General features: G+C 69.3%; 57 protein-coding genes, 10 pseudogenes and 1 other annotated feature (1 of these 68 cut by a window edge). Of the genes and pseudogenes, 18 read left to right on the plus strand and 49 right to left on the minus strand.

Going from position 1 to position 54,463, the window contains the following annotated elements; translation table 11 throughout:
- Positions 1-315 precede the first annotated feature (315 nt).
- A pseudogene (locus VQ02_RS36610) lies at positions 316-471 on the minus strand (IS3-like element ISMtsp5 family transposase); the annotation flags it as partial.
- Positions 472-495: 24 nt separating this feature from the next.
- Positions 496-1,110, minus strand: a complete 615-nt coding sequence (locus VQ02_RS01125; RefSeq protein WP_083468969.1) for an RNA-guided endonuclease TnpB family protein — start codon at positions 1,108-1,110, stop codon at positions 496-498.
- 978 nt (positions 1,111-2,088) lie between these two features.
- Here VQ02_RS01125 and rpoH point away from each other — a divergent pair.
- The 8 genes and pseudogenes from rpoH (at position 2,089) to VQ02_RS37990 (ending at position 10,719) form a co-directional block, all read left to right on the plus strand.
- A complete protein-coding gene (rpoH, locus tag VQ02_RS01135) occupies positions 2,089-2,985 on the plus strand; it encodes an RNA polymerase sigma factor RpoH (RefSeq protein ID WP_048442317.1) in 897 nt (298 codons plus the stop codon).
- A gap of 141 nt (positions 2,986-3,126) precedes the next feature.
- Positions 3,127-3,291 (plus strand): annotated as a pseudogene (locus VQ02_RS35230) (transposase); the annotation flags it as partial.
- A gap of 577 nt (positions 3,292-3,868) precedes the next feature.
- The gene (locus VQ02_RS01140) at positions 3,869-4,243 is read left to right on the plus strand and encodes a hypothetical protein (RefSeq protein ID WP_048442318.1); all 375 of its coding nucleotides are present in this window, start codon (positions 3,869-3,871) and stop codon (positions 4,241-4,243) included.
- A 134-nt stretch (positions 4,244-4,377) separates the two neighbouring features.
- Positions 4,378-5,742 (plus strand): efflux RND transporter periplasmic adaptor subunit, encoded by a 1,365-nt coding sequence (locus VQ02_RS01145; protein WP_048442319.1) that lies wholly within the window; start codon positions 4,378-4,380, stop codon positions 5,740-5,742.
- An 11-nt stretch (positions 5,743-5,753) separates the two neighbouring features.
- Positions 5,754-9,011: an efflux RND transporter permease subunit gene (locus tag VQ02_RS01150; RefSeq protein ID WP_048442320.1), complete on the plus strand. Its 3,258-nt coding sequence runs from the start codon at positions 5,754-5,756 to the stop codon at positions 9,009-9,011.
- 5 nt (positions 9,012-9,016) lie between these two features.
- Positions 9,017-9,550: a hypothetical protein gene (locus VQ02_RS01155; protein WP_048442321.1), complete on the plus strand. Its 534-nt coding sequence runs from the start codon at positions 9,017-9,019 to the stop codon at positions 9,548-9,550.
- A gap of 44 nt (positions 9,551-9,594) precedes the next feature.
- Complete coding sequence (locus tag VQ02_RS01160; RefSeq protein WP_048442322.1) at positions 9,595-10,536, plus strand: cation diffusion facilitator family transporter; 942 nt, start codon at positions 9,595-9,597, stop codon at positions 10,534-10,536.
- A 12-nt stretch (positions 10,537-10,548) separates the two neighbouring features.
- Complete coding sequence (locus VQ02_RS37990; RefSeq protein ID WP_167350692.1) at positions 10,549-10,719, plus strand: hypothetical protein; 171 nt, start codon at positions 10,549-10,551, stop codon at positions 10,717-10,719.
- A gap of 154 nt (positions 10,720-10,873) precedes the next feature.
- Here the strand turns inward: VQ02_RS37990 and VQ02_RS35235 are convergent, their stop codons facing one another.
- From VQ02_RS35235 to VQ02_RS01180, 6 genes and pseudogenes are all read right to left on the minus strand, one after another.
- Positions 10,874-11,155: a zinc ribbon domain-containing protein gene (locus VQ02_RS35235; protein WP_083468970.1), complete on the minus strand. Its 282-nt coding sequence runs from the start codon at positions 11,153-11,155 to the stop codon at positions 10,874-10,876.
- Between the two features lie 8 nt (positions 11,156-11,163).
- Positions 11,164-11,235 (minus strand): annotated as a pseudogene (locus tag VQ02_RS39955) (helix-turn-helix domain-containing protein); the annotation flags it as partial.
- A 310-nt stretch (positions 11,236-11,545) separates the two neighbouring features.
- Positions 11,546-12,268 carry a cytochrome c biogenesis CcdA family protein gene (locus tag VQ02_RS01165; protein WP_048442323.1) on the minus strand — a complete coding sequence of 241 codons (723 nt, stop codon included), beginning with the start codon at positions 12,266-12,268 and terminating at the stop codon, positions 11,546-11,548.
- Between the two features lie 34 nt (positions 12,269-12,302).
- The gene (locus VQ02_RS01170; protein ID WP_048442324.1) at positions 12,303-13,379 is read right to left on the minus strand and encodes a L,D-transpeptidase family protein; all 1,077 of its coding nucleotides are present in this window, start codon (positions 13,377-13,379) and stop codon (positions 12,303-12,305) included.
- An 88-nt stretch (positions 13,380-13,467) separates the two neighbouring features.
- Positions 13,468-13,977 (minus strand): signal peptidase II, encoded by a 510-nt coding sequence (lspA, locus tag VQ02_RS01175; protein ID WP_048442325.1) that lies wholly within the window; start codon positions 13,975-13,977, stop codon positions 13,468-13,470.
- The gene (locus tag VQ02_RS01180; protein WP_048442326.1) at positions 13,977-16,172 is read right to left on the minus strand and encodes a heavy metal translocating P-type ATPase; all 2,196 of its coding nucleotides are present in this window, start codon (positions 16,170-16,172) and stop codon (positions 13,977-13,979) included. Before VQ02_RS01180 ends, lspA begins: the two co-directional genes overlap by 1 nt.
- Before the next feature lie 100 nt (positions 16,173-16,272).
- On the opposite strand from VQ02_RS01180, the gene VQ02_RS01185 reads away from it, so the two are divergent.
- Positions 16,273-16,674 carry a MerR family transcriptional regulator gene (locus VQ02_RS01185; protein WP_048442327.1) on the plus strand — a complete coding sequence of 134 codons (402 nt, stop codon included), beginning with the start codon at positions 16,273-16,275 and terminating at the stop codon, positions 16,672-16,674.
- 316 nt (positions 16,675-16,990) lie between these two features.
- On the opposite strand, the gene VQ02_RS01190 is transcribed toward VQ02_RS01185, so the two are convergent.
- From VQ02_RS01190 to VQ02_RS01230, 10 genes and pseudogenes are all read right to left on the minus strand, one after another.
- Positions 16,991-17,467: a DUF411 domain-containing protein gene (locus VQ02_RS01190; RefSeq protein WP_048442328.1), complete on the minus strand. Its 477-nt coding sequence runs from the start codon at positions 17,465-17,467 to the stop codon at positions 16,991-16,993.
- Positions 17,464-17,931, minus strand: a pseudogene (locus tag VQ02_RS01195) (efflux RND transporter permease subunit); the annotation flags it as partial. The pseudogene VQ02_RS01195 and the gene VQ02_RS01190, both read right to left, overlap by 4 nt.
- A gap of 2 nt (positions 17,932-17,933) precedes the next feature.
- Positions 17,934-18,125, minus strand: a pseudogene (locus tag VQ02_RS35245) (FixH family protein); the annotation flags it as partial.
- A gap of 61 nt (positions 18,126-18,186) precedes the next feature.
- Positions 18,187-18,615 (minus strand): annotated as a pseudogene (locus VQ02_RS01200) (hypothetical protein).
- Positions 18,616-18,750: 135 nt separating this feature from the next.
- The gene (locus VQ02_RS36615; protein WP_048442330.1) at positions 18,751-18,972 is read right to left on the minus strand and encodes a hypothetical protein; all 222 of its coding nucleotides are present in this window, start codon (positions 18,970-18,972) and stop codon (positions 18,751-18,753) included.
- Positions 18,973-19,054: 82 nt separating this feature from the next.
- The gene (locus VQ02_RS01210; RefSeq protein WP_048442331.1) at positions 19,055-20,257 is read right to left on the minus strand and encodes an MFS transporter; all 1,203 of its coding nucleotides are present in this window, start codon (positions 20,255-20,257) and stop codon (positions 19,055-19,057) included.
- Complete coding sequence (gene arsB, locus VQ02_RS01215) at positions 20,247-21,314, minus strand: ACR3 family arsenite efflux transporter (RefSeq protein ID WP_048442332.1); 1,068 nt, start codon at positions 21,312-21,314, stop codon at positions 20,247-20,249. Before arsB ends, VQ02_RS01210 begins: the two co-directional genes overlap by 11 nt.
- Before the next feature lie 6 nt (positions 21,315-21,320).
- Positions 21,321-21,746: an arsenate reductase (glutaredoxin) gene (gene arsC / locus VQ02_RS01220; RefSeq protein ID WP_048442333.1), complete on the minus strand. Its 426-nt coding sequence runs from the start codon at positions 21,744-21,746 to the stop codon at positions 21,321-21,323.
- A complete protein-coding gene (locus VQ02_RS01225) occupies positions 21,746-22,273 on the minus strand; it encodes an arsenate reductase ArsC (RefSeq protein ID WP_048442334.1) in 528 nt (175 codons plus the stop codon). Before VQ02_RS01225 ends, arsC begins: the two co-directional genes overlap by 1 nt.
- Entirely contained in the window at positions 22,266-22,625 is a 360-nt protein-coding gene (locus tag VQ02_RS01230) for an ArsR/SmtB family transcription factor (RefSeq protein ID WP_048442335.1), read from the minus strand. The genes VQ02_RS01225 and VQ02_RS01230 overlap by 8 nt, the downstream gene beginning before the upstream one ends.
- Positions 22,626-22,675: 50 nt before the next feature.
- Between VQ02_RS01230 and arsH the strand changes: the two genes are divergently transcribed.
- The gene (arsH, locus tag VQ02_RS01235; RefSeq protein WP_048442336.1) at positions 22,676-23,422 is read left to right on the plus strand and encodes an arsenical resistance protein ArsH; all 747 of its coding nucleotides are present in this window, start codon (positions 22,676-22,678) and stop codon (positions 23,420-23,422) included.
- Here arsH and VQ02_RS01240 read toward each other — a convergent pair.
- Both VQ02_RS01240 and VQ02_RS34530 read right to left on the minus strand, forming a co-directional pair.
- Positions 23,382-24,035 carry an AAA family ATPase gene (locus VQ02_RS01240; protein WP_083468972.1) on the minus strand — a complete coding sequence of 218 codons (654 nt, stop codon included), beginning with the start codon at positions 24,033-24,035 and terminating at the stop codon, positions 23,382-23,384. The two genes, arsH and VQ02_RS01240, sit on opposite strands and share 41 nt — an antisense overlap.
- A gap of 100 nt (positions 24,036-24,135) precedes the next feature.
- On the minus strand, positions 24,136-24,921 hold the full coding sequence (locus VQ02_RS34530) for a copper resistance protein B (RefSeq protein ID WP_245239584.1): 786 nt from the start codon (positions 24,919-24,921) through the stop codon (positions 24,136-24,138).
- 605 nt (positions 24,922-25,526) lie between these two features.
- Between VQ02_RS34530 and VQ02_RS01250 the strand changes: the two genes are divergently transcribed.
- Complete coding sequence (locus VQ02_RS01250; RefSeq protein WP_048442338.1) at positions 25,527-25,961, plus strand: Ros/MucR family transcriptional regulator; 435 nt, start codon at positions 25,527-25,529, stop codon at positions 25,959-25,961.
- A gap of 165 nt (positions 25,962-26,126) precedes the next feature.
- On the opposite strand, the gene VQ02_RS01255 is transcribed toward VQ02_RS01250, so the two are convergent.
- From VQ02_RS01255 to VQ02_RS01265, 3 genes are all read right to left on the minus strand, one after another.
- Positions 26,127-26,573 (minus strand): hypothetical protein, encoded by a 447-nt coding sequence (locus VQ02_RS01255; protein WP_048442339.1) that lies wholly within the window; start codon positions 26,571-26,573, stop codon positions 26,127-26,129.
- 192 nt (positions 26,574-26,765) lie between these two features.
- On the minus strand, positions 26,766-27,701 hold the full coding sequence (gene dmeF / locus VQ02_RS01260) for a CDF family Co(II)/Ni(II) efflux transporter DmeF (protein ID WP_048442340.1): 936 nt from the start codon (positions 27,699-27,701) through the stop codon (positions 26,766-26,768).
- An 11-nt stretch (positions 27,702-27,712) separates the two neighbouring features.
- Positions 27,713-27,988 carry a metal/formaldehyde-sensitive transcriptional repressor gene (locus VQ02_RS01265; RefSeq protein WP_048442341.1) on the minus strand — a complete coding sequence of 92 codons (276 nt, stop codon included), beginning with the start codon at positions 27,986-27,988 and terminating at the stop codon, positions 27,713-27,715.
- Positions 27,989-28,067: 79 nt separating this feature from the next.
- On the opposite strand from VQ02_RS01265, the gene VQ02_RS01270 reads away from it, so the two are divergent.
- Together VQ02_RS01270 and VQ02_RS01275 are read left to right on the plus strand one after the other, a co-directional pair.
- Complete coding sequence (locus VQ02_RS01270) at positions 28,068-29,489, plus strand: IS1182 family transposase (protein WP_048442342.1); 1,422 nt, start codon at positions 28,068-28,070, stop codon at positions 29,487-29,489.
- 315 nt (positions 29,490-29,804) lie between these two features.
- Positions 29,805-30,316, plus strand: a pseudogene (locus tag VQ02_RS01275) (IS5 family transposase); the annotation flags it as partial.
- A gap of 30 nt (positions 30,317-30,346) precedes the next feature.
- Here the strand turns inward: VQ02_RS01275 and VQ02_RS01280 are convergent.
- Positions 30,347-31,282, minus strand: a complete 936-nt coding sequence (locus VQ02_RS01280) for an IS110 family RNA-guided transposase (protein ID WP_048442344.1) — start codon at positions 31,280-31,282, stop codon at positions 30,347-30,349.
- 198 nt (positions 31,283-31,480) lie between these two features.
- Between VQ02_RS01280 and VQ02_RS01290 the strand changes: the two genes are divergently transcribed.
- Positions 31,481-32,709, plus strand: a protein-coding gene (locus VQ02_RS01290) for an IS3 family transposase (RefSeq protein ID WP_157080440.1) whose coding sequence is annotated in 2 segments (ribosomal slippage) — positions 31,481-31,769 and positions 31,769-32,709 — 1,230 coding nt in all. Because the reading frame shifts where the segments join, the coding sequence is not laid out codon by codon here.
- Positions 31,762-31,878 (plus strand) — a sequence feature (AL1L pseudoknot). It overlaps the preceding gene by 117 nt.
- 40 nt (positions 32,710-32,749) lie before the next feature.
- Positions 32,750-33,010, plus strand: a pseudogene (locus VQ02_RS01295) (transposase); the annotation flags it as partial.
- Positions 33,011-33,272: 262 nt separating this feature from the next.
- Here the strand turns inward: VQ02_RS01295 and VQ02_RS36620 are convergent.
- The 8 genes and pseudogenes from VQ02_RS36620 to VQ02_RS01330 all read right to left on the minus strand — a co-directional run bounded on the left by VQ02_RS36620 (position 33,273) and on the right by VQ02_RS01330 (position 39,073).
- Positions 33,273-33,422: a hypothetical protein gene (locus VQ02_RS36620; RefSeq protein WP_157080441.1), complete on the minus strand. Its 150-nt coding sequence runs from the start codon at positions 33,420-33,422 to the stop codon at positions 33,273-33,275.
- Positions 33,419-34,630 (minus strand): MFS transporter, encoded by a 1,212-nt coding sequence (locus VQ02_RS01300; RefSeq protein ID WP_048442348.1) that lies wholly within the window; start codon positions 34,628-34,630, stop codon positions 33,419-33,421. Before VQ02_RS01300 ends, VQ02_RS36620 begins: the two co-directional genes overlap by 4 nt.
- A complete protein-coding gene (locus VQ02_RS01305; protein ID WP_342447803.1) occupies positions 34,627-34,920 on the minus strand; it encodes a heavy-metal-associated domain-containing protein in 294 nt (97 codons plus the stop codon). Before VQ02_RS01305 ends, VQ02_RS01300 begins: the two co-directional genes overlap by 4 nt.
- Positions 34,883-35,563, minus strand: a complete 681-nt coding sequence (locus VQ02_RS01310) for a cytochrome c biogenesis CcdA family protein (RefSeq protein ID WP_048442350.1) — start codon at positions 35,561-35,563, stop codon at positions 34,883-34,885. Before VQ02_RS01310 ends, VQ02_RS01305 begins: the two co-directional genes overlap by 38 nt.
- Positions 35,560-35,910: a heavy-metal-associated domain-containing protein gene (locus VQ02_RS01315; protein WP_053080110.1), complete on the minus strand. Its 351-nt coding sequence runs from the start codon at positions 35,908-35,910 to the stop codon at positions 35,560-35,562. Before VQ02_RS01315 ends, VQ02_RS01310 begins: the two co-directional genes overlap by 4 nt.
- Positions 35,911-35,922: 12 nt before the next feature.
- Positions 35,923-38,372, minus strand: a pseudogene (locus tag VQ02_RS01320) (heavy metal translocating P-type ATPase).
- 33 nt (positions 38,373-38,405) lie between these two features.
- Positions 38,406-38,627, minus strand: coding sequence for a heavy-metal-associated domain-containing protein (locus VQ02_RS01325; protein WP_048442351.1), 222 nt, complete (start codon positions 38,625-38,627; stop codon positions 38,406-38,408).
- Positions 38,624-39,073 carry a MerR family DNA-binding protein gene (locus VQ02_RS01330; RefSeq protein ID WP_048442382.1) on the minus strand — a complete coding sequence of 150 codons (450 nt, stop codon included), beginning with the start codon at positions 39,071-39,073 and terminating at the stop codon, positions 38,624-38,626. The genes VQ02_RS01325 and VQ02_RS01330 overlap by 4 nt, the downstream gene beginning before the upstream one ends.
- Positions 39,074-39,486: 413 nt before the next feature.
- On the opposite strand from VQ02_RS01330, the gene VQ02_RS01335 reads away from it, so the two are divergent.
- Positions 39,487-40,101, plus strand: coding sequence for a class I SAM-dependent methyltransferase (locus VQ02_RS01335; protein WP_048442352.1), 615 nt, complete (start codon positions 39,487-39,489; stop codon positions 40,099-40,101).
- 197 nt (positions 40,102-40,298) lie between these two features.
- Here the strand turns inward: VQ02_RS01335 and VQ02_RS01340 are convergent, their stop codons facing one another.
- The 6 genes from VQ02_RS01340 to VQ02_RS01360 all read right to left on the minus strand — a co-directional run bounded on the left by VQ02_RS01340 (position 40,299) and on the right by VQ02_RS01360 (position 45,288).
- A complete protein-coding gene (locus VQ02_RS01340) occupies positions 40,299-41,090 on the minus strand; it encodes an alkylmercury lyase family protein (protein WP_048442353.1) in 792 nt (263 codons plus the stop codon).
- Positions 41,091-41,107: 17 nt separating this feature from the next.
- The gene (gene merA, locus VQ02_RS01345; protein ID WP_048442354.1) at positions 41,108-42,547 is read right to left on the minus strand and encodes a mercury(II) reductase; all 1,440 of its coding nucleotides are present in this window, start codon (positions 42,545-42,547) and stop codon (positions 41,108-41,110) included.
- Between the two features lie 276 nt (positions 42,548-42,823).
- Positions 42,824-43,162 carry a cation transporter gene (locus VQ02_RS01350; RefSeq protein WP_048442355.1) on the minus strand — a complete coding sequence of 113 codons (339 nt, stop codon included), beginning with the start codon at positions 43,160-43,162 and terminating at the stop codon, positions 42,824-42,826.
- Between the two features lie 26 nt (positions 43,163-43,188).
- On the minus strand, positions 43,189-43,593 hold the full coding sequence (locus VQ02_RS01355) for a mercuric transporter MerT family protein (protein WP_048442356.1): 405 nt from the start codon (positions 43,591-43,593) through the stop codon (positions 43,189-43,191).
- The gene (locus VQ02_RS35255; protein ID WP_083468973.1) at positions 43,586-44,002 is read right to left on the minus strand and encodes a phosphoribosyl-AMP cyclohydrolase; all 417 of its coding nucleotides are present in this window, start codon (positions 44,000-44,002) and stop codon (positions 43,586-43,588) included. The genes VQ02_RS01355 and VQ02_RS35255 overlap by 8 nt, the downstream gene beginning before the upstream one ends.
- Positions 44,003-44,202: 200 nt before the next feature.
- Positions 44,203-45,288: a Vgb family protein gene (locus tag VQ02_RS01360; protein WP_157080443.1), complete on the minus strand. Its 1,086-nt coding sequence runs from the start codon at positions 45,286-45,288 to the stop codon at positions 44,203-44,205.
- A 65-nt stretch (positions 45,289-45,353) separates the two neighbouring features.
- On the opposite strand from VQ02_RS01360, the gene VQ02_RS01365 reads away from it, so the two are divergent.
- A complete protein-coding gene (locus VQ02_RS01365) occupies positions 45,354-45,788 on the plus strand; it encodes a MerR family transcriptional regulator (protein ID WP_048442357.1) in 435 nt (144 codons plus the stop codon).
- A gap of 583 nt (positions 45,789-46,371) precedes the next feature.
- Here VQ02_RS01365 and VQ02_RS36625 read toward each other — a convergent pair.
- The 11 genes and pseudogenes from VQ02_RS36625 to VQ02_RS38925 all read right to left on the minus strand — a co-directional run.
- Positions 46,372-46,527 carry a hypothetical protein gene (locus VQ02_RS36625; RefSeq protein ID WP_157080444.1) on the minus strand — a complete coding sequence of 52 codons (156 nt, stop codon included), beginning with the start codon at positions 46,525-46,527 and terminating at the stop codon, positions 46,372-46,374.
- Between the two features lie 929 nt (positions 46,528-47,456).
- The gene (locus tag VQ02_RS01370) at positions 47,457-47,636 is read right to left on the minus strand and encodes a hypothetical protein (RefSeq protein WP_048442358.1); all 180 of its coding nucleotides are present in this window, start codon (positions 47,634-47,636) and stop codon (positions 47,457-47,459) included.
- Positions 47,637-47,666: 30 nt separating this feature from the next.
- A complete protein-coding gene (locus VQ02_RS01375; protein ID WP_083468974.1) occupies positions 47,667-48,725 on the minus strand; it encodes a c-type cytochrome in 1,059 nt (352 codons plus the stop codon).
- Positions 48,726-48,808: 83 nt separating this feature from the next.
- On the minus strand, positions 48,809-49,132 hold the full coding sequence (locus VQ02_RS36630; protein WP_157080445.1) for a hypothetical protein: 324 nt from the start codon (positions 49,130-49,132) through the stop codon (positions 48,809-48,811).
- Positions 49,133-49,442: 310 nt separating this feature from the next.
- Positions 49,443-49,709 (minus strand): hypothetical protein, encoded by a 267-nt coding sequence (locus VQ02_RS01385; protein WP_048442360.1) that lies wholly within the window; start codon positions 49,707-49,709, stop codon positions 49,443-49,445.
- A gap of 45 nt (positions 49,710-49,754) precedes the next feature.
- Positions 49,755-50,204, minus strand: coding sequence for a hypothetical protein (locus tag VQ02_RS38655; protein WP_053080115.1), 450 nt, complete (start codon positions 50,202-50,204; stop codon positions 49,755-49,757).
- Positions 50,201-50,566, minus strand: coding sequence for a FixH family protein (locus VQ02_RS01395; RefSeq protein ID WP_245239585.1), 366 nt, complete (start codon positions 50,564-50,566; stop codon positions 50,201-50,203). The genes VQ02_RS38655 and VQ02_RS01395 overlap by 4 nt, the downstream gene beginning before the upstream one ends.
- A 104-nt stretch (positions 50,567-50,670) precedes the next feature.
- Entirely contained in the window at positions 50,671-51,018 is a 348-nt protein-coding gene (locus VQ02_RS35260; protein ID WP_083468975.1) for a hypothetical protein, read from the minus strand.
- A 105-nt stretch (positions 51,019-51,123) separates the two neighbouring features.
- The gene (locus tag VQ02_RS01400) at positions 51,124-51,696 is read right to left on the minus strand and encodes a methyltransferase family protein (RefSeq protein WP_083468976.1); all 573 of its coding nucleotides are present in this window, start codon (positions 51,694-51,696) and stop codon (positions 51,124-51,126) included.
- 130 nt (positions 51,697-51,826) lie between these two features.
- Positions 51,827-52,333, minus strand: coding sequence for a DUF1109 domain-containing protein (locus VQ02_RS01405; protein WP_425339868.1), 507 nt, complete (start codon positions 52,331-52,333; stop codon positions 51,827-51,829).
- A 167-nt stretch (positions 52,334-52,500) separates the two neighbouring features.
- Positions 52,501-52,659: pseudogene (locus VQ02_RS38925) on the minus strand (RNA polymerase factor sigma-32); the annotation flags it as partial.
- 1,627 nt (positions 52,660-54,286) lie between these two features.
- Between VQ02_RS38925 and VQ02_RS01420 the strand changes: the two are divergent.
- Positions 54,287-54,463, plus strand: partial view of a hypothetical protein gene (locus tag VQ02_RS01420; RefSeq protein ID WP_157080446.1) — the 5' portion only. It continues 177 nt past the right edge of the window; the window shows 177 of its 354 coding nt (coding positions 1-177); it begins with the start codon at positions 54,287-54,289; its stop codon lies beyond the right edge, outside the window.

Below are 54,463 nucleotides of genomic sequence, written 5' to 3' on the forward strand. Positions count from 1 at the left end.
CGAACCCCCTGGGTAATTACCGTCTGATCGCACGTAAGCAGCGGCCGAACCAGAGAGCACTCAATTCGGCCTTTGCCCGCCGATCATCCCAGTCGGCGCATCCAGGGGCGCTCGGCGCGTAGATGAGCGGCGGCGACGAGCGCCGGGGCGCCGGCAGCACCGGCAGGCATCGCGATCGGTCCGGGTATGTATGAATCCCCTGTGTGCCGCCTACGGTTTTTCAGACGCCGATCTGAAGCCAGCACGGCCAGAGCCATGGGCGGAAGCTGTGCGGCACGGATGGAGGTGCGAACACCCTGAGGCGCCGCCGACCCGGACCTTGCTGTGACCCTCGCCGTGGAAAAGGCTGGTGGTGAGGATGGTGCGGATCTCCTCCAGCAGCGCTGCTTCCGGCATCGGCCCGACCGGACTGGGACGCCGCGACGGCTCCGGCCGGTAGGGGGAAAGATGCCGGTGACAACTCCGCCCGCTGAAGCAGGCGGCTTCCCGGTGCAGCTACGCGGCAACCCGCCCGCTGACGCACCGAAGGCCGTGCCCCGGCCCGAGACCGAAGGCCCGGTGATGCACGACCATCGCCGCCGCCACGTCGCGATCCAGCACGCACCCGCAGTCGCAGGCATGCGCTCGGGGCGAGAGCGTCCTGGCCTTGATCGTCCCGCACTTGGGGCAGGTCTGGCTCGTTCCGCGCGGATCGACCAGCACGACCTCGGCACCGCCACTCCCAGCCATGTACCGGACGAGTTGGACGAGGAGGGACCACGCGGCGTCGTGAACGGACCGGGCGAGCATGCCTTTCTTCAGCCCGGTCAGGTCGAGGTCTTCGAACGCGATGCCCCGGTAGCGCGACACGAGGGAGCGCGAGAGCTTGTGCAGGCGATCCCGGCGCTGGCGAGCGATCTTCGCAGATCCGGCCGCCAGTCGGGCCTTGGCCTTCAGGCGACGCCTGCCGCCCCGCCTGCATCGCAAGCCGATCCCGCAGCGACGGTAGGCTTCGATGCGCTGTTGCAGGCAGGCATTGTACAGACCGAAGAAATCGCGCAGCATTTTGTCAAGCATCTCTGCTTGTACTTTGCTCGGCCTGAGCCGGTATTTGTAGCTGCGGACGGACACGCGATGATTGTAGGACAGTCTCCTTGTCTTGCAAGCCTCACATCACGTCTGGCCCGCATTCCCCCGCCGTCTGAAGGCGACGGCCCCCAGCCGAGGTGATTATGGAGGGGTAAATGCGGCAGCCCCACGCAATGCCCACATGGTCACGTGGAAAAATTTCGGGGCTGATGTAACGGCTCGCGCGGCAGATCCGAAATCAAGAACGGGAGCAGCAAGCTTGAACCTCACCGAAAGGATTTCGTCATGAGGGGCGAGATGATCCCCGTAATCTCCGGCATTGCCATGATCGACGGACTTGCGGGTTGCGCCCTCGCCGGGCGGTTCTACAATGTTCCGCTGCGCTTCCGACCTGGGGTGCGCCCGACGCCGCACCGCAATCTGGAAGCACCCGACACCGTCCAGAGCGCCAGGTCGGTCGACGTCGCGCCTCGCCGTCCTGCACTCGTCGGCCGGAACGGCCAGGCGCGCACTCCTGACGCGACGATCGGGGCCGAGCTGAGCCGCCGGAGCCGGCTCCGGCGAGGCTGAGCGTACGAGAGCCGGGCCCGCCCGCCATCATGGTTCGAGAGAGCTGTCGCTGTGCCACGCCGTGACAACTGTCGCTCGAGAAGTATTCACAAATGTAGAGGCTCGCCGTGCAGCTCGACTGCTCAAGACGATACATGAAATAGCCTTACAGTAAGGATGAGCAGATATGAGACATCCAGTGACATCGCTCGTCGTTGCCGCAGCGATCACGGCAATAACGCCATATGCCGCCTCCGCCGGCCCGAACGGTATAGACAACATCAAGCTTTACCAGTTGAACATGGGGCATTCCGTTGCCCCGCGGCCCAACGTCAACCTGGACAGGAGTTCGACGGGTTCGGTCAGCAGCATCCCTTGCAGTGAGAGCACGAAGCGTCGGGGTCGAGGCCGACAGTGATCCGGCCTCGACCGACCCCGCTTCTTGGCCGATGAACATCGGCGGTCACCATCATGGGGAACACCTCCTTGTCGGCCTCGCCTGAGTTCGGGATCCCGCCTCGCTATCTCGACGAGATCCGCCGGTTTCCGATGCTGGAGCCGACGGAGGAGTACATGCTCGCCAAGAGCTGGCGCGAGCATGGCGATCGCGACGCCGCCCACAAACTCGTCACGTCCCACCTGCGGCTCGTGGCCAAGATCGCCATGGGCTATCGCGGCTACGGCCTGCCGATCGGCGAGGTGGTGTCTGAAGGCAATGTCGGCCTGATGCAGGCCGTCAAGCGCTTCGACCCCGACAAGGGCTTCCGCCTCGCCACCTACGCCATGTGGTGGATCAAGGCGGCGATTCAAGAATACATCCTGCGCTCGTGGTCGCTCGTGAAGATGGGCACCACCGCCAACCAGAAGAAGCTCTTCTTCAACCTGCGCAAGGCGAAGGGCCGCATCTCGGCCCTCGACGAGGGCGACCTCAAGCCCGATCAGGTCAAGCAGATCGCCACCCGCCTGGGCGTGCCCGAGCAGGACGTGATCGACATGAACCGCCGTCTCAGCGGCGACGCCTCGCTCAACGCCCCCCTGCGCGAGGAGGGCGAGGGCGAGTGGCAGGACTGGCTCGTGGACGACAGACCGACCCAGGAGACCGTGCTCGCCCGCGAGGAGGAGGGGCAGAACCGCCTCGCCGCCCTGCGGGACGCCCTCGACGTGCTCAACCCGCGCGAGCGGCGCATCTTCGAGGCGCGGCGCCTCGCCGAGGATCCGATCACCCTTGAGGATCTGTCGAGCGAGTTCGGGGTCTCGCGCGAGCGCGTGCGCCAGATCGAGGTGCGCGCCTTCGAGAAGGTCCAGGACGCGGTGCTGGCCGAGGTGTCGCAACGCGAGGTGCTGAGGAACCGGCTGCAGATAGCCTGACTGCCGGCCTTTGGCGTGCACGAACTAGCCTTGATCCGGGTGGCCTGTCGCCTGGGCGCTTGATCCGAGCCCACAAAACCGGTTCGTTCGGAGCTAGAGTTTTCCGCGCCCGAAGCCCTCGGCTGGGAGGAGCGGAAGACGATGAAGACATCCAAATTCTCGGACGCCCAGAAGGCGTTCATCCTGAAGCAGGGTGCCGACGGCGTGCCGGTCGCGGAGATCTGCCGTAAGGCCGGCATCAGCCAGGCGACCTACTTCGGCTGGAAGAAGCGCTACGATGTTCTCGTTCCTGACGCTTGCCGACGCCGCGGAAAAGATGGAGGACTGGCTCAGGTACGACAACACGGAGCGGCCGCACGGCGCGATCGGCCATAAGGTGCCGACCGCGTTGCTGAACCGCGGTGGCGGCCCAGCCCGCCACCCTGATCGAAGGCCGGAAACTCCAGCTTCCGGCGGTCCAGCGTTGGGGCTCGGATCACAGGATGCCGAACTCTACTCTCCGCTGGCTGAGATCACGGGGGGCACGTCAATCCCATCGCGAGGCCGACATCCGCCGCGGCGAGCGCCGGGGCGTCGTTGACGCCGTCACTGGCCATGGTGATCACCTGCCCCGCCGTCTTGTGGCGCTCGACCAGGGAGGGCTTTTGTCGGGCAATGGCTTCGCCTCGATCTCCTCGATGCCGAGCCGGTGGGGCTCCAGCGGTCCGTCGTTCGGAAACCCGGTCCCGTGAAATCCTCGTCCTCGAACGGCACCGAAGCCATGGACGCCCCCGTGGCTTCGTTTCTCTCGCCCCTGAAGACGAAATCGCCACTCCTTTGCGCGACATCGCAGCCCGACGGACCGGCCTTGTGCACCTCAGCCGGAATCGGCATAAACACCGCAATGGACTTCAGGGGTCGGCATAGCCGTCGCTTCGCGGCGCAGGAGTGGTGGGCGCTCGGCGCCCGCGCGCTCGTGCTCGCCTTGGCACTGTTCATGGTCGCCCCGGCCGCAGGTGTCGGGGAGGACCTCGCGTTCCATGCTTCCCGCCCCCACGGCCTGACCGAGATGGCGGCCCTGCACGCGACCGCACCCGCCGAGGCCGCCGGCCCGGGCCTGGCCTGCCACTTCCATTGCGGCTGCCACCAGGTGGCGCCGCTTCAGGTATCTGCCGACGTCACGCCGACGCCGGAGTTCGCAGGCCTGGTCTATGCCCGGGTCGCCGAGATTCCGACCCCCATCGCTTCCGACCGCTTGGCACGACCGCCCCGCGCGTGAGGTGACCTCGCGCCCGCTTCGGCGCGTTCGTCCGGCTGTCGAACCCGGCGCCGGGTCCGTCCCTCCACCTGAACCTACGGGATCGACTGCGGCTGCCCAGCAAGGCCGTCCGGCATCCCGGTCGAGCGGTCACCATGCGTATCCTCCTGTTCGCGGTCCTCCTGGCCGCCGGCATCGCCATCGGCGCCGCCGTCCCCGCCGTCACCGGCTTCGTGCAGGGCAGCCTTTCCGCTGCCGGCCTGCCGAAAGACCTGTTCGCGTTCACCGCGGGCCCCGTTCCCGCCAAGCCCGAGCCCGCGGAGGCCGAGGCCGCGCACGACGACGACCACGGCAAGAAGCCCGAACCTTCCACGGCCGCATACGGCCGCGGGAACGGGAAGCACGGACATGAGGCGGGCGAGGAGCACGCCGGGAAGGGAGTGATCAGGATGAGTCCCGAGCAGGTTTCGGGGCAGGACATCTCCATCGTGAAGGTCGAGGGCGGCACGCTTGCCCGGCACCTTCTGGTACCTGGCACCATCACCCCCGACACCGACCGGATCGCCCGGGTCCCGGCCCGGGTCGTCGGCACGGTCGCGGAGATGCGCAAGAGGCTCGGAGACCGGGTCGCGAAGGACGAGGTCGTCGCCGTCCTCGAAAGCCGTGAGGTCGCCGACGCCAAGAGCGAGTACCTCACCGCCTCCGTGCGGGCCGAGCTCGAGAGGACGAACTACGACCGGCAGCAGGCGCTCTGGGACAAGCGGGTTTCGGCCGAGCAGACTTACCTGCAGGCCAAGGCGGCCTACACGGAGGCCACCCTGCGCGTCGACCTCGCCCGCCAGAAGCTCTCCGCCCTCGGTCTGAGCGCGACCGAGGTCGCGGCCGCGCAGAAGCGCGACGAGGCGACGCCGAACCAATCCACCCTGCGCCGCTACGAACTCCGCTCGTCGCTCGCCGGCCGCATCGTCGAACGCAAGGTCGACGTCGGGACGAAGGTCGGCGGCGAGGGGGACCCTGCCGACGTCTACACCGTCGCCGACCTCTCGACCGTGTGGATCGAGCTCTCGGTGCCGACCACCGAACTCGCCAAGGTGCGTGAGGGCGCGCCGGTCGCCGTCACCCCGGCACAGGAGGGCGGGGGCCGTCACGCCGACGGCAAGGTCGTCTTCGTCAGCCCCTTCCTGAACCCGGACACCCGCTCGGCCCGGGTCATCGTCGCCCTGCCCAACCCCGACCTTGCCTGGCGCCCCGGCACCTTCGTCACCGCGGAGGTCGAGATCGCGCATGACGCGGTCGAAGTACGCGTCCCGAAGGCCGCCCTGCAGACCGTCGAGGGCAAACGGGTGGTCTTCGTGCGCACCGAGGAGGGCTTCGAGAAGCGCGAGGTCGAGCTCGGGCGCTCCGACGACGATTCCTACGAGGTTGTCTCCGGGCTGAAGCCGGGCGAGGAGATCGCGGTCGCCAACTCCTTTCTTCTCAAGGCTGAGCTCGGCAAGGGCGAAGCCGAGCACGAGCACTGAGGGGAACGGACATGATCAGCCGCATCCTCGACTTCTCGGTCCGCCAGCGCTGGCTGGTGCTGCTCCTCTCGCTGCTGGCGGCGGGCTTCGGCGGCTACGCCCTGACCAGGCTGCCCATCGACGCGGTGCCCGACATCACCAACAACCAGGTGCAGATCAACACGGTCGCGCCCTCGCTCTCGCCGGTCGACATCGAGAAGCAGGTCACCTACCCGGTCGAGACTGCGCTCGCCGGCATCAAGGGCCTGGAATACACCCGCTCGCTCTCGCGCAACGGCTTCTCGCAGGTCACCGCCGTTTTCGCGGAGAAGCTCGACATCTACTTCGCCCGCCAGCAGGTCGCCGAGCGCCTGTCCCAGGTGAAGGGCGAGTTGCCCCTCGGGGCCGAGCCGCAGATGGGCCCGATCTCGACCGGTCTCGGCGAGATCTACATGTGGTCGGTCCACTACGCCAAGCCGGGCGAGCGCAAGGTCTCCGACCGGGGCAAGCCTGGCTGGCAGCCCGACGGCAGCTACCTGACGCCCGAGGGCCAGCGGCTGCGTACCGAGCTGGAGCAGACCGCCTACCTGCGCACGGTCCAGGACTGGATCATCCGGCCCCAGATCAAGACCGTCCGCGGCGTGGCCGGGGTCGACGGCATCGGCGGCTTCGAGAAGCAGTACCACGTCCAGCCGGACCCCACGAAGCTCACCGCGCTGGACCTGTCCTTCGGCGACGTCGCCCGCGCACTCCAGGCCAACAACGCCAACCAGGGCGCCCGCTACCTGGAGGACAACGGCGAGGGTTACGTCGTGCGCGCCGCCGGCCGGCTGGAGAGCATGGAGGAGATCGAGAACGTCCTCGTCACCACCCGGGGCGGCGTTCCGGTTCGCATCCGAGACATCGCCGAGGTCCGCATCGGCCGCGACCTGCGCACCGGCTCCGGCAGCGAGGACGGGCAGGAGGTCGTGGTCGGCACCGCCCTGATGCTCATCGGCGAGAACAGTCGCACCGTCTCGGCCGCGGTCGACGCCAAGATGGACCAGATCCGGCGCTCCCTTCCGCCAGGCGTCGAGGTGCAGACCGTCCTCAACCGGACGCTGCTCGTCGAGGCGACCATCCGCACGGTCGCCAAGAACCTGTCCGAGGGCGCGGCCCTCGTCATCGTCATCCTGTTCCTGCTGCTCGGCAACATCCGGGCCGCCATCATCACGGCGCTCGTCATCCCGGTCGCCATGCTGATGACCATGACGGGCATGGTCGAGGCGCGGATCTCGGCCAACCTGATGAGCCTGGGCGCCCTCGACTTCGGCCTCGTCGTCGACGGTGCGGTCATCATCACCGAGAACGCCCTGCGCCACCTCGCCGAGCGCCAGCACGCGCTCGGGCGCACGCTCGCCTTGGAGGAGCGCCTGCAGACGGTGCGGGCCTCGGCCGAGGAGATGATCAAGCCGTCGCTCTACGGGCAGGCCATCATCATCCTGGTCTACGTGCCGCTCCTCACCTTCACGGGCGTCGAGGGCAAGATGTTCGAGCCCATGGCGCTGACCGTCATCATCGCCTTGGCGGCCGCCTTCATGCTGTCGCTGACCTTCGTGCCGGCGCTCATCGCCATCGTCATCACCGGCAGGGTGACAGAGAAGGACAACCTCATCATCCGCGCCCTCAAGGCGGCCTACCGGCCGGTCCTCGCCGCCGCGGTCCGGGTGCCGTTCGCCTTCGTCGGCGCGGCCCTGCTGCTGCTGGTCGGGGCGGGCATCCTGTTCACCCGGCTCGGGACGGAGTTCATCCCGCAACTCGATGAGAAGAGCATCGCGCTCAACGCCACGCGCATTCCCTCGACCTCGCTGACGCAGTCGCAGGCCATGCAGCTCAAGGTCGAGGAGGTCGTCTCGAAGTTCCCGCAGGTGGCCTACGTCTTCTCGAAGACCGGCACCGCGGAGGTCGCCACCGACCCGATGCCGCCGAACTCGTCGGACACCTTTGTCATCCTCAAACCCCAGGAGGAGTGGCCCGACCCGGGGCTTTCGAAGGCCGAGCTCCAGGAGCAGATCGAGAAGGCGGTGGGCGAGCTCGCCGGCAACGTCTACGAGTTCTCGCAGCCCATCCAGCTGCGCTTCAACGAGTTGCTCGCCGGCACCCGCGGCGACCTCGCCGTGAAGGTCTTCGGCGAGGAGTTCGAGCCGATGCTGAAGGCCGCCAACCAGGTCGCCGCCATCCTACGCGGCATCTCGGGGGCCGAGGACGTGAAGGTCGAGCAGACCGCGGGCCTGCCCTTCCTGGAGATCAAGATCAACAAGACCGAGGCCGCCCGTCTGGGGCTCAGCACCGGGGCCATCCAGGAGGTCGTCGGGGCGGCCATCGGCGGCAATGAGGCGGGTGTCGTCTTCGAAGGCGACCGGCGCTTCCCCATCGTGGTGCGCCTCACCGACAAGGTGCGCGAGGACCGGGAGGCCCTGGAGAACATCCCGGTACCACTGCCGCCGGGTCCGAACGGTCGGGCGAGTTCGGTGCTCCTGAAGCAGGTGGCGAGCTTCTCCGTCACCGAGGGCCCGAACCAGATCTCCCGCGAGAACGGCAGGCGCCGCGTCGTGGTCACGGCCAACGTGCGCGGCCGCGACATCGGCTCGCTCGTCGCCGAGGCTCAGGCGAAGGTCGGATCGCAGGTGCAGCTCCCGCCGGGCTACTACGTGACCTGGGGCGGGCAGTTCGAGAACCTCGCCTCGGCCAAGCGGCGGCTGATGGTCGTGGTGCCGGTCTGCTTCTTCATGATCTTCCTGCTGCTCTACTCGGCCCTGGGCTCGCCGCGGGACGCTCTCCTGGTGTTCAGCGCCGTGCCGCTGGCGCTGACCGGCGGCATCGCCGCCCTGTGGCTCCGTGACATGCCCGTCTCGGTGCCGGCCGCGGTCGGCTTCATCGCGCTTTCGGGCGTGGCGGTGCTCAACGGCCTCGTGATGCTGACCTTCATCAAGCAGCTCATGGCTGAGGGGCGGCCGCGGCGCGAGGCCATCCTGGAGGGGGCGATGACCCGGCTGCGGCCAGTGGCGATGACGGCGCTGGTTGCCTCGCTCGGCTTCGTGCCGATGGCTCTCGCGACGGAGACCGGCGCCGAGGTGCAGCGGCCCCTGGCGACCGTGGTCATCGGCGGCCTGATCAGCGCCACACTCCTGACTCTGGTGGTGCTGCCGGCCCTCTACGCCCGTTTCGGCGGGAAGGACGTCGCGGCGCCGGGTGACACGCCGTCGTCCGAGGCCGGAGGGCGCGAGCCGCTCCGGCAGGCCGCCGAGTAGCGGCAATGCCGCGGAGCATCCCGGTGGCGCTTTTCTGGCTCGGCCTCCTGTCCGCGACGACGGCGCAGGAGGCTCCCTTCGGCCTCGCGTGGGGACCGGTCGCCGCGGTGCCGCGCCCCCTCAAGGCCGAGCGCGAGGCGAACCTGACCGCGCTGTTCTATCCCCGTGGCTGGGGGCCGGCCAACGGTTCCGGAACGGCCGAAGTGTTCCTGATCGTATGCCGGGAGCAGGGGCTGCAGCAGGTGGTCTGGGTGGGCCTGCCCCTGTCCGGGGAGGCCCTGGCGAGGGCGCGCCGGGCCATACGCGAAGAAGGAGTCCGCCGTTACGGCGAGCCCGACCCGGGGCCAGCGGACGATTCCGAGGTCTGGCGCGGCGGACGGGCCCTCCTGGCGAGCCGGGATGCCGGGGACGGGCGGCGCGAGCTGGTCATGACCGCGTTCGGCCCCGGCTACGCGGCCTGCTCCGAGACCCACCGCGCCGAGACCGGTCATCCGGCTGGCGGGCACGTCGCCGACCTGATCGGCACCGGCGGCCCCTGAGGCCGCGCAACCGCCCAAGCGTCACGCCACACAGGAAGCAAACCATGGGACACGGACACTCGCACGGGAGCGGCCTCGGGCATTCGCACGGACGCGGCATCCCGACGGGTTCGGCGGCGGCCAGGAACAAGGGCCGCTTGGCCTGGGCGCTCGCACTGACGCTGGCCTACATGCTGGCGGAGATCATCGGCGGCCTCCTCACCGGCAGCCTCGCCCTGCTGGCCGACGCCGCGCACATGGTCACCGACGCCGGCGGTCTCGCGCTCTCGCTGCTCGCCATCCACTACGCGGGCAAGGCGCCGACGCCGGGCAAGAGCTTCGGCTACATGCGCTTCGAGATCCTGGCGGCGCTCGCCAACGCCGTCGTGCTGCTCGGGGTGACGGCCTACATCCTCTACGAGGCCTACCGCCGGTTCGTGGAGCCGACTGAGATCCTCGGCTGGCCGATGATGCTGGTCGCGGTGGTCGGCCTCGGCGTGAACCTCGCCAGCATGAGGCTGCTGGCCGGCGGCTCGTCCGAGAGCCTGAACGTCAGGGGCGCCTATTTCGAGGTGTTCTCCGACATGCTGGGCTCGCTCGGCGTCATCGTCGCCGCCCTCGTGGTGATGGCGACCGGGTGGCGCTGGGTCGACCCACTCGTCGGGGCCGGCATCGGCCTGTTCATCGTGCCGCGCACCTGGCGCCTGCTGAGCGAGGCGCTCCACATCCTGCTGGAGGGCACGCCCCCGGGGGGCGACCTCGGCAGGCTGAAGGCGGAGATCGAGGCGATGCCCGGCGTGCGGCGCGCCTACGACCTGCATGCCTGGACGCTGACCTCGGGCTTCGACGCGCTGAGCGGGCACGTGGTCGTGGACGACGTTTCCGCGGGCCCCGGCCTCATCCGGACGGTCCGTCGCCTGGTGAAGGAGCGCTACGGCATCGAGCACGTCACCGTCCAGGTGGAGGACGAGGCGCTCGCGGCCGAGGCCGCCCGCCTTCCGGTCTGAGGGGGCGCGGTCATGGCAGGCAAGAAGCTGGCGCGCCTGACGGAGCAGTGGGGAAGCAACCCGCGCGGCCGAAGGCGCGCCCGCCCGCATGTCAGGAGGAGGGCGGGCCGTGACCTCCTGAAGGTGGCGATGCTGGTTCTCCTGGCAATCGGGCTGCTCGTGCTCCTGGGCCGCCTCACCTGATCAGGGGCGCCGGGTCCAGCGGTCGAAATTCGATATCCTGATACCTGCCGCGAGGGGCTGCTTTCGGCCTCGCTCGGCTCTTTTCGCTGACAAGCTGCAACGACCAGAGCTGGCGACAACTCCGCCCGCTGAAGCAGGCGGCTTCCCGGTGCAGCTACGCGGCAACCCGCCCGCTGACGCACCGAAGGCCGTGTCCCGACCCGAGACCGAAGGCCCGGTGATGCACGACCATCGCCGCCGCCACGTCGCGATCCAGCACGCACCCGCAGGCGCAGGCATGCGCTCGGGTCGAGAGCGTCTTGGCCTTGAGCGTCCCGCACTTGGGGCAGGTCTGGCTCGTTCCGCGCGGATCGACCAGCACGACCTCGGCACCGGCACTCCCAGCCTTGTGTAGGCTTCGATGCGCTGTTGCAGGCAGGCGTTGTAGAGACTGCAGAAGTCGCGCGGCATTGCATCAAGGGCGGCGGTCTGCGCTTGGTTCGGTCGAAGCCGATACTTGTAGGAGCGGACCTGCATGGTCTTGGTGTGCCCGGTACGTTCCACGGGTCAAGCGAGCATCACCAGACCTCCGCATTGTCCGTCGCCTTCAGGCGACGGTCCCCTGCGAAAACCAATTTATGGAGAGTGGGGTATGCGCCCGTTCGGCAGGGCTCCTCCACCATCCAGACATCTTCTGCTGGACGCTTCGGGGGAGCGCGCGCCGCGGCGCCGGCCGGCCCGGACAGGGCTGCGGAGGGTGGCCCCGCGCCGTTCCGGCAGGTCGCCGAGTAATCGCGCTGGCTCAGGCGTCCGGGGCCGCTTCATACCCCCCTGATGCCGCCGGCTTTCAGCCGATCCGGCCGAGCGCCGGGAAGGTCTCCATGATGAGCGAGGCCATGTCGGTCATACGGCCGGTCACCATCAGCAGGCCCATCGCGACCATGACGCCCCCGCCGGCCACCTGAAGCGCCCGTCCGACCCAGCGCAGGGTGCGAAGGCGCGCGACGAAGCCGGACAGGAACAGGGCCGCGGCCACGAACGGCACGCCGAGGCCGAGCGAGTAGACGGTGAGCAGGACGACGCCCTTGCCCGAGGCCGACGAGGCCGTGACCGCCAGGATGGCACCGAGGACGGGACCGATGCACGGGGTCCATCCGAAGGCGAAGGTCATCCCGAGGAGGTAGGCGGCGACGGGGCCCCGACCCGGCGGGTCGCCGTGCCAGCGCAGCTCGCCTTGCAGCCAGGCGGGCCGCAGCAGACCGGCCGTGAACAGGCCGAACAGGATCACCAGCAAGCCGGAGGCGAGGTTCAGCGCCTCGCGGTGGGCGAGCAGGGCGAAGCCGACGGCGCTCGCTCCCGCGCCGAACGCGACGAAGACGGTCGTGAACCCGAGCACGAAGCAGAGGCTCAGGCCGAGCGTGCGCAGGCTGCCGCGCTCGCCGGCGGCGGACTGGCCGGCCACGTAGGACACGTAGCCCGGGACCAGGGGCAGCACGCAGGGTGAGAGGAAGGACGCGGCTCCGGCGGCGAAAGCCGCCAGGAGGCCGACGCTGGCGGCATCTATGGCCATCGGCGTCAGACCTGACTGGAAGGATGTAGGCCGCTCATTCCCGTCCCTCGCCAGCCGTGGCGAATGTCTTGGGAAGGCGCCGCTCCGTCTCGGCTACTGCGGGCCGTGGCGACGCCCCCGCCTTCAGCGCAGCCCCGACGCGAGTGGGCTCCCGCCTGTCGGTGGCGGCGACCGGACCGGCGGCCGGCATCGCGATCTCGCGCGGGCCTGCGGCCAGGGCCTCGGGACGGCTCACCTCGCCTAGCCCGCCTCCGGCCGCCATCAAGGTCTCGCGGAACGACCGGTGCTGTCCACCATCCTCGTACACCAGCCGGATGGCCGGCGTGCCGGCCGCCACGAGGGCGGCGACCTGCCGCTCGTCTTCCGCCTGCTTCCGGGCGACCGCGCCGGCCGTGGCGCCGTCGGCGTCCGCGTCGAACACGTAGCGGCCGCCCGCCACGCCGACGACCGGTTCGGCTTTCGTGATCTCGAACCGGTCGGACCCTTCCTTGATGTTCCTCCAGAACGCGATGTTCGGATCCTGCCGATGCCGGGCCAGGTTCTCCGGGGTCATGCGGAACGGGTAGGACTGGAACTGGACGGCGCGCTGCCCGCCCGCGAACGCCTCGCGCACCACGGCGTAGAGCTCCGAGATCGCCTCGTCCGTCATCGCGAAGCAGCCCCGCGACGAGCAGGAGCCGTGCACCATCAGGTGCGCGCCCGTGCGTCCCAGGGAGCGGTCGTAATCGTTCGGGTACCCGAGGTTGAACGAGAGGTAGAGGCTCGAATTCGGGTTCATGGACGCAGGCGTGACTGAGTAGAAGCCCTCCGGGGCCTGCCGGTCCCCTTCCCGGGTCTTGGGCCCGAGCTGGCCCGACCAGCGGCACATCGGATACGTCTTCAGGAGCGCGTACCTGCCGTCCGCGCCGCGCTTCCAGAGCTCGATCTCGGACTCCTTCTTGTAGGCGCGCATGAGGATCGGGTCGGCGGGCGACACCCCCTTGGCCGACATCAGGGCCAGGGTCGCGGGCGGAATGGGCGCCAGGTGCCGAGTCGAGGCCGCGTACTGTCCGTCCTGGCAGGCGGACAGCGCCAGGAGGAGGGCCAGGCCGAGCGTCGTCTTCTTCAGCATGTCGGCCTCGCTGGTGTCGGCGTTCGAGCCTGGACCCGAAGGGTTGATGCCATGTTGTCGTGGCTGAGGTTCGGCGGAATCTGGACTCTCATGGGACCGGCTCCCCGGCACCGGGGTGGCTCCGCCGCAGCGGAAGTCCTTCGAGGAGCAGCAGGACGACGCCCGCGGAAATCCAGACGTCCGCCAGGTTGAAGGTGAACCAGCGGATGCCGCCCGTGTGCAGGTCGAGGTAGTCGGTGACCGCCCCGTCCATGAGCCGGTCGAGGAAATTGCCCGCGGCCCCGCCCGCTAGGGCGGCGAGGCCGAGTCGTTCGAGCCCGCCTTTCGCGGCCAAGGCCCAACCGACGACAAGGCAGGTGAGCGTGCCTTGGATGCCGAGGAGAACCGCGAGGGAAGAGGGATCGTGCGCCGGGAACAGGCTGAAGCTGATGCCGTGGTTGAACGACAGGCTCAGGTCGACGAAGGGCACCCGGCCCCGGACGGCACCCTCGACCAGCCACGCCTCGGCCACCGCCTTCGCGCCGAGGTCGATGGCCGCGGCGGCCCCCGCCACCCCGGCCACGGTCCCGACCCGGGCCCACCCTGACCGGGAGATCATCAGGCCCTCAGGAGACGGAGCGCGTTGGCCGTCACCAGGACGGTCGCGCCGGTGTCGGCCAGGATGGCGGGCCACAGGCCGGTGATGCCGGCGATGGTCGTCACCAGGAACACCGCCTTGAGGCCGAGCGCGATGGCGACGTTCTGGCGGATGTTCCCCAACGTCGCCCGGGACAGGGCGACGAGGGCGGCCACGTCTCCCACGCGGTCGTTCAGCACCGCGGCGTCCGCCGTCTCCAGGGCCGCGTCCGTGCCGCCGCCCATCGCGATGCCGACGCTGGCGGAGGCCAGGGCAGGCGCGTCGTTGATGCCGTCCCCGACCATGGCGACCGGACCCATCTCCTTCAGGGCCGCGATCTCGGCGAGCTTGTCTTGCGGCAGGAGCTCGGCCTTCACGTCGAGGCCGAGTTCGGACGCGACCGCCTCGCCCGTGCGGCGATTGTCGCCGGTCAGCATCACGCTGCGCACGCCCAGCTTCCGCAGGGCCGCGATGCCGGCCGCCGCGTCGGCGCGGGGTTCGTCCCGGACCGCGATGGCGCCCAGCGCCTCGGCGCCGCGGACGACGATGACCACCGTCTTGCCGCCGGCCTCCAAGTCCGCGACCGCGCGGTCCGCCTGCGGGCCGAGCCGGACGCTCTCCGCCGCGTGCCGCGGCGAGGCGACGAGCACCGTCTGGCCCATGACAGTGGCCTGCACCGCCTTGCCGGGGATGGCGCGGGCGTCGCGCGTCGGCCGCAGCGGCACCCCGTCCTCGTTCGCCCGGTCCAGGATGGCGCGGGCGATCGGGTGGCTGGACCCGTTCTCGACCGCGGCGGCCAACCCAAGGACCGACCGTTCGGACGCGTCCGGCGCCAGGGCCAGGATGTCGGTGACCCGCGGCCGTCCGGCCGTCAGGGTCCCCGTCTTGTCGAACGCCACCGTGCGCACCCGCCCGATGATCTCAAGCGCCGCGCCGCCCTTCACGAGTAGCCCGCACCGGGCTCCGGCGGCCAGTCCCGATGCGATCGCGGCCGGCGTCGAGAGCACGAGGGCGCAGGGGCAGGCGATGAGGAGGAGCGCGAGCCCCCGGTAGATCCAGGTGCCCCAGTCGGCACCGAGCAGGAGTGGCGGCAGGACCGCGACCGCGGCCGAGAACGCGAAGGCGATCGGCGTATAGACCGCGCTGAACCGGTCGATGAAGCGCGCCGTGGGCGACTTCGATGCCTGCGCCTCCTCGACCAGGTGCAGGATGCGGGCGACCATGTTGTCCGCCGCCGTCCTGGTGACGCGGACCTGCAGCGCGCCGTCGGTGTTGACGCTGCCCGCGTAGACCGTGTCATCGACCTTCTTGGGCTTCGGGACCGACTCGCCGGTGATGGGGGACTCGTCGAGGCTCGACGAGCCATCCGTGATCACCCCGTCGGCGGGCACGCGGTCGCCCGGCCTCACCACGACGACCTGCCCGACCGCGAGCGACGCCGCGGGCACCTCCCGGATGCTGCCGTCGGCTTCGACGAGGCGGGCGGTCTTCGGCACCAGGGCCGCGAGCGCCTTGATGCCCGCGCGTGCCCGCCCCGCCGCCACGACCTCCAGCATCTCGCCGACCGTGAAGAGCAGCACGACGATGGCGGCCTCCTCGGCCGCGTGGATGGCGAGCGCCCCCGCGGTCGCCACCGACATCAGCATCTCAATGGAGAAGGGCGTGCCGGAGAGCGCCGCCGAGACCGCGCGGCGGCCGTAGTACGCGAGCCCCACGAGGGCGCCCGGCCAGTAGGCGTACTCGCCCGCCATGCCCGGCGCGACGCGCTCGACGAGGAAGCCGGCGACGAACAGGACGCCGATGAGGATGCCCAGCAGCGCCTTGCGGCTCCGCCAGAGCGGCGGCTCGGCATCCTCCACGGTCTCGGTCGCCAGGGCGGCACCCTCGGCCTGCGCCTTGGCCAGGTCCGCGGCCGTGGGCAGCGGCGCGACGCCGTATCCGAGGCGCTCGATGCGGCCCTCCAACTCCGCCCTCGGGGTCGCGGCCTCGTCGAGCGCCAGGTCGAGGACTTGGCTGCCGTAGTTCACGCGCACGTCCGCGACGCCCGGCAGCCGCGAGACGGCGGTCTCGATCTTCCCGGCGCAGGTCGGGCAGTCCATGCCCTTGACCTTGTAGCGAAGGACCTGGGCACCGCTCGTGGGAGAAGATGGCGCGTCCGTGGGGGCGGCTAGGTTCATGCTGCGCTCCGTCCGCCCGGCTCCTGGTCCAAACTGGGAAGGCCACCTACATGCACCCTGTAGTCACTATAGGGTCAAGGCCATGGCACGTATCTCTTCCATGACCATCGGCAGCCTCGCGGAGGCGACGGGGACGCGCGTCGAGACGGTGCGATGGTACGAGAAGATCGGGCTTCTTCCTTCGCCGGCACGGTCGAGCGGGAACTACCGGCTCTACGGTCCCGAGCACCTGCGCCGGCTGAGCTTCGTCCGGCGGAGCCGCGCCCTCGGATTCACGGTGGAGCAGATCCGGGATCTCCTCGCATTGGCCGACGACCGGGAGCGCTCCTGCGCCGAGGTCGACACCATCGCCCGCGCTCATCTCGCCGACGTGGAGCGCAAGCTGGCCGACCTGACCAGGCTCGCCTCGGAACTGCGCGAGGTCATCGGGCAGTGCGGCTGCGGGTCGGTCGCCGATTGCCGCATCATCGAGTCCCTCTCCCCTTTGGGCGGGCCAGCGTAGGGGACATGCCGCCGCTTCGGTGTGCGACGTACGGGGCCATCAGCACGCGGCTCTCGACTGCCCATTGGCCACGAACCCGCAGCACGCCACGGCGTGGATGGCGGCCGTGGCCATGACGAAGGCGCGACGCGCTGCAGCCCGGACGGCAGGCTTGACCCGCCGTCACCGCCCGGCGAACCTCTGGCCCCAGGAATGGTGTTCCGACCGCGCCATCCGGTCCCTCTCGCTCCTTGCGCCTGCGAGATCGCATCGAGGCTACCGGAAGTCGCGGTCGAGGTTGGAGCCGCCGTGGCACGGCCTGAGCCGCGCTCAGGTCTCAGGCCAACTCAGCACCGCGGTACCGGGCGAAGACGCTTCTGGTTTCCGGCCCGAAGAGGACGACGTCGTAGGTGTCGGGCTCCATGCCCTCGACCTCCATGCCGGTCGGCTCGCCCGGCATGCCGGGGACCGCCAGCCCGGCGCCCTTGGGCTTCTCCGCGAGCAGGCGCTTGATCGCCCCGGCCGGCACGTGCCCTTCGACGACGTAGCCCCCAACCTGGGCCGTGTGGCAGGAGGCGAGCTCCCGCGGCACCCCGAGGCGTGCCTTGAGCGGGTTCACGGGCGCCTCGGTGACGGTCACGGTGAAGCCGGCCTCGCGCAGATGGTCGCCCCACCTCTGGCAGCAGCCGCAGCTCGGGTCCTTGGTCACGGCCACTTCCGGCAGGCCGGCGGCGAACGCCTGTCGCCCCATGGCCAGCCCGGCCGCCAGCCCCGCGAGCATGGTCCGGCGCGATGGCATCCTGTCAGCCTTCATCGTTCGCTCCTGTCGGTTTCCCATTCGGCGGCCAGAGGCGTCCTCGTGGTCCCCTCGGCCACCGCGGTCGTGGGCGGCAGCCCGCGGCCCTTCACCAGGGCGTAGACTGCCGGGATCACGACCAGAGTCAGCACCGCCGAGGAGACCATCCCGCCGATCATGGGCACCGCGATCCGCTGCATGACCTCGGAACCGGCACCCGTGCTCCAGAGGATCGGGACGAGCCCGGCCATGATGGCCGTCACGGTCATGATCTTGGGGCGCACCCGCTCCACCGCGCCGACCATGATGGCCCGCCGCAGGTCCTCGCGCGCGAGCGGTCGGCCTGCACGGGCGCACCCGGCCCGGACCTCGTCGAGAACGTGGTCCAGGTAGACCAGCATGGTCACGCCGGTCTCCGCGGCGACGCCGGCGAGCGCGATGAACCCGACCGCCACCGCGACCGACATGTTGAAGCCCATCCACCCACCGGCCTGCCGGTGCGTTTGCCGACGAGGCGCACGGCGACGATGGCCTCACCGACCTTCGCCTCCTGCTGCACGAGCTGGAACTGGTAGTCTTTGATGTCCGCCAGGGCGGGGACGGCGAACGCCGATGCCGACAGGACGGCGCCGAGCAGCGCGGCCGACACGGCGCGCGCGAAAGAGTTCTTGCTCACGGGTGTTGTCTCCTGAACACGATGGTTGGCCACGCGCGGGCGCGCAGCATCGAGCCGGCGCTCACGCCGGCGGCATCGGTTTCAGGCTCGGGGAAGGCTCAGGCAGCGGGGGCCCGTGCACGCTGGCGAAGGACGCCGCAGAGGGCCCAGGCCGGGGTGGCGCGCATGGCTGTCGGCGCTGGAACGGATACCGCAGCCGGAAGCAGGGAGGCGATGCTGGCGAGGCAAAGCACCATCAAGGGGCAGCCCGCCTTGGCGCAGTCCGGCTTCGCCGCCTTCTCGGGCGGGCAGCAGGGCATGTCTTCCATGTCCATCCCGGCCATGTCCATGCCGGCGTGGTCCATGGCGTGCATCGAATCCTGCGAGCCGTGTGCCTGCGCCGTCATGGAGGCGTGCATGCCCGCGGCGGCGGCAGCGGTCGCCGGCGTAACGGCGAGGCTGAGAACCGCCAGGAGCGGAGCAACCGCCGGAGGGCGAGCCAGAACGTCACGAAGCGAGGATGCCAGTTTTCCGGGTCGTGCGGAAGGTCGATGGATGCAAGGGTGCACTTTCCCACCGCGGGAAGGTCATGGGCACACGACCGCCGAGATCGGGTTGGACGGCCTCGAACGGTCCGCCGCGGCCGTCAGTAGCCGTGATGGTGGTGGCCCCGGTCGAAGTGGACTGGGCGGTCGTAGGCGTGGCGGTGGTGCCGCTCGTAGCCGTGGCGGTGGCCGTAGCCATGATGACGATGGTCCCAGTGATGGTGGTGGCGATGGCGCGGGCCGTGCTCGTACCACTGCGCGGAGGCCGCGCCGGGGAGCAGCACGAGGGCGACGGCCATCAGACCTGCGATCGGAAGCTTCATGGGAGGACCCTCCTCGTTCGAGACGTCCCCAGACTGCGCGGGCCGCGTTGAACCGGTTCTGAAGCCGGCGCGCAGCCTCCGTTCAGCCGACGGCGCCGGTCCCGCCGGCACCGTCCTGTCGCGTGCCCCACAAAGCGCATGCCAGGCCGAGGTTCGCCAGGGCGAGCGCCACCAGGAGGCCGTACGCCGCGTCGGCGCCGCCATAGGTGAGGGCCAGGGCTCCGAGCGAGGGTGCCACCGCCTGGGCGGCGAGACCCGGCCGCGCCAAGCGTCCCACGAGCACCGGGTATCGCTCCGGCCCGAACAGGGCGAGCGGCACCGTGCCCCGGGCGATGGAGTAGATGCCGTTGCCCGCCCCGTAGAGCACCAGGGCGAGGCCGACCGCCGGCACGCCCGCGGCCAGGATGGCTAGCCCCAGGGCCACCAGCGCCATGGCCGCGGTCAGGGTCCAGAGCGGGTGATGCCTGCCCTTGTTCGCCATCTCGACGACACGGGCCCCGACCTGGGCGGGGCCGATCAAGGCGCCGTAGGACACGGCCGCGGCGAGCGCGACGCCACGGGCCTGCAGCAACGCGATCAGGTGCACCGAGACCAGCGTCATGACGGTTCCGCCCAGCACCAGGACACCGGCCATCAGCAGGAAGGCACGGCGCTCGCGGAGCGTCAGCGTCCCGTCCGCATGGTGCGCCTCGCCCCCGGCGATCTCGACGCTGGGTGCTCTCGGGATCAGACCGAGCACGAGCGGCAGCGTGACCAGCACATGCAACCCGGCGTAGGCGAAGCAAGCCGACCGCCAGCCGACCTGCTCGACGAGGAAGGCCGAGAGCGGCCAGCAGACGGTGCTGGCGAACCCGCCCCACAGCGTCAGGGTGGCGATGGCCGGGCGCGCCTCGGCACCGTAGAGCCGGCCGAGGGTGGCGAAGGCCGGGTCGTAGAGCCCGCAGCCCATCCCGAGCCCGAGCAGGAGCCAGCCGGCGAGGAAGGCCGGCAGGCTCGGCGCCAACCCCAGCACGACGTGACCCGCCGCCAGCAGCAGGGCCGCCAGGGCCAGCACCGGTCGGCCTCCGTGCCGGTGGATTGCAAGTCCCACGCGCGGCGAGGCGAAGGCTGCCACCAGGAGGCCGATGGAGAGGCCTCCGACCACCCAGGTCAGCGACCAGCCCGTGTCCGCCGCGATGGGGCCGGCAAGCACCGCCGGCAGGTAGAACGACGAGCCCCAGGCGAGGATCTCCACCACGCCCAGGGCGGAGACGACGACGAGGCGGCCGCGCGCCTCAGACCTCACGGGAAGCGGGCTTCAGGGCCGCTCCCTTGCCTGCCGCCCCGCGCTCGTACCAGCCTTGGCTGCGGTTCACGATCCATACGACCGAGAGCATGACCGGTACTTCGATCAGCACGCCGACGACGGTGGCGAGCGCCGCGCCCGAGTCGAAGCCGAACAGGCTGATGGCCGCCGCCACCGCGAGCTCGAAGAAGTTCGAGGCGCCGATCAGCGCCGAGGGACCGGCGACGCAGTGCTGCTCGCCGGTCATGCGGTTCAGGAGGTAGGCCAGCCCCGAGTTGAAGTAGACCTGGATGAGGATGGGCACCGCCAGCAGCCCGATGACCGCGGGCTGCGCCAGGATCTGCTCGCCCTGGAAGCCGAACAGCAGCACCAGCGTGGCAAGCAGGGCGAAGAGCGACGCCGGACCCAGTCTGGAGAGCAGGCGGTCGAGGGCGGCTTGGCCGCCAGATGCCAGCAGGCTGCGGCGGACCACCTGCGCGATCAAGACCGGTATGACGATGTAGAGAACGACGGAGAGGACCAGCGTGCCCCAGGGCACGGTGATGGCCGAGAGCCCGAGCAGCAGGCCGACGATGGGTGCGAAGGCCACCACCATGATCGCGTCGTTGAGCGCCACCTGGCTCAGCGTGAAGTGCGGCTCGCCCCGCGTCAGGTTCGACCACACGAACACCATCGCGGTGCAAGGGGCCGCCGCCAGGATGATGAGCCCGGCGATGTAGCTGTCGATCTGGTCGGCCGGCAGGTAGGGCCGGAACAGGTAGCCGATGAACAGCCAGCCCAGCAGCGCCATCGAGAACGGCTTGACGGCCCAGTTGATGAACAGCGTCACGCCGATGCCGCGCCAGTGCCGGCCCACATGGCGCAGCGAGGCGAAATCGATCTTGAGCAGCATGGGAATGACCATGAGCCAGATCAGGGCCGCGACCGGCAGGTTCACCTTGGCGACCTCGGCCTCGCCCACGGCGTGGAAGAAGCCCGGCATGACGTGGCCGAGCGCGATGCCGGCCACGATGCAGAGGGCCACCCAGAGGGTCAGGTAGCGTTCGAAGGTGCTCATGGTGCCTCAAGCGGTGGCGACGCGGCGGCCGCTCTCGTCGACGACGCGCTCGCCGTCCTCCTTCACGAACTCACCCTGCTGCTCGGGCAGGACGTCGAGCACCACCTCGGATGGGCGGCACAGGCGCACGCCCTTCGGGCTGACCACGAACGGCCGGTTCAGCAGGATCGGGTGCGCCTCGACGGCGTCGAGGAGCTGCTCCTCGGTAAGCGCCGGGTCGCCGAGCCCAAGTTCGGCGTAGGGCGTGCCCTTCTCGCGCAGGGCGTCACGGACCGAGAGGCCGGCGCGGGCCAGGATCTGCCGGATGAGAGTTCGGCTCGGCGGCGTCTTCAGGTACTCGACCACGTGGGGCTCGACGCCGGCGTTGCGGATCATCGCGAGCGTGTTCCGGGACGTGCCGCAGGCCGGGTTGTGGTAGATGACGACGTCCATCACGCGACCTCCGGGCGGGCCGAGGTCGCGCCGGCCAACTGGCCGATTTCGCGGACCTTGGACGAGAGGGCGACCTGGTCGAGGCTGCCGAGCGGCAGGGCGACGAAGGCCGCGATGCGGTTCTTGAGGTAGCGCTGGGCGGTGACGAAGGCGCGCTTGCGCTCCATCTCGGAGCCCTCCGCCGCGGCGGGGTCCTCGATGCCCCAGTGGGCGGTCACCGGCTGGCCGGGCCAGTACGGGCAGGCCTCGCCGGCGGCGTTGTCACAGACGGTGAAGACGAAATCCATCACCGGCGCGTCGGCCCCGGCGAACTCGTCCCAGGACTTCGAGCGCAGGCCCTCGGTCGGGTAGTCGCTCTCGCGCAGGACCTGCAGCGCCAGCGGGTGCGGCTCGCCCTTCGGCTGGCTGCCGGCCGAGAAGGCGCGGAAGCGACCGCCGCCCTCCTTGTCGAGCATTGCCTCGGCCAAGATTGAGCGGGCCGAGTTGCCGGTGCAGAGGAACAGGACGTTGTAGGCGGGATCAGGCATGGAGGGCGTCCACGGTGGTGCAATCGCAAGCGGCGAGCGCAGCGGCGGCCGGATTGCACACCTCGGGGTGGCCCTGGCAGCAGTCGCGCATGAGGAACTGGACGAGGTCGGACAGGCCGGCGTAGGCGGCGTTGTAGATGACCGACTTGCCCTCGCGCCGGGAGGTGATCAGCCCGGCATGGGAGAGCTCCTTCAGGTGGAAGGACAGGTTGTTGCCAGCCACGCCGACTGTTTCGGCGAGCACGCCCGCGGCGAGGCCGTCCGGCCCGGCGGTGACCAGGGCGCGCACGACCCGGAGGCGATGCTCCTGACCGAGGGCCGCGAAGGCGGCGAGGGCTTGTCGTTCGTCCATCCAATGGCCTACATATCAACTACTGTTGAAATGTAGAGGAATGAAGCGCCTTGGACAAGCCCCAGCAGCCGTTCTTGGACGGGATGCCGAACCTGAGCGAGGCGCACTTCGAGGTGCCGAAGGCGGAGCGGGTGCAGGCGTCGACGCCGCTCGACCATGCGCCCCGCTTTCTCATCCTCTACGGCTCGCTGCGTGAGCGATCGTTCAGCCGATTCCTCGCCTACGAGGCGGCGCGGCTCCTCGAGGCGATGGGCGGGGAGGTGCGCCTCTACCACGCGCACGGCCTGCCGCTGCCCGACGACGCGACCGCCGACCATCCGAAGGTGCAGGAGCTCCGCCAGCTCTCGCTTTGGTCCGAGGGCCAGGTATGGGTCTCGCCGGAGCGGCACGGCAACCTGACGGGCGTGATGAAGAGCCAGATCGACTGGCTGCCCCTGAGCGAGGGATCCGTGCGGCCGACGCAGGGGCGGACGCTCGCGGTGATGCAGGTCTCGGGCGGCTCGCAGAGCTTCAACGCCGTGAACAGCCTGCGCGTGCTCGGCCGCTGGATGCGGATGATCACCATCCCGAACCAGTCCTCGGTGCCGATGGCCTACAAGGAATTCGACGACGCTGGCCGCATGAAGCCGGGACTGCTCTACGACCGTGTGGTGGATGTGTGCGAGGAGCTGATGAAGTTCACCCAGCTGACCCGCGGGAGAGCGGACTACCTCGTCGACCGCTACTCCGAGCGCAAGGAGCTTGAGCCTGAGCGGCTCAGGGCAGTCGCAGCGGATGTGGGCTTCGTGAAACGCTGACTGACCGCATCGCCCGCTCCCACGGCGGTCGGCCCGACAGCACCATCCGATGGAAGTGCGCGTTCATGGCCACGGTGCCGCTCGGGCCGCCCTTCAGTGGCGAGAGGATCCTGGTGCACCGGACGCCGCCGCGTTCGGCCACGACGTCGATGACGCGTGCAGCCGTCACCTTCTGGCTGCATTCGACCAGCGAGACGCCGCCGGCCGACGGGTCGAACCTCGGGAGGTCCGGGCAGCGGCCGGCGCGGATGGCCTGCGCGACGACGGGAATGCCGGACGCCTCCGTCTGCCGCCTGATCGTCTTCAGCGCGTCCTTCGGAACGGCGGAGACCTCGACGGGAGCGTGCAGGGTGAGGCCGAACCCGATCGGCGGCAGCTGCGCCGCGTCGCCCACGAGCAGGAGTCGTCCGCTCTCCGGCATCGCCCGCAGGATCCGGTAGAAGGTCGGCAGGTCGAGCATCGAGCTCTCGTCGACGACGACCAGCGCTTCGGGCCCGATGACGATGTGTCTGGCCTCGGCTGCCTTCAGGAAGGCCGCGATCGTGGAGGCCTTCCGGCCGGTCGCCTCCGTCATCCTGACAGCGCGCCGGCGGACGCCGGACATGCCACCCATGCTGCCGGCTTCGATCCGGCGCGCGGCGGAAACAGGCCTTGGCGTCCGCCGCCCGCATTCGGAGCTTGCTCCGGGTCACGGTCCTCTGCAGGCCGCGCGTTCAGCAGGGTACGCGGTGGATCGTCTGGGTCTGCGTCGTCGGCCGGGGCTCGTCGCCCGGCCGATCTCGGAGCCCGGAACGAGGCGAGCAGTCCGGTGCGGGGCGTGGAGCTGACACGCAATTCCACGCCACGATCCGGATAGCCTCATATTCGACGCCGAGACAGGGCGCGAACTCGGGCACGATCTGGTAGCGCAGGCGCAATCCCGCCCGGAGCGTCGAGAGGCCCGAGCCGATCCCGAGCTCGGGCATGTTCCGGACGGCGAGGTTGAACCCGACCGCCGGCTGGAGGATCAGCTGGTTGGTGATGCGCCGATCGCATTCGGCTTCCTGCCTCGCCGTTACGACGCCCTTGTCCGACAGGAACAGCGCGCCGTCGACCTCGAACCAGTATCGCGCGAGCCCCTGGACGCCGACGACGAGGTGCGTGCGCTCGGGATCGGGCCGGAAGTCGTGGCGGACTCCGGCATGGACGTCGAGCCACGGATCGATCGCCCGGCTATGGAGCGCCTGCAGCTCGGCCGGCTCAGGGCTCTCGCTTAAGACGCCTTCCCCCTCGGACTCGAGTCGAAGCTCTTGAGATGAACGCCTCCTGCGCCTGCCCGCACGCTTCGACTCGCAACGCCGCTGGCGGATGCCTCCCGCCGAGAGGCCGGCAAACCGCGTGTCCGCCACCCGAAGCCCTAGCGTGACCCGTGTACGGCCAGTCGAGATGTGGTAGCTTGGGTTCGTGAAGTGGTTTGCTCGGCATATCTGCAGGCTCGTGGTTGCGGCCTTTATGGTCACAGCCCTGGCGTTGCCTGCTGCGGCACATGTCCAACGCGGGCATGCACACGGCGCCAGGCAGACGACTTGGGAGCGGCTCGCTAGCACAGTCACTCGCGGCGCCGTGGCGCGGGTCCCCCACTGCGCGGGCAAGCGAGCATCGGACGCCGCCCACCGCACTGGCTGCTGCACGGGCTGCCTCTGTCACGCGCCCCTGTTGGTACCCGAGACCGAGCCGGTCTCCCAGTCCTGGCGCTACTCGCGGCCGGTCGCTTGGTCAGCGGACGACGGCCACCCAGACGCATTCCTCGAAGCGTTGCGGAAACCTCCGAAATCCTTCGCGTAGCACGCGCTTGCGCGCTTGAAGCGGCTTCGTGTCGACGAGGGCGTGGAGTGTAGACCTGCGAGGGGAAATATTTCCAAGCGCATTCACAATGTCGCTGCGGCATCCGCCGCGCCGATGCCGCCATGCATCCAATTCGGCGGCCCCTCGCCCATAGGCATAGCAATCATGGATGTCGTCCTGGCTCCGCCAACGCTGGCTTCGGGGCGACGGAACCTCATCCACTCGCTCGCCCCGGGCCACGCACGCCTGCGGCGCAGCTTCGACATAGGAAGATTCCATCATGGCAACCGAACGTTCGAACGACCGTGTCCTGACACTGACGGCGGAGGTCGTCTCCGCCTACGTGCGGGGCAACGCCATACGCGCGGCGGACGTCGCCGACCTGATCAAACTCGTGGAAGGAACCTTTCAGGCCATCGTGGCCGGCCCGGCGGCCAACCAGCCGGCGGCGTCCGCGACGGCGCTGACGCCGCCCGTCGCGATCAAGAAGACGGTGACGCCCGAATACATCGTCAGCTTGGAGGACGGCAGGCCCTACAAATCACTCAGGCGGCATCTGGGCACGCGCGGGCTGACGCCTGAGCAGTACCGTCGAAAGTGGGGCCTCCCGCCAGATTATCCGATGGTGGCGCCAAGTTACTCCGCGCGGCGCGCCGAGATCGCCCTGCGCACCGGACTCGGCCGCGCTGGCCAAGAGGCGGTCGCGAAGGCTTGAGCGCATCCGTCGCACGGACGGCCTTTACGCGGAGCCCGCCCTGGGCGCGCCGGTCCCGACGGCCTAGGCGCGCCCAGGCGTGAGGGAGCAGCGTGCCTCCGACCCGGTTCTCCAGGCCCGCCGCCCAGGGGCTCGGAGCGTGCCCGGCCTCGGGAGGACCTGCCTTCAGCCTGGCGAACGCGAGGTCGGGGTGAGCGCCTGGAAGTCTCTGACCGCTTCCTTCACCGCGCCCAGGAGCAGGTCGACACCGGCGCGCTCCGCCAGGACGAGCACCGGCCCGGTCCCCAGCGAGAAGTGCGCGACGAGCCCCGGCAACTCGCCGTTCCAGGCGCTCGTGATCCTCTCGCCCAGCGCGGATACCGCGTCGACGCGCCAAGCGGTGGCTTCCCCGACGAGGGCACGGGTGATCCCTTCCACCCGCACGACTGCCAGCGCAGCCGGCCAGGCCCCAGGCTCGGTGACCTCGAACGGGCGGCGGAGCGCCTCACCCGCATTGCGTCCGGCCGGGTCGATACCGAGCCAAGCCGAGAGTTCCTCGTAGATGGCCCAAGAGACGGCGGGGCCCTGAGGCTTGCCCAGCGCGACCGCCCATGCGAGCCCATTGTCGTCCAACCACGCGCCCTCGGTTCATCGGGCGTGGCGTAGCCTCGGCGGCTTGGCACGAGGCGGCAACCTCCGACTCGCCCGCACGGTTCGGGCCAGCGGCGGCGCGTCGGGGCCGAAGCCCCTCCGTCGCTGTCCCCTCGTTTGCCAGGCTTAGGATCGTGTCGAGGGATGCACGATGGTTCACGGCTTGGACAGGCCTCAGCGCGTCTCGACCGTCACGTGAGCGAGCACGTGGACCGGGCGAAGCCGGCGACGGACCGTTTCTCCGTCAACGCTCCCCGTAATGCTGACGATCGCCGCATGAGCGCCAGGGCCGATCCGCCAGATGTGTAGGTCGGTGATCCAGGCGTCGCCCTCGCGCTCGACCTCCTCGCGAACCTCGGCCTCGAGGTGCGGGTCCGCGGTGTCGAGAAGCACAGCCGCGGCGTCGCGGAGCAAGTTCCACGACCAAACCGCGATCACGATCGCGCCGACGATCCCCATCACGGGGTCGAGCCAGACCCATCCCAAATGGCGGCCGGCAAGAAGTGCGGCGATCGCCAGCACCGAGGTCAGCGCGTCCGCCAGCACGTGGACGAAGGCGGAGCGCAGGTTGTTGTCGTCGTGGCGGGCATGGTGCTCGTGGTCATGACCGTGATCATCTTGTTGGTGATGATGGCCCCGGTGGTGATCGTGCCCACCCGACAGCAAGAAAGCGCTGGCGATGTTCACGGCAAGCCCGATCACCGCAACGAGCGTCGCCTCTCCAAAAGCGACAGGGCGTGGATCGAACAAGCGTCCGACCGACTCTACGCCGATGCCGAGCGCGATGAGCGCCAGCACAAGCGCCGAAGCGAAGCCGGCCAGATCCCCGACCTTGCCGGTGCCGAAGCTGAAGCGGCGATTGTGCGCGTGGCGGCGCGCGAACGCGTAGGCGGCCGCCGCGACCGCCAGTGCACCGGCGTGCGTCGCCATGTGGAAGCCGTCTGCGAGCAGAGCCATCGAGTTGAAGATGCTGCCGGCAATGATCTCGCCGACCATCATGACTGCGGTGAGCGCAACGACCCAGAGGGTGCGGCGAGCATTCTCATCGTGCCTGTCGCCCAGGAAGACGTGGTCGTGGCCTAAGGCCTCGATCTCGGAAATGGTGCTCAAAAGACCAATCCTTACTTTGCGTAGCGTCGCACTGCCGCGATCAGCTCCTCGGCTCCTGCGGAACGCGCCTCGTCGGTCAGGTCGGGCCGGGCAACGTGCTCCCGGACGTGATCTTCGATCAGCTCGTCCATGAGCCCGTTCACCGCGCCGCGAACGCCCGCGACCTGGTGCAGAACCGCCGAGCAGCCGGCTTCGCCCTCGATCGCCTTTTCAATGGCGGCGATCTGGCCGGCGATGCGGCGTACACGCGCGAGGAGTTGATCTTTGTTGGACTTCACATGCGCCATAGGGTACTCCCCTATTCCATATCACACGCGAGTGGAAGCCGGTTTGGGGCGACGCGGTGCCGCGGCCTGGGAGGTAGCTATGAGCTTCGTGGCCGGGATTGAGCCAGGACAGCCGAGCCTGCTACCGCCTTGCATCGACGATTACGTGTCACCCGACGCGCTGGTCAGGATCGTCGACGCCTTCGTAGACATGCTCGACCTTCGCGAGCTCGGCTTCGAGCGTGCCGTTGCGGCCGCGACTGGTCGGCCCGGTTATCATCCCGGGGATATGCTGCGACTCTATATTTGGGGCTACCTTAATCAGGTCCGCTCATCTCGCCATCTCGAGCGCGCGTGCCGCCGCGATCTTGAAGCGCTCTGGCTCATGCGCCGCCTCACGCCCGGCTACCGCACCATAGCCGCCTTCCGGCACGACAACCCCGAAGCGATCGTTGGGGCGAGCGCCGCCTTCGTGCAGTTCTGCCGCGAGCAGGGCTTGATCGGCGGGAAGACGGTCGCGCTCGACGGTACCAAGATGCGAGCGGTCGCAAGCCCGAAGAACATCGCCGGCGCCGAGCGGCTCGCGCGCGACCACGCCCAGACCGAGCGCGAGATCAAATACTATCTCGACCGGCTCGACGCCATCGATGAGCAAGTGGCGCAAGGCTTCGATGATCAGCCCCTGCACCGCGAGGCGTTCACCGGCGCGATCGCCTCCTTGGAGCGACGCAAAGACCGCCTCGCGCGACGGCAGCAGGAGCTCGCCGGTCGTGACGAGAAGGTGCTTGTGTTCGGCGAGACGGAAGCCAAGCCGATGGGCTACGCCCATGCGCCGAAGCTACCGTCCTACAATCTCCAGAGCGTCGTCGATGTAAGAGGCGGGCTCATCATCCACCAGGACGTGTTCAACGACGCGAACGACAGCCACCTACTGCACCCCATTTCCGTGGCTGCGAAGCACGTCCTCGAAGCCGAGGAACTCCATGTTCTGACAGACGGCGGCTACTCGAACGCCGAAGAGGTCGCCCGCTGCGAAGGTGAGGCGATCACGGTCTCCGCTCCCATCAAGCGCGGGGCGATGAACAGCGAGCATTTCCGGCCGACGAAGTTCGTGTACGACGAGGCGAGCGACACGATCCGCTGGCCCGGCGGGCAGACGATGCGCCCATCCGGCAAGCACACGCGCAATCGCGCGATCCGCTGCCGCACATCTGCTTGCAAGGACTGCGTGTTGAAGCCTCGCTGCACGCCTGGCGCTCAGCGGACCATCCACCGTCTTTGGGATCAAGGTGCGCTCGATCGCATGGAGGCGCGCATCTACGCCGATCCGAGTCTCATGCGCACCAGACGCTGCACTGTCGAGCATCCGTTCGGAACGATCGAACGAATGTCGGCTGGAGGCAGGTTTCTCGCTCGAGGGTTCAGGAGAGTGAAGGCGGAAGCGGCGCTATCGGCCCTGGCCTTCAATCTCATCCACGCCGTGAACGCCTTCGGAGCGGAGAAGCTCAGGCGAGCGGGCTGACGGGCGGCCGCGCCGCTCCCGGCAGCGCGCCCGCGCTGCGCGCTGAGCCCCTGCGCTGCGAGTTTTAGCACAGCCTGCTCTGTGGCGCCCCATCTTCAGCGCACGATGCCGGACGGCGTCGCCTGCTGCCCGCGCCGGCGGCGGGACAGGTTTCGTACCCGTTCCTGGGAAGTGGTTCGGGACGAGGCCGTGGAAGCCATCCCGCAGGCGTTCCTGCCGCCGGCAGCGGCCCTTGCCTGTTCTCGCCTACGGCCTGTGATCGCTTGAACCACCTGATGCGGTGGGCGTTTCGCCTCTCTTGAGCGAGGAGGAGCGATGCTGTCGGACGCGCAATGGGCCGAGTTGGAGCCGCTGGTCGAAGCCCGCCGGCCGAAGGGCAAGACGCCGCCTCAGGATCTGCGCCGCACCGTCTCGGCCATTCTCTGGCGCCATCAGAACGGAGCCAAGTGGCGCGCCGTGCCAGCCGAACTCGGACCCTGGTGGCGTGCCGCCCAGATCTTCATCCGGTGGGCGCGGGCCGGCGTCTGGGAGCGGCTCCTCAGCCTTGTTCAGGAGCGCGGCGTGCAGCTCGGCATGGTGTTTCTCGATGGCACCAGCGTGCGCGCTCACCAGAAGGCGGCCGGGGCTGCGCGAAGGGGGGATCTCAAGCTGAGCGAGATCATCGTGAGGCGCTTGGCCGCTCTCGTGGCGGATCTGGGACCAAGGCTTGGGTGATCGCTGACGGGGCGGGGCGCGCCATCGCCTTCCCGATCGCGCCCGGTCAAGCGCATGAGCTGCCCCAGGCCATCCCGCTGCTCGATCAACTGCCGGGCGTGCCGAGGTGGGTTGAACCGCCCCGGGTTTCCCGGCAACTGTAATCAGTCGACAGCTGCTACGGTGTAGTCTGTGCCGGTGGCCAGCATGGCGTTGAGTGTGACGAGGAGCTTGCGGGCGGTGGCAGTTAGCGCGGCCTTTGTCGGCTTTCCAGCGCGCTGCAGGCGCTCGCGGAAGTCGCGGAAGACTGTGCAGCGGCGTGACGCCTGGAGGGCTGCGAGGTAGAGGACCGTTCGTACGATCGGCCGACCACCGCTGACGCTACGCGGGCCGATTCGCTTTCCGCTCTCGCGCGCGATCGGTGCCAGTCCGGCCAAGGCTGCGATGCGACGCCGATCGAGCTGCCCGAGCTCAGGCATTTCGGCAAGCAAGGTCGCGGCGACGATCGGGCCGACGCCCGGTGCAGTCTGCAGACGTCGGGCAATGGCTCGCGCTTCGGGATCAGCTTGGACCAGCGCGGCCATCTGTGCCTCGACCTTCGCGATGCGGCGGTCGAGAACGGCAATCAGGCTTGTGATATCGGCACGAGCGTGTCGATCAGCGGTTTGATGGAGCCGCGTAGCTTCCTGCTTGCGCATCTCGACGAGTTGGCGGCGGCGCGTCGCCTGGGCCTGGAGGGCGCGACGCGCCGCCGCCACGGGCTGCGTGGGGGCGGGCCGCAGACGTGCGCCGAGTTCGGCCAGCATACGTGCGTCGACCCGGTCGGTCTTGCCGATCACCCCCATGGCACGGGCGAAGTCGCGCGCCTGCCGCGGGTTCACGCGGCTGAAGCGCACCCCACACGCTTCGAGCGCCTCGCGCAGCACCCGATCGTAGCCACCACTGGCCTCGAAGATGATCCAGGCTCCTTGTTTCGCGCACGATGCAGCGAACTCTCGAGCTGTAGTCAGTGTGTTGCCGATCCGACGTGCCCCGCGAAGCGGGTGATGAACATCGAGCCAATCCTTGGCGACATCGACACCGATGAAGAGTTCTTTCATCACGATCCCTACTCCTGTCCTTCGGGATCGGACGGGGCCGTCCCAATCAACTGTTCAGGCTGATGATCGATGACGCGAACGGCTCCCAATCCGGGAACTGGGCTCTGGCGCCCGGGAGGCTCGCGGGATGCCGTCCGCGAGCGCAGCGTAGGTCAATCGCGACAGACAGGAGGCTCCAACTCTTGAGAGGATGGAGCCATGACGAAGCACACCCCACCCTTCTCCCCTGAGGTCCGCGAGCGGGCGGTCCGGATGGTCCGGGAGCATCAGGGCGAGCACGGCTCGCAGTGGGCGGCGATCCGCTCGATCGCCGCCAAGATCGGTTGCTCGGGCGAGACCCTGAGGAACTGGGTGCGCCAGTCCGAACGTGATCAGGGCGTGCGGCCGGGGGCGACCACGGACGAGCGCGAGCGGATCAAGGCGCTGGAGCGGGAGAACCGGGAACTGCGGCAGGCCAACGAGATCCTGCGCAAGGCATCGGCGTATTTTGCCCAGGCGGAGCTCGACCGCCGGTTCCGGTCATGATCGCCTTCATCGACGATCATCGTGCGCTCTACGGGGTCGAGCCGATCTGCAGGCTGCTGCCGATCGCCCCGTCGACGTACCACGCCCATGTCGCTCGGCGGGCCGATCCTGCAAGGCTGCCGGCCCGAGCCCGGCGGGACGCGGCGCTGGTGGCCGAGATCCGGCGCGTGCACGCGGCCAACTTCGGCGTCTACGGCGTGCGTAAGGTCTGGCGGCAGCTCGCGCGCGAGGGGATCACGGTAGCGCGCTGCACGGTGGCGCGGCTGATGCGGGCGATGGGCCTGCACGGCGTTGTCCGCGGACACAGGGTCCGCACCACCGTTCCCAACCCAGCCGCCTCCTGCCCCCTCGACCAGGTCAACCGGCAGTTCAAGGCCGAGTGCCCGAACAGGCTGTGGGTCGCGGATTTTACCTACGTGGCGACCTGGGGCGGCTTCGTCTACGCGGCCTTCGTGATCGACGTCTTCGCCCGCCGGATCGTGGGCTGGCGCGTGTCGCGCTCGGCCCGGGCCGACCTCGTGCTCGATGCCCTGGAGCAGGCCCTTCATCAGCGCCGGCCCTTCGCGGGCAGTGGGCTCGTGTGTCATTCAGACAGGGGATCGCAATACGTGAGCATTCGCTACACTGAACGCCTGAGGCAGGCGGGCATCGAGCCCTCGGTCGGCAGCATCGGCGATAGCTACGATAATGCCCTCGCCGAGACGGTGATCGGTCTGTTCAAGACCGAGGTCATTCATCGACGCGGTCCCTGGCGCAGCGTCGAGGCGGTGGAGTTCGCCACCCTCGAATGGGTCGATTGGTTCAACACGCGCCGGCTGCTCGAACCGATCGGCCATATGCCTCCCGCCGAGGCCGAGGCGCGCTACTATGCGCGCGTGCAGGAGCCGGCCCTGGCCGCCTGACCCAAACCAAACAGCCTCCGGGAAACCCGGGGCGGTTCAGGTGGTGGGCGACCGGGGCTACACCAGCCATCGCTTCCGTGAGCACATCTGGGGCATGGGCGCCCGGCCTGCGATCCCGCCGCAGCGGCATGAGGCGCCCGTCGCCTGTCCAGAGTGGATCGACACCAACCGCAACCGGGTCGAGCGCCTCTGGGCACGATTGAAGCAGTGGCGTGCTGTTGCCACGCGATACGAGAAGACCGCCACCAGCTTCGCCGGTGTCCTCTGCCTGGCCGCCGCGCTCGACTGGCTCAAGCCATAACAGGCCGTAAAGGCCGGGACAGACGCCACGGCGGCCCTGCTCGTTGTCCTCGCGATCACGCACGTCGTGCTCGTCGGGCTGCCCTCGCGAAAGGTCGGGACGGCGCGCCACGCCGCCGCGGTCCCCAACGGACGCGGACATCCCGGCACGTGTCAGTATGTCCGCCTCGGCCGTCCACGCTCCAAGGGGAGAATACGCGCCGTGTCCCGGGCGTGATCCGCGAGGGCCAAGCAGGCCTCATCCTGTGAGGCCGAGGCTCATGTCAGGCCTCGGCGCCGCCGGCGAGCGCTTCCAGCGCGCACAGGAGGTGCTCGGCCGCGCCGAGCTCCCCCTGGCGGCAGGCCTGCCGAAAGGCGGCGAGGATCAGGGCATCGATGGCCTCCGCCTGACCTTCGAGCGGTCGCGAACTCATCGGTTTCCTCCTCCGGCCGGCGGAACCTCGGACCGGAAGAGACGGACCGCCGCCAAGGCCAGCGCCAGTTCCGCAGCCGCGAACACAGCGAGGACGGGCCCGAAGTCGAGGCGGAGCATCGACCCGAACAGCAGGCTTCCCAGTCCAAACCCGGTGAACAGGAGGCAGACGTTCAGGCCCATGGCCTGGCCTGGGCGTTGGCCGCCGAGTGCAGTGACGATGCCGGCGAACAACGGTTGGGTCATGTCGTAGCCGAGGGACAGCACCGTGACCGCCACCGCCGCCAGGAGCAGGGGGGCGTCGAGGATCAGGGCCGCCGCCGCTAGGGCACCCAGGAGGAGCCCGAGCGGCAGGAGGCGCCCGCGACCGTGCCTGTCCGCAACCCGACCGATGACCGGACCGAGCAGGAATCCGGGGATGCCATAGCCCAGGAGGGCGAGGCCGACGCCGACGGGTCCGAGGCCGTAGCGCCGCTCGAAGTACAGGCCCAGCCAGGTGAACACGCCGGAGTGAAACATGGAATTCAGGAGGACGTAGGCGTAGGTACGGCGTCCGCGGGGAGAGACCAGCAGGTCCCGGTAACCGCGGAACAGAGTGCCCAGGTCCGCCCCGGCCGCCATTGCGCCCGGGATGATCCCGCGGGAGGGCATGAGAACGAGCAGGATCGCCGCCCCGGCAGCGCCGACCGCCAGGAAGAGGCCGCGCCATCCGATGAACGGTTCGAGCAGGGCCCCGAAGGTCGACCCGAAGGCCATGCCGCCCGCCATGGCGCCGAAGAGCCACCCGAGCGGGCGCCCGCGTCGCTCGTACGGGAAAAGCCTGCCGACGAGGACGAGACCGAGCGGCACGACCCCGCTCGCTCCGAGCCCGGTCAGCAGACGCCAGAGCGCGAGCTGCTCCACGGACCCTGCCGTGGCGGTGAGGGCCGTCAGTACGGCGAAGGCGGTCAGCGATCCCGACATGACGCGCCAGATGCCGAGCCGATCCGCCAGGAGGCCGTAGACGAGCGTCGCCACCCCGTACGGGATCAGGTAGGCCGGGACGATCAGGCCGACCCGCTCCGGCGAGGTGCCGAACGCCTCCCCGAGCTGGGGAAGGACCGGCGCCACCATGAACGCCTGAAAGAAGATGATGAAGGTGGCGGCCGCAAGCACCCGGAGCAGGCGCTCCCGCAGGGCGCCCGGCAGGTCCGGCGTCACCGGCGTCACGTCCGGACCTCGACGGTCTCGAACCCGCTGCTCGCCAGCGCTGCCCGGATCTCCACGGGCCCGACCCGGGACGGCTCGAAGCGCACGGTGACCCGCCTGCGCCAAGCGCTCGATCTCGCCTGCCGGACGCCCGGCACGGCCCTCGCCGCGCTGCGGATGCTCTCGGCGCAGCCGTCGCACCTCATGCCAGGCACGGAGAAGGAAGCTTCCGCGAGAGGGGCGGTGTCTTGTCGTTCATGAGCTCTCCGGGGTTCAAAGCAGGTCCGCGTAGACCCGCGCGTAGTAGGCACTGACCAGCAGGAGGGAGCCGCAGCTGAGAACCTGGAGCGCGCGGCTCCACAGGCCGAGGCGCGCCAGGCGCGTGACCGTGCTCGCGGCCGCACCGGCGGCGAGAAACGGCAGGCCCCGCCCGATCCCGAACGCCAGGGCGAGAAGGACGCCACGGTCTGTATCGCCGTCCGATGCGGCGACCGTGAGCAGCAGCAGCAGCGGGGCGACCGAGGTGCCGACGCTGAAGACGAGCCCGTAGGCGAAGGCCCCGAGGATGCCGGGCCGGCGCCAGGCAGTGAGGGCGGCGAGGCGCATGCGCGGCCACCGGAAGGCCAGGAGCGCGGCGGCAAGCGAGACGACCGCCATGACCAGCGCCCAGGTCCGGCCGAACGATTCGGTCGCGAGCGCGCCGAGGTGGCCGGCGGCGGCGCCGAGTGCGGTAAGGCTCAGGACGATGCCGGCGAAGAAGGCAGCCGCGACGTGCAGCCCGGCGCGGCGCGATCCCGCCTCGGACGCGCCGGCGACGCTGGCGAGGCCGAGCCCGACCGGCAGGGTGCAGGGACAGACCGCGCTGGCCAGGACGCCGGCGAGGACCGTGACCCAGAGTGCGGCCGGGCCGCTCGCGCCGGTGGCGAGCGGCTGGATCAGGTGTTCGAACGTCACGGCGCGATCACCGGGGTGCCCGCCTTGTAGCCGAGGCCATCGATGGCCGTCGTCACCCGGTCGAGCAGGAGGGTTCGGCCGGGAGGATAGGAGACGCGGAGGGACCGCCGCACGAGGTCGACCTCGGCGTCGGACACGCCCTCGATCGTCTTGACGGCGCGCTTGATCGACGCGGCGCAGGAGAGGCAGGCCATGCCCTCGACCGGAATGGTCGCGACCCTCAGGCCGGACGACCGCACCGACGGGACCGGCCCATCCTCGGCAGCCCGTGCCGGGTCGAGGGACACGAGCAGGGCCACGGCGGCGGCGAGCGCGGCGGCGACGCCCGGACGAGGATGCGGTCTCATCGCAAGGCTCCCTCAGGCCGGGTTCGGTCGGGACGCCGCGGGCGGGCTGCCGACGCTCATGATCGCGCCCAGGAACAGGCCGGGCTGCCCCCAGAGCGAGTTGAGGAAGATCGCGGTGACGCTGACCGCCATGGCGACCATGGCCCAGATCGGGTTGATCAGCCCGGTCGCGGCGACCGGGATGCCGATGCCGTTGAAGGTGAAGGCCAGCCAGACGTTCTGGAGCATCTTGGCGTAGCTGCGCCGGCTGATCCTGCGGGCGAGCGGCAGGGCGGCGAGGCGGTTCGAGAGGATGATGATGTCGGCGGCCTCGATGGCGATGTCGGTGCCCCGCCCATGGCGATGCCGACGTTGGCCTGCATCAGCGCGGGGGCATCGTTGATGCCGTCGCCGACCATCGCGACTGGGCCGCTGGCCTGGAGCCGCCGCACGGTCTCGGCCTTGCCGTCGGGCAGCACCCCGGCATGGACCTCGTCGATGCCCGCTTCCCTGGCGATCCGGCGTGCGGCCCGCTCGTTGTCCCCAGTGAGCAGGACCGTCCGAAGGCCCTCCTTGCGCAGGGCCGCGACGGCCTGCGCGGCATCGGCCCGCAGCCTGTCGTCGAGGGCGAGCAGGCCCAGCGCGCGGCCGTCGCGGCCCACGGCGATGACGGTGCGCCCGGCCTCCTCCAGGGCCGCGATCCGGGCCGGGGCCGGCGAGAGGTCGATGCCTTGGCCCTCCAGGAAGGCCGGGCTGCCGACCAGGACCTCGCCGTCCGCGATCCGGGCCGTGACGCCCTTGCCGGGACTGGCCTCGAACGCGGTGACGTCCGGGGGCACGGCACCGCGCGCGAAGGCGGCCCTGACCACGGCGTGCGCGAGCGGGTGCTCGGACGAGGCCTCCGCCGCCGCGGCCAGCGCGACGAGCTCGGCCTCGCTGCCCCAGAACACCTCGATCTCGCGGACCACGGGCCGTCCCTCGGTCAGCGTCCCGGTCTTGTCGAGGACGACCGTGTCGACGAGCCGGTAGCCCTGGAAGGCCTCGCCGGTGCGCATCAGGATGCCGTGCTCGGCCGCCTCGCCGGCGCCGCGCACGATGGAGAGCGGCGCCGAGATGCCGACGGCGCAAGGATAGCCCATGACCAGGACGCTCAGGCCCGCGAACACGGCCCGCTCGACGTTCGGCTCGCCGCCGAGGAGCCAGGAGCCGGCGAGCCAGCCCGCGAAGGCGAGCGCGGCCACCGCGAGCACGGTGGGCGTGTAGACCTGTAGCACGCGGTCGACGAGGTGGAGCAGGCCTGGCTTGAGGGCGCGGGCGTCCTCGACCTCGCGGATCACCTTATGCAGGAAGCTGCCGGCGCCGACGGCCGTCACGCGTACGAGCAAGGTGCCGGTGCCGTTGATCGAGCCGCCGATGACGGCATCTCCCTGCGCGCGCTCGACCGGGAGCGGCTCGCCGGTGACGAGGGACTGGTCGACGGCGGAGCGGCCGCCCTCGATCGTGCCGTCGACGGGCACGCGCTCGCCGGGGCGGATGCGGACGCGGTCGCCGACCGCCACGCGTTCCAGCGGAAGGTCACGCTCCTGCCCGTCGCGGACCACGCGGGCGGTCTCGGGCTGAAGGTCGAGCAGGCGCTTCACGGCCTGGGAGCTGCGCGTCTTGACGATGAGCGAGAGCCACTCGGAAAAGATGTGGTAGGTGGCGACCATGACCGAGACGGCGAAGAACGGCGCCGTCGGGTAGTCCGGGCGGTCCAGGACCAGTCCGATGACGCCGCCCGCCATGCCGGCGAAGGCGCCGATCTCCAGCAGTACGTGCTGGTTCAGGATGCCCCGGCGCAGGGCCTGGAAGGCCATGTTCAGGATGTGGCGCCCGACCCCGAAGACGAGCACGATCGCAAGTGCGGCCACGAGCCAGGGGGCGGAGGTCGCAAGGTACCCCTGCAGGTTCAGGTAGAGCAGCCCGAGCGCCAAGGCGGCGAGTCCACCGGTGCTGGCGACCGCGACCTGGAGGCTGGTCTTCCTCAGGACGAGGAACACCATGGCGCCGAGGCTGATGCAGACCAGGGCAGGCAGGTAGCCGATCCAGCCGACCGTCGGATCCGCGATGATCGGGATGGAGGCGACGCTGAGGGCGACCGCGACGACGAAGCGGCGGCTCTCGCGCGCGAGGTCCCGCTCCTGCTCCTCGAAGGGCCTGACCTTGCGCGGGTCCGAGATCGTGTAGCCGATGTCGCGCAGGATCCCGAGCAGCGCCGCGGGTCGGGCGACGGCCGGATCGTACTCGACGAGCGCCTGCTCGTGGGTCAGACTGACGGCGACCTTGTCGACGCCGGGCTGGCTGCCGAGCGCCTTCTCGATGGTGCCGGTGCAGAGCGAGCAGTGCAGCCCGCCGATCCGGGCGCGGATGCGGGCCCGGTCGGGCCGGCTGGCCGGCTCCTCGCTCCAAAGAGGGAGGTCCATGTCGAGTTCCGCTGAGGCCATCGGGTTGTCTCCGGACCGGGTCGAATGGTCGGGTCAGGCCGGGTTGCGGGCCACGACGCGAAAGCCACGCTTCTCGACCACCTCGACGAGGCGGTCCTCGCTGGTGGTCGCCGGGTCGTAGAGGACGCGGGCGCGGCCCTCCTCGAAGGAGACGTCGGCGCCGCGGACGCCGGCATGGGCGTCCAGGAGCGAGCCGACCGAGGCGGCGCAGGAGGCGCACCGCAAGCCCTCGACCTTCAGGATAACGGTCTTCATCGTGTCTTCCTCATCGGTTCGTCGCACCCGCACGGGGCTGACCCTCTTGGCATGTCCTCCAGGGCCTTCAGGATGGTGCAGTCCTCCAGCCCACCGCGTCCTGGGCAGGAAGCGACCACGGCCTCCAGGGCCGCTCGCACCCGGAGGAGCTGGGTAATCTTCTCGTCCACCTCGGCGCTCTTGTGCCGGGCCTGTTCCCGCAGGACGGCGCAATCGGCGTCAGGCTTGGCGCGCAGGGCGAGAAGCTCCAGCGTCTCCTTCAGCGAGAACCCGATCCTCTGGGCCTGCCGGATGAAGCGGATGCGGGCGACCACCTCGGGCGAATAGGTCCGGTAGCCGGCCTCCTTGGACGGCTGCTCGATCAAGCCTTGTCGCTCGTAGAAGCGAATGGTCTCCACGCCGACGCCGGCGACCTGCGCCGCCTTTCCGATCGTCAGATCCCCCATCGTCGGTCCCAGCCTCATCGATTCCCTTCGAGCCTACAGTCCGTACCGTAGTACGGAGTCAACAGGTCCGTTGACGGCGAGCGGGAGACCGGTGAAGGGCCGCCTTTCGCTACCACGGATGGGACCTCCCGCGACACGGCCCCGGTCGGCAGCTGAGCGTCGAGTGGCGCGTGCCGGGAGGGGTGAGCAAGCCCCTGCCGGCGGAGAGGCCCCAGCGTGCCGGGCCGACCGTCCCGGGCCTACCGGTGAACTCGCCGGCCAGGAGGTGGAAGGCATAGAGCCGGACACCTGCGAGGTAGTCCTTTCTGGGCCGAACGGGCGGAGCACCTGCACGCGATATCGGGGCGGCGAGATGGCCTGAAAGGCTGTCGCCGCGGCATACTGGGCTCGCGCACCTGACGGGAGACCGGCCCATGGGCTTCTACGGCGACCGCATCCTGCCCTGGCTCGTCGACCGGGTCATGGCGAACAAGGACCTGCTCGGATACCGGACCCGGGTCGTCGGGGCGGCCCGCGGCCGCGTGCTGGAGATCGGCATCGGCTCAGGCCTCAACCTGCCGTTCTACGGTCCGGATGTGACAGACGTCCTTGGCATCGAACCCTCCCAGGGGCTCATCGACAAGGCTGCAAGCCGGTCGAGCAGGTCCCGCCGGCGCATCAGCTTCCTTCATGCCTCCGCCGAAGTGATTCCCCTGGAGACCAGAAGCGTGGACACGGTCGTGACGACGTGGGCCCTTTGCTCGATCCCCGACATCGAGGGTGCCCTTAGGGAGATGCGGCGCGTGCTCAAGCCCGGGGGCGAGCTCCTGTTCGCGGAGCATGGTCAAGCGCCGGACCGCTGGGTTGCCCGATGGCAGGATTGTCTTACGCCAGGCTGGAAGCCCATTGCAGGTGGCTGTCACCTGAACCGCCCCATCGCCGGCCTCATCCAGGAAGCGGGGTTCAGAACCACGGACCTCAGGACCGGCTATGCCCCCGGTCCGCGACCCTTCACGTTCATGTACGAGGGACGAGCCGTTCCCGCCTGACTGTCAGGGGAAACCGACCACGGTGCCTTGGCGAAGCTTTCGCACGGGACAGTCCTACGGGCTCTCGTTCGGCGTCAAGCTCCCGGTTCCGAGGAGCGAGACGGATTGCAGGCTTCGAGCAACCGGAAGCGGCACTGGTTTCGAGCGGGAGGACCAAATCCTGCGGGATGGCCGGGGGCTGCCGGGAGGGTGCTTGTTCACACCCGAGCATTTCCAGGTCTCACGGGCTCAGAGAAGATCGGCCCGAAGATGGCCCCAGCGACCTCCAACGCCTCGTTCAAGGTCAAAGCGAGACCGTCGTGGCGTTGCGACCTGCCGGTGAGCCAGCGCCGAAGGTGCCCGTGCGAGCAGAAGAACGCGGTCGTCCGGCAGCACGAGGCGGCGGCTCCGCCCTCGTAAGCGAAGTCGTACCAGACGACGGCTTCGCTCGGCGTCGCGCTCGGCACCTTGCGCCCTTCGGACGTGGTGGCCACCCGAACCGGTTCCCCGCATGCACGGCAAGACGACTCGATCTCGACATCCATCCCGTACATCGCCCCCGCGCCGAGCGCGTCGATGGCGCAGAGGGCGTTGAGGGACCGGCCCCTGAGAAAAACCCGGTGGCCTGTCGCGGATTGCGAGAATGGATACGCATATCGAATGGTCTCGGTTGCCGGCTCCAAGCCGAGGAGGTCTCGGAATTGCAGGCTCTGCAACACGGCGCGGACGGGGCCTTCGGCGATACCCGTCGTGGCGGCGATGTCGCCGGGCAACGGCGGGCACCCCTGTTCCGCGTAGAGCCGGAGGACGGACTGCCAGACTTGATCCTCGTCCCTGCTCAGAGGATGCGCCCACGCTTCGAGCAGACCTGACCGCGCGGCCATCCGCCCGGCGAGCGCATCCCTTGCGGCCGGTGAGTTCACGCTCGACCAGTCCGGGCGGAACACGCCCGGCCTGATCTCGGCGGCAGGGTGGTCCGGCCCTGCGGTCCTGACGGCAGACATCGGCATCGACGTTTGCTCCCTGATCAACCGGCGCAGCAGGATAGTTTCTTGATGTCCCGGTCGAAGGTCTGGGCCGCGAGCTTGAGGCCCTCGACGGTGGTCAGGTACGGGAAGATCGTCTCGGAAAGGTCGTCGATGGTCAGGTCGCAGCGGATCGCCATCGCGGCCGTCTGGATGCTGTCAGCGCCCTCGGGTGCCAGGATGTGCGCGCCCAACAGCCTACGGGTGCTCCGGTCCGCCACGAGCTTGATCAGACCGCGCGTGTCGCGAGCCGCGAGCGCGCGGGGCACGTTGTCGAGCGTGAGCACCGAGGTTCGAACGTCGTGCCCGGCCGCCCGTGCCCGGGCTTCGGTCAGGCCGACACTCCCGACCTGGGGGTCGGTGAACACCACGGCCGGCATCGTCCTGTTGTCGTAGCGCAGGCTGTCCCCGTTGAGCGCGTTCCTGGCGGCCAGTCTCGCGCCGTAGGCCGCCATGTAGACGAACTGGTCCCTCCCGGTCACGTCACCCGCCGCGTACACGCCCGGCCTCGACGTGCGCATGCGGTCGTCGACCGCGATGGCGCCCGTCGGCGTCTGGGCGATCCCAGCCTCCGCGAGGCCGAGCCCCTCTGTGTTGGCCGTGCGCCCGGTCGCGACGAGGATCCGCTCGGCCGTGACCGTCTCATCGCGTCCGTTTCGCCGGACCGTGAGGCTCACGCCGCCCGCCATTCGGCGCACGGCGTCGTAGGCGAGGTCGCCTAGGATGGTGATGCCCTCGTCCGCCAGGTAGCCGGCGAGCGCCTCGCCGATCTCCGGCTCCGCCTCCGGCAGGAGACGGCTGCGGAAGACGAGGGTCACGGCGACCCCGACCCGCGCGAACGTCTGCGCAAGCTCCGCACCGACATAGCCGCCGCCGAGCACGATCATCGAGCCCGGGAGTTCGGTCAGGGCGAGCGCCCCTGTGCTGTCGAGCGCCGAGATCGCCGCCATGCCCGGGATGGCCGGCATGGCCGGGTGCGTCCCCGTGGCGATGATGATGCGGTCCGCGTTGAACCGCTTCCCGCCCGCCTCGACGCCGCCCGCGACGAGGCGCGCCCGCCCCTCGTGGTGGACAACGTTGTCGTAGGCTGGCAGGAGATCTTCGTATTTCGCCTGCCGCAGGGACTCGACCAAGGCATCCTTCTGGGCGGCCTGGGCACGCCAGTCGACCACCCGCGCCTCACCCCGGATGCCCGCGAAGCGGCCAGCCGCCCCGTTGGCGTGATGCACGGCCTCCGCGGCCCGGATCAGGGCTTTCGACGGAACGCAGCCCACGTTCACGCAGGTGCCGCCGATCGTTCCGTGCCCGATCAGGGCGACCCGGGCCCCCTGCTCGGCCGCCGTGATGGCGGCCGAAAATCCGGCCGACCCGGCGCCGAGCACCACGAGGTCGAAGCGCTCGTCGCCGTTTCCCGCGCGCCGGGCGCTGCAGCAATCGCTCATGATATGACTTTCCAAGTGTGTTCGTCCGCGTCGCGGCATTCGGATGCCGCCGGACCCTTGGGTTCTCTTGGCCGATGGAGCCCGCCTGCGGCCAGGTTCACCGGAACGAGGAGCACCGGGATCAGGACGTAATCGGCCTTGGCTGCCCAGGACGCCATCCCGACCGCCCCCGGTCGGTCCCGAGCATGGCCGTCGCGCTACAGGGCGAGGCCACGACGGCGACCGCGGTGCCGGTTCGAACGAGGATGCGGTCCGTCGTCGCGATGCTCCGCCTCTTCAGCGAGCCTGGGCGGTGCCGCCCGTGCTGTCCGCGGTCGCGCTCCTCACCTCCTTCACGGAGGACGGGTACCCGGCGTCGGTGGTCGCCTGGGAGAGCGCCTCGGCCGCGACCTTGTCGTCATCGAAGGTGACGGTCGCCGTGGCCACGCCACCGTGTTCGATGACGGTTACCTGGACGACGCCGGTCAGACGCGCCAGCGTCCGTTTGACGATGGGAGCGCAGGTGACGCAGCTGACGTTCTGGACTTCGAGGACGGCCGTCCGAGGAGCGGCGAAGGCATCATCGGCCGACATCAGGACCGATGCGGCAATCGCGGTGCGGAGGAAGGTCTTCATGGTGATCTCCCGGAGTTCGTTGCAGGTCAGAGGAACAAGGACGCGGTGTAGGGGAAGGTCACAGCGGCGAGGATGAGCACGGCTGCCGCCCAGAGTCCGACCTTGACGATGCGGCTCGAACCCGGCCGCGCGCACGGGCCGTCGGCCGCACAAGCTGCCGGGCGGCGGTAAGCCCGCCAAAAACCGAAGCCGAGGAACGCGACCGCCGCGGCGATGAACAGCGGCTGGTACCGCGCGAGCGCGGTCAGGTTGCCGATCCAGGCGCCGCTCACGCCGAGGCTGAACAGCACGAGGGGCAGGATGCAGCAGGAGGAGGCGCCGAGAGCGGCGAGGATGCCGCCGGCCGCCGCGAGTCTCTGTCCGTCCTCACCCGTTTCGCTCCGCTGCGGAACCGTGGCCCCGCGAGGGGCCGTGCCAACCCACTTATCCATCGAGGATCTCCTTCCCTGGGGAGGGTGTGCAACCTGTAGTCACTACAGGTGCAAACGCTTTGTTGGGGCGTTCGCCCTTCCTCCGGAAGGCCGCAAGAGGGCTCGAAGGCGCTTGAGGCCAACTTGAGGCAACCGAGTCGAGAGCGGAGGTCGGCCCGCCTGGATCGGTCTCGACACGACGGTAGAAGCGGCTCGAACGGTCGGTGCGGCAGTACCTTGTTCGCCCGCGCATGCGATCCCTTGGCCAGACCGTCACCTGGTCGCAGTCGATCCGGGTCTCCTGGATGCGTTGGACCTGCCCGCTCGTCGCGACCTCGTGCCAGACGGACTGCCGGGACCGGCTCCAGAGCCAGGCCTCACCGGCCTCGATGCTCCTGCGAAGCGCATCGGCCTTCATCCAGGCCAGCATCGGCACGGCCCCGGATCCGGCATCGTCGACGATGGCCGGAAGCGGACCGGCACCGGCGAACCGTGTGAGCGGGCGAGGCCCTCCTCGCGCGACGTTTCCTTCGAACTGGGACTTGCCTTACCTCCGGCCTCGTGGGCTCGGTCGCTGCGTATGGCCCTGCAGGCTTCCCCGTTCGCGAGCGGTCCGGACCTCGATCCCGCTCATTTCTCGCCGCTTCCGGGCCGGTGACGGCCGATACCGTTCGAGCGCGCGAGAGCGAACCAGACATCGCCGTCCGGACCGATTGCGATCCCGTTGGGGGCTTTGAGCCCGCCCAGTCCGACCTCGCTGAACCGTCCGGCCGGGGACAGACGGCTGAGGCGTCCGCCGCAGTGCTGCGTCACCCACAGTGCGTGCCTGTCCGCCGCGATGCCGTATGGAGCCTTCGTGTCGGTGCAGCGGGGAGGCCGACCATCCGTCGCGGTGGGGCCACACTCGAGCGCCGGCAAGGGGAACTCAGCAATCCGGCCGCCGGTGGTGATGGTACCGACCGCGTCGGTGGCGGCCTGGGTAAACCACAGGCTGCCGTCCGGGCCGGAAACGATGTCCTGGGGACCGCTGTCAGGCGTCGGAAGCGGGAATTCCAGCACGTCCCCTGTCGGCGTGATTCGGCCGACGGTGTTGCTGTTGAAGCCCGTGAACCAGAGATTCCCGTCGGGACCGGTCGTGATGCCGTAAGGGGTCAGGGTCTTGGCGAGGCCGAACTCGTTCATCCGCCCGTCGGCCGTGATGCGGCCGATCCGGTTCGTGCCGGACAAGGTGAACCAGAGGGCGCCGTCAGGCCCCGCCGCGATGCCGAACGGGTAGCTCGCGGGCGTCGGGACCGGGTACTCCGTGATCACACCCGCCGGCGTGATGCGACCGATCTTGTTGCCGCGGTTCTCCGTGAACCACAGGGCGCCGTCGGGGCCGGCGACAATGGCCTGGGGCCGGCTATCCGGGGTCGGGATCGGGAACTCGGTCAGCCCACCGTCGGGAGCGAGCCGTCCGATCCTGTTGCCCTGCTTCTCCGTGAACCAGATGGTTCCGGCGGGTCCGACGGCTACGCTTTCCGGATAGCTATCGGGGGTGGGCACCGCGAAGAGCCTGATGCCATCGGCATTGGCCGGACCCGCCAGGACCGGCGCGACCAGAAGACTTCCGAGGCGGAGCGCCCGGGCCGCGAGACGCTGGACGTCGATTGCAGCCTTCCTGGCACGGCTGCGCGTCGCCGGGAGGACGCGGACGAACATGATTGTTTTCAGCATGGCTTTCCCTCGAACCGTGGAGGGGCTAGCATCTGTAGTGACTACAGGTTCAAGGGAAGAAACTCATGGGTGTCGTCTCTGCGCCACGCGGACGAGCGTCCCTGACCATCGGCGCGCTTTCGGAGAGCACGGGGGTCAACATCGAGACCATCCGGTATTACGAGCGGATCCGGCTCCTACCGGCGCCCCCCCGCACGGCCGGGAACCAGCGGATCTACGAGCCGGCTCACTGGCAGCGGTTGACCTTCATCCGGCGAGCCCGCGAGCTCGGGTTTGCCATAGGCGACATCCGGGCGCTGCTGGCGCTCGTCGACCGTCACACGGTCACGTGCGGAGAGGTTCAGGGGATCGCCGAGCGCCAACTGGCGGCGGTGCGCGCGAAGATGTCCGACCTCAAGCGGCTGGAGCGTGCCCTGGAAGATATGACGGCATCCTGCGTCGGGGGCTTGGTACCCGACTGCCCCATCGTGGAGACGCTGTTCCAGGACCGCGCCTCCTAAGGCATGCAACGGCCTTCTGCGCAGCTCGGGACAACAGGCTCGGCTCACGTATTGCGGGAACGCGTCCGTCGTCATGCGCCGCCGACCCGGAGATCCTGGTGCGCGGCCCAAGCGAGAAAGCAGTCTGGAACGGCCTGACAGGCCTGGGGCAAGTCGGCCGGAATCATGGGAAGTCCCACCGCATCGGGCCGGAATCCGCGGCCATCTCGGGATCGGGCATCCACAGGACGGTCGCTGCCTCGCTGCCGGGCAGTACTCGGGCGCGATGGCAGAAGCGCTGCCGCCCGGAATGGGCGCGCCGGTCCACGGTGATGATCGCACGGCCGTCCCGCCCGACGAGGCGCGCCTCGCAGGAGTGGAATTCCCGGAACCTGACACGGGCGCCGAGCCCCGGGGCATGGCTTCGATGTCGATTTCGCCGGGCTGCTCGACACCGAACCGCAGCAGGACCCGCTCGGGCAAGGTCGGGCGGCAGGTCACGAGCCGCCCCCTTCCCCGTCCTGCCAAGTGTCGAGCTCTACGAGGTCTTCCTCGAGGCTGGGCCTGTCCGCCTCGGAACAATCGCCGCTCCGCACGACCAAGGTCAGCTGAGGTCCAGGGCGCAGTCGTTCTCGCGTGCCGTCTGCAGGATGGCCGCGCCGCGCGCCTGATCGAGCGGGACGACCCTCGGGCGAGCCCGCACCCAGACCAGCGCCGCCTTGGCGCCGGCCATCCGGCCTTCGCCGGCCCTGATCCGCACCGTCGCGGTCTCCGCCCGCACGCCCGAGTAGGGGCACCTGGATGTCGCAGGGTCCTAGCCAGTTGCCCGGCTAGGCACTTCGAGTCTGATCCTTACGAGTCAGGCAACTGTGCAGTTCTCCTTTTCTCTCTGGTCGCAACGGCCTGAAGGCCGAGGTTTCTAGGAGATTTTGATGAACATCGCCCCGTTTGGAATGCTCGCGAGGAGGGCGCCCGGCCCGGGCTCCGCTTCACAACCACATCCTTCGTCACGCGGCGCAGTTCGGTCCCCCGAGGCAGTTGGTTACTTCCTGGGTGCGACCTCGGCACCGGCCCGGATGCTGCCCTCCTCGGTCATGGGCGCGCCGCGGTGCGCCAGGACCGCTCGATCCCTGGCATCGGGCATGGACCATGGCAGGGGCCGAAACGACGTGCGCCGTGGCGAGTGACACCGAGGGATGGCGCTCATGCAGCAGAGCCCTCTCGGAGGGTGGGCGTTCGGCCCGCCTCCGGCGCCGCATGGCGCGAACGGCTCTCACGGTGGTAGGTCCGGGGTGCTCGGGAGGTGCGCGTCCAAGGCGCTTCCGAACACGAGGGGAAAGCCGTGGGACCTGTCGAGCATGGCGCACCCCGAGACAGCGGGCCCACGGCGACCGGGTACACGACGGCGAAGAATTCGCGGTGCCGCGCGTCATGGGCCAGATCTAGCGCGGCGAAGGGTATGCTCTGGAGGGCGAGTGCGGCGGCGATGCTCATCTCCTGACGCCTGGGCGGCCCTCGAGATCCCGGCTCGTACGCCCCCGCTCGGCTCGCAGGGGTCGCATCCGGCCCGTTGATCCACCCTGCCGGGCGGCCGCTTCGGCAGCCCTCACGTTGCTTCGAGGACGGGCCTAGTCCCTGGACGCGCGAGCCCGCCGGGAGCAACCGGAGCCCGCGACCGAAAAGGAGGGATTACTCCCGAAACAGGGTCTCGCCCGCCAGCAGACCGACCGCGAGGGATGCGAAGGCCGCCAGGACGAGCAGGCCGAGCAGAACCCTGAAGAGGCCAGTGGCGCGTGCCGCGACCCTGCCGAGCGCCAGGGGGCTCACGGCCGTGGCGGTCACGAGGAGGATCGCGGCGAGCCGAAGCATGTGGAGACCTCAGGTATGATGGGCGGTGGATCAATGGCACATCCCTCCCATCATCCCGCCGGGCTCGACCTCGCCGAAGCGGGGCGGAAGAGACTTCAGGTAGACCGCCATCGCGGTCCGGTCGGCCTCTGAGAGCCGGGACGTGTTCCGCACCACCTCGCGCATGGGGCCGCCGACGTGCATGGCCCGCATTCCGCGGCCGGCCAGCAAGCCGGTGATGTCCCCGACGCTCCACCGGCCGATGCCGGTTTGGATGTCGGGCGTGATGTTCGGGACCTCGTAGCCCTCCAGGCGCTCGCGCGTGCCCGACATCGTGCGGCCCCGGTCCACGGCTCCGAGGAGATTGCGCGGCGCGTGGCAATCGGCGCAGTGCGCGACCGCATTCACGAGGTACCGACCCCGGTTCCATTCCGGGGGCCTGCCCGGCTCCGGCTTCAAGGGACCCTGGTCCAGGAAGAGGACCTTCCAGGGGGCCATCGCGAGCCGTAGGCTGTAGGGAAAGCCGAGCTCGTGAGGACGGTTCGGCTGGGACACCGGGGGTACCGAGCCGAGATAGGCCCAGAGGTCCTCGATGTCGCTGTCCGACATCCCCGTGTAGGAGGTGTAGGGGAAGACCGGATAGTAGTGGGTGTTACTTGGCGAGACGCCGCGGCGCAGCGCGCGCTTGAAGTCGCCGAAAGTCCATCCTCCGATCCCGTGGATGGGATCCGGGGTGATGTTGGGCGAGAAGAACACGCCGAAGGGAGTTGGCAGCGCCCGTCCGCCGGCGAGCTGATGCGCGCTGCCGCTCCCGGGTATGGTGTGGCAACTGGCGCAGTTGGCAGCCGTCAGGAGGTAAGCGCCGCGCTGGACCGCCGCCGGGTCCGGCGGCGGTGCCGACTGCCTGGCCTGTGCATGGGCTGACAGGGTGCCGACCACGACGAGTGCGGCGGCACCGGGCAGCCGCCACGCCGGGCGGATCCAGGGTCCGCCCGTGCCGGACGCCCCGACATGCCGCGGAAGGGCGTCGCGCGCGTCCGCAGGGGCTCGATGCCGCGCGAGCGATGCGGGCCGGTCCAGGCATCGAGGGCGCGCAAAGGTGGGCTCCATCGGCGTGCGCTCCTTCGGAGGACGTGTTGAGGGCCGGTTCCCGCTCGAAGAAACCGGCGGGGATCGTCCGGCCCCGGCCGGCGTCAGGGCCGCTTCCGCTTGTCGGATCCGCCGCCCATCATCATCATCGCGCCGACCATCAGCAGGCACGGGAGCAGGAACAACAGAAGCGTCCAGCTTCCGACCTGGGTGACGCTCGTCAGCCCTCCCCCTCCGCCGAAGAGCAGCGCACCGAGGACGACGCCGAGCAGGACGGCCAACATCATGGACATCGACCCGCCGCCCATGCCGCAGCTGATGCCGCCGCGGGAGCGGGCTGACGGAACAGGCGACGGCGGAGTCGGGCCCGGCCCTTCGTTCCGCCGGGGAGCGAGCTTCGGCCCGTCGCCAGGATGGTGAGCACTCATCTTGAACTCCTTGGTTCGCGGAGGCGACCCCCCTGGAACGACATGCCCCGCCGGCTCCGGCGTCCTCCCGGCATGTCCAAAAAGGCCTCGACCGGCGGAGGTCAGGCCGGCCGAGGCAAGAGAGCGGGGCTGGCCACTGGGCCAGCCCCGCGCGGAGACCTCCCGGGAAGCCTCCGTCGCGACCCGCCGGGGCGTGACGGGCGGCGAACTCGTCTGCGGGTGCAACAAGAACGTGCAGCACTTCTGTGCCCGCTGTTCCTGGATCTCAGCCTGCCTCTGAACCAGACGGTTCAGACAGGCCTCAAGGACCTCAGCCGCGCTTGTCCGGGGACGGCTGGCCGGGTCCGCCCTGGTTCTGCCGGTCCATCATGGTCTGCATCATCTTGTTGCAGTTCTCCATCATCTTCGACATCTCCTGCATCATCGGCATGTTGCCGCCCTGCATCATGCCGCCCATCATACCCTTGTCCGAGTTGGTGGACGGGGACGTGGCAGTCTCGGCCGAGACGCCGGCGATGCCGGCAACAAGGGCCGCGCCGAGTACGGCGGCGGGCGCGAGCTTCGAGATCTTCGACATGGGTTGTCCTGTCGTCGGTGGGTTTCGGGTGGTTCCGCCCTTGCGCTACTCGCGCGGGAAGACCTTGGTATCGCCGTCCCCGATCCCGTAAACCGTGAGCGACTCCGTCTTCTCACCGTCCGTGCCGGGCGAGCCTGGGGGCATGCCGGGCGGCGAGATGCCCTTGATGGCCGGGCGTACCGCCAGCACCGCCACGCCCTGCTTGGCTCGTTTCCCGACGAGCTCGAAGGCGTAGTCCTCGAGCGCGGCCGGCGCACCCGCCGCTTCGGGCTGCGTCCCCCCGCGCGGCAGCCAGCCGGTCAGGGCGACCGGAAGGTGGCCGGAGATCGCGCTTGGGACCGTCCAGGTCCAGCGCCCGAGCCCGTAGCCGAAACCCAGGGCGGACACGAGCACGATCATGAAGAGAAGGATATTCACGATCCACGTGATCCGACCGCCGGAGGGGGCGGTCTCGAACTCCTCGACGTCACGGAACAGCGTGTTCTGATGCATCATGGCACTGCCTGCAGGACGAGCCTGCGCTGAATCGGGTTCGGATGCCCTGGGATCTTGGCCGCGAGCGTGAGCGCCCAAGCCCCCTCCATCGAGAGGTCAGTCTCGAAACGGTAGTAGCCGGGCATCGTATCGGCCTGGAGCTCCAGCGGAGCCGTCATCGCGGCCATCCCGTGAGGCGACATGTCGATGCGGCTGATGAACAGGACCGCATCCGGAACCACCTTGCCGGTCCGCTCGTCGACGAGCCGGACCAGGATGGTCGTGCCGTACCCCTGTTTCACCTCGCGCTCGACGAGCTCGAAGGCGTAAGGGTCCGAAGAGCCGCGGCTGAAGGACGATGCAAGGGCGACGCCGGTGCCCACGAGAAGCAGAACCACGGCGAGAGCGCGCAGAAATTGGAGGTGCCGCCGCGCGGGTGCGGCCGCGGCGCGCACTTCGGCCAGCGGAGGCGTGCGAGGTGGGACTCTCAAAACTCAGGCCCACCTGCAGTGCCGCCGAGGTTTTGCTGAGCCGGCAGGCGCTCCGGGAATCGGGCGTTGCCGCGTGTGCTGCTGCGGAAGTCTCGTCCCTGCAGGTCGCGCAGGCCACGCGTGCGGTTCAGGCTGCCTGCGAGGCTTCCGGTCGTCTCCGGATCACGCAAGGCGGGAGCGGGATACGGGGCGTGGAGGCGCGGGTCAGTCCGCGACTGCCAGGTGGGCGCGGCCGATGCCGTGCCGACGAAGGCCAGCGTCCCGAGAGCGATACCAACGAGGGGCTTCATGATCTTGTGCGCCGTTCTCCGAGGGAGCGCCATGGCTTCGGCGCCATTGCTCATGAGTTCGGGAGGCAAAATCTTTTCGTTACATCAGGAGGTGCGGGATGCCCGGCACCTTCCCGTCAGCGCCGGAATGAACATCGGCACGCGCTGCCGATAGGCCGCTTAGCGGTCTCCGAACTCGGCGAGGAGGCGCTTCTCCTCACGTCGGGCGAGACCGACATGAAGCCAGACGATCACCGGCGACAGTAGCAGCGTCGGAATGGTCGGCCAGTGAATAAGCTGACCGAGGACAGCCAGGAACAGGCCGCCGTACTGCGGGTGCCGCATGCGAGCGTAGATTCCAACGGTGAGCAGGCGCCCGCGCGCGCGGAGGACAGCTCGCCAGCCTTTGGCAATCAGGATCACACCTGTGATGACGAGCGCGTAGCCGGTGGCCATCTCGACCAGTGCGCCCGCAGGACCGTACCCCAGGAGCGTCGCCCAGAGATGTCCGCTGTCATGAACAAGCGGGATTGGGACATGCAGGAAGCTGGTCAGGACGTAGATGGTCAGGGGAAACCCGTACATCTCCGTATAGAGCGCGATGATGAACGCCTGGACGGCGCCGACTCCAGCCCAGTCGCGCCAGGACTGGGGCGCAAGGAAGTGGTAAAGGGCCCAAGAGGCGATCACAATGGCGATGAGGGCGAGCGGCCAAAGTTCGCTCCAGTGCCATTCTTGCAAAGGCGTGTTCATTGCACTCCGCCGAACAAGAGTGAAATCATGACGCACTCACGCCCGTGAACTCCGTAGCGGCGGCAGGCGTACGATCTTGATCCGGCACTCTGCCGAACGCATCGAGGGGCCGCCTCTCCCAACAGGCGGTCTACCAGCGCAGCAGCTGCGGTCCGAGGAGCGCACCAGCAAGAGAGCAGAGAGCGATGGTTCCTCCATGCCAGAGCGCGATGAACGGAATGCTGTCGTCCTTGCAGTGGAGTACGTAGCCTAGAGCGCTCACTGCTCCCGCAGCCTGGCCTACCATCGCTCCGGTCAGTACGAGGTCGGTCGGTGCGCCGATCCGTCGGACCATCCACATCAGGGCTGCGAAGGGCACGATGGCAATGACCGGAACGGACAGGAGGCATTCGAGCCACATGTCGCCGGCGATCATCCCGTGCCAGTGCGCCGGCGGCGCGAGGGCGAGGCTCAGGGCCGCCAGGAGCATGATCACGGCGAAGGGCAGCGCGGCGACGCCGAGCCGCACCCGGCGCTCGCCGCCGGGCCGGGCGAGCTTGCTCAAGTACCACAGGGCCAGGCCGCCGACCGTGGCCGCGAAGGCCACCTTGACGATGAAGAAGACGGGCGCCCTGCCCTCGGCGAGGTCCGGCCGCACGCCCAATGTCAGCAAGACGAGGCACAACGACCCGCAGCGCCGAGCGAGGCCGCGAAGCCGATCCAGCGTGCCAGGCGGGGGCTCCTGGCGGGCTCGCCGGCGAAGCTGTGGTGGACGGACCGACGGTCCACTAACATTCCAACCGGGCCACTCCGTGGGGGCTGATCAACGAGCCAGTGCCCGGGCTCGCGGTCACCGGCATCGCACCAGGCTTTCGCCAGGGTGAACTCCTCCGATGGTTCCAGCATCGGGAACTTGCGGATCTCATCGAGGCAGCGAGGCGGAATCCCGAACCCAAGCGAGACCGACAAGGCGGTGTTCCGCATAATGGAGCCACTGATGTACCTCGGGCAAGAAGCGGGGTCGGTTGAGGTCGGCTCACTGTCGGTCGCGGCCCCGACGGTTCGTGTTCTCCCGATAACGGATGCCGTTGATAGAACCCGTCGAGTTCACGTCCAGATTGGCGTTGGTATGCACAGCAATGGAATGCCGCCTGTTTAACTCGTATATCTTGATAACATCTATACCGTTCGGGCCAGCGATAGCGCCGTGCGGTTTTGCCATCGTGATAGCTGCGGTAAGAGCGAGTATTACTGCTGAAGATTTCATGGCTATCAAACCTACTTGTGAGTCTCGAACTGCATACTGAATTGAGGCACCGCTTGCGAAGAGAGCCAATGCCGGTCTGAACACTTCTCAAGCAGATGATGCCAAGACGCGGCACGGCGGCATGCCAGGCTTCGACCCGGCGGCAGCTCCTTCGAACCCACGATGGCGGGCAGGCGCGGTTCTCGTGTTCAACCCCGGCGGAGCTGGCGTCGGCGGCTCAAACCAACTCGGACCGTTGCATTGCGTCAGAAGTGCGCGCCGAGCCGTGCCGACTGACGGGTCGCGGGGCGGCGGGGCGCGACGTTGACCGACCCTGTGGTCCGGACGGCGTCCGGTGCTCCGAGGTTGCGGGGCGCCGTCTGGTGCGCCCCAGGCCAGAAGCGAAGCGGGACATTGTCCCTCCACCCGGCAAGGGCGTAACCCGGCAGCCCGGCGGTCATGTAGATACCGGTGAAAAAGGGGATCATCTTGATCCTCGTGGCGAGACTCTGTTGTTTGACTTGGAGCTTGCCGCTCCTGTCCTTGATTTCGGATATCCCGCTGAAGTCGTTACAGCACCCTCGAAATTTTTACGTGGCCCAGCCGGTGCGCGAGAGCCACCGCAATCGCCCCTCGGCGGGGACCGCTCCTCCGCCCGAGGCGAGGATGCGCACGTTCGGGCAGGCCCTAATCCCCGGTTCGGGGCGGGGAGAACAGGTAGAACCCGTCACGGCTGGTCGCCTTCCGTGCCGATGCTGCCTTGAAGCCCGGCGGCATGAAGCCTCGCTTGCCGAGGGTGCCCCGGAACTGCCACGCCGCACCTGTGAGGAAGTCCGGGATCGGGAGGCTTGTCGGCACCGCGCAGAACAGATCCCGGGCGAACCGGGCCTGGAAGATGACGTAGGTCCGCTTCGGTGGCTTCGCCTGATCCCGAGCGCCCTCGGCGAGCGGCGCGACGCAGTCCCCAGGCCCGGTGGGGCGTTCCCGCGAACCGGGGTCTCCGCGGTCCGCGCCCATTCCCCTCGGCGGGCCCATGCGCACCCGAACCACTCCGCTCATGCCCAGCCAGGTATCGGCAGCCCTCGGCGAGGGGGGCGCCGCGTGTCGCGCGCTGGCGCGGAAGCGCGACCGGTGCGCTCCGCAGCCATGAGGACCGTATCGGCCTGAGTGGTAAGAAGCCGCAATGCCCCTCACGAACCGCCGGCGCCATCCGATCCATGGTGCCTAGTTCGGAGGCGGCGAACCCTTCGTTACAACATGGGCTGCACGGGCGACGCCCGCTGTCCGTCACATCTCACTTGACCATGCGCGGCAAACCGGTCGCCCAGCCGGTGCACGCCCTTTCGGGGCATCCCGCGACCTGTCATGCTGGGACGAATGTCCTGGCTTCGGTCCCGTTCCGTCTGCGCGTGGTTCCTGACCCTCGCCTTTGTGGCCGGGTTCGCGCTGCATGGCGTCCAGGCCGCGCACATGAAAGCATTCCTGCCCGTGGCCGCGATGCAGGTGCCGATGCCCGACGGCTGCGACGGATGTGACGAGGGA

The organism is Methylobacterium variabile, assembly GCF_001043975.1.
Taxonomy (GTDB): domain Bacteria; phylum Pseudomonadota; class Alphaproteobacteria; order Rhizobiales; family Beijerinckiaceae; genus Methylobacterium; species Methylobacterium variabile.

Coding starts and splice junctions, on each gene's coding strand:
- rpoH (WP_048442317.1), top strand. CDS start 2,089: ATGGGGAACACCTCCTTGTCGGCCTCGCCTGAGTTCGGGATCCCGCCT.
- VQ02_RS01140 (WP_048442318.1), top strand. CDS start 3,869: ATGGACTTCAGGGGTCGGCATAGCCGTCGCTTCGCGGCGCAGGAGTGG.
- VQ02_RS01145 (WP_048442319.1), top strand. CDS start 4,378: ATGCGTATCCTCCTGTTCGCGGTCCTCCTGGCCGCCGGCATCGCCATC.
- VQ02_RS01150 (WP_048442320.1), top strand. CDS start 5,754: ATGATCAGCCGCATCCTCGACTTCTCGGTCCGCCAGCGCTGGCTGGTG.
- VQ02_RS01155 (WP_048442321.1), top strand. CDS start 9,017: ATGCCGCGGAGCATCCCGGTGGCGCTTTTCTGGCTCGGCCTCCTGTCC.
- VQ02_RS01160 (WP_048442322.1), top strand. CDS start 9,595: ATGGGACACGGACACTCGCACGGGAGCGGCCTCGGGCATTCGCACGGA.
- VQ02_RS37990 (WP_167350692.1), top strand. CDS start 10,549: ATGGCAGGCAAGAAGCTGGCGCGCCTGACGGAGCAGTGGGGAAGCAAC.
- VQ02_RS01165 (WP_048442323.1), bottom strand. CDS start 12,268: ATGGCCATAGATGCCGCCAGCGTCGGCCTCCTGGCGGCTTTCGCCGCC.
- VQ02_RS01170 (WP_048442324.1), bottom strand. CDS start 13,379: ATGCTGAAGAAGACGACGCTCGGCCTGGCCCTCCTCCTGGCGCTGTCC.
- lspA (WP_048442325.1), bottom strand. CDS start 13,977: ATGATCTCCCGGTCAGGGTGGGCCCGGGTCGGGACCGTGGCCGGGGTG.
- VQ02_RS01180 (WP_048442326.1), bottom strand. CDS start 16,172: ATGAACCTAGCCGCCCCCACGGACGCGCCATCTTCTCCCACGAGCGGT.
- VQ02_RS01185 (WP_048442327.1), top strand. CDS start 16,273: ATGACCATCGGCAGCCTCGCGGAGGCGACGGGGACGCGCGTCGAGACG.
- VQ02_RS01190 (WP_048442328.1), bottom strand. CDS start 17,467: ATGAAGGCTGACAGGATGCCATCGCGCCGGACCATGCTCGCGGGGCTG.
- VQ02_RS36615 (WP_048442330.1), bottom strand. CDS start 18,972: ATGAAGCTTCCGATCGCAGGTCTGATGGCCGTCGCCCTCGTGCTGCTC.
- arsB (WP_048442332.1), bottom strand. CDS start 21,314: ATGAGCACCTTCGAACGCTACCTGACCCTCTGGGTGGCCCTCTGCATC.
- arsC (WP_048442333.1), bottom strand. CDS start 21,746: ATGGACGTCGTCATCTACCACAACCCGGCCTGCGGCACGTCCCGGAAC.
- VQ02_RS01225 (WP_048442334.1), bottom strand. CDS start 22,273: ATGCCTGATCCCGCCTACAACGTCCTGTTCCTCTGCACCGGCAACTCG.
- VQ02_RS01230 (WP_048442335.1), bottom strand. CDS start 22,625: ATGGACGAACGACAAGCCCTCGCCGCCTTCGCGGCCCTCGGTCAGGAG.
- VQ02_RS01240 (WP_083468972.1), bottom strand. CDS start 24,035: ATGGGTGGCATGTCCGGCGTCCGCCGGCGCGCTGTCAGGATGACGGAG.
- VQ02_RS01250 (WP_048442338.1), top strand. CDS start 25,527: ATGGCAACCGAACGTTCGAACGACCGTGTCCTGACACTGACGGCGGAG.
- VQ02_RS01265 (WP_048442341.1), bottom strand. CDS start 27,988: ATGGCGCATGTGAAGTCCAACAAAGATCAACTCCTCGCGCGTGTACGC.
- VQ02_RS01270 (WP_048442342.1), top strand. CDS start 28,068: ATGAGCTTCGTGGCCGGGATTGAGCCAGGACAGCCGAGCCTGCTACCG.
- VQ02_RS01280 (WP_048442344.1), bottom strand. CDS start 31,282: ATGAAAGAACTCTTCATCGGTGTCGATGTCGCCAAGGATTGGCTCGAT.
- VQ02_RS36620 (WP_157080441.1), bottom strand. CDS start 33,422: ATGAGTTCGCGACCGCTCGAAGGTCAGGCGGAGGCCATCGATGCCCTG.
- VQ02_RS01315 (WP_053080110.1), bottom strand. CDS start 35,910: ATGAGACCGCATCCTCGTCCGGGCGTCGCCGCCGCGCTCGCCGCCGCC.
- VQ02_RS01325 (WP_048442351.1), bottom strand. CDS start 38,627: ATGAAGACCGTTATCCTGAAGGTCGAGGGCTTGCGGTGCGCCTCCTGC.
- VQ02_RS01330 (WP_048442382.1), bottom strand. CDS start 39,073: ATGGGGGATCTGACGATCGGAAAGGCGGCGCAGGTCGCCGGCGTCGGC.
- VQ02_RS01335 (WP_048442352.1), top strand. CDS start 39,487: ATGGGCTTCTACGGCGACCGCATCCTGCCCTGGCTCGTCGACCGGGTC.
- VQ02_RS01340 (WP_048442353.1), bottom strand. CDS start 41,090: ATGCCGATGTCTGCCGTCAGGACCGCAGGGCCGGACCACCCTGCCGCC.
- merA (WP_048442354.1), bottom strand. CDS start 42,547: ATGAGCGATTGCTGCAGCGCCCGGCGCGCGGGAAACGGCGACGAGCGC.
- VQ02_RS01350 (WP_048442355.1), bottom strand. CDS start 43,162: ATGAAGACCTTCCTCCGCACCGCGATTGCCGCATCGGTCCTGATGTCG.
- VQ02_RS01355 (WP_048442356.1), bottom strand. CDS start 43,593: ATGGATAAGTGGGTTGGCACGGCCCCTCGCGGGGCCACGGTTCCGCAG.
- VQ02_RS35255 (WP_083468973.1), bottom strand. CDS start 44,002: ATGCTGGCCTGGATGAAGGCCGATGCGCTTCGCAGGAGCATCGAGGCC.
- VQ02_RS01360 (WP_157080443.1), bottom strand. CDS start 45,288: ATGCTGAAAACAATCATGTTCGTCCGCGTCCTCCCGGCGACGCGCAGC.
- VQ02_RS01365 (WP_048442357.1), top strand. CDS start 45,354: ATGGGTGTCGTCTCTGCGCCACGCGGACGAGCGTCCCTGACCATCGGC.
- VQ02_RS01370 (WP_048442358.1), bottom strand. CDS start 47,636: ATGCTTCGGCTCGCCGCGATCCTCCTCGTGACCGCCACGGCCGTGAGC.
- VQ02_RS01375 (WP_083468974.1), bottom strand. CDS start 48,725: ATGGAGCCCACCTTTGCGCGCCCTCGATGCCTGGACCGGCCCGCATCG.
- VQ02_RS36630 (WP_157080445.1), bottom strand. CDS start 49,132: ATGAGTGCTCACCATCCTGGCGACGGGCCGAAGCTCGCTCCCCGGCGG.
- VQ02_RS01385 (WP_048442360.1), bottom strand. CDS start 49,709: ATGTCGAAGATCTCGAAGCTCGCGCCCGCCGCCGTACTCGGCGCGGCC.
- VQ02_RS38655 (WP_053080115.1), bottom strand. CDS start 50,204: ATGATGCATCAGAACACGCTGTTCCGTGACGTCGAGGAGTTCGAGACC.
- VQ02_RS35260 (WP_083468975.1), bottom strand. CDS start 51,018: ATGAGCAATGGCGCCGAAGCCATGGCGCTCCCTCGGAGAACGGCGCAC.
- VQ02_RS01400 (WP_083468976.1), bottom strand. CDS start 51,696: ATGAACACGCCTTTGCAAGAATGGCACTGGAGCGAACTTTGGCCGCTC.